This window comes from Oceanicaulis sp. UBA6590, assembly GCF_002433705.1.
Lineage (GTDB): Bacteria > Pseudomonadota > Alphaproteobacteria > Caulobacterales > Maricaulaceae > Oceanicaulis.
On record NZ_DJIQ01000062.1, the window covers coordinates 1 to 56,240 of the forward strand.

General features: G+C 64.1%; 54 protein-coding genes (1 of these 54 running past the window's edge). 24 read left to right on the forward strand and 30 right to left on the reverse strand.

The window, feature by feature from the left end; all coding sequences use genetic code 11:
* Positions 1-170: 170 nt before the first annotated feature.
* Positions 171-1,523 carry a glutamate--tRNA ligase gene (gene gltX / locus B2Z70_RS12230; protein WP_292983596.1) on the reverse strand — a complete coding sequence of 451 codons (1,353 nt, stop codon included), beginning with the start codon at positions 1,521-1,523 and terminating at the stop codon, positions 171-173.
* Positions 1,524-1,683: 160 nt separating this feature from the next.
* Between gltX and B2Z70_RS12235 the strand changes: the two genes are divergently transcribed.
* From B2Z70_RS12235 to B2Z70_RS12250, 4 genes are all read left to right on the forward strand, one after another.
* The gene (locus tag B2Z70_RS12235; protein WP_009801318.1) at positions 1,684-2,475 is read left to right on the forward strand and encodes a DUF3667 domain-containing protein; all 792 of its coding nucleotides are present in this window, start codon (positions 1,684-1,686) and stop codon (positions 2,473-2,475) included.
* The gene (locus B2Z70_RS12240; protein WP_292983597.1) at positions 2,472-3,473 is read left to right on the forward strand and encodes an NADP-dependent oxidoreductase; all 1,002 of its coding nucleotides are present in this window, start codon (positions 2,472-2,474) and stop codon (positions 3,471-3,473) included. Before B2Z70_RS12235 ends, B2Z70_RS12240 begins: the two co-directional genes overlap by 4 nt.
* A gap of 199 nt (positions 3,474-3,672) precedes the next feature.
* Positions 3,673-4,104 (forward strand): PaaI family thioesterase, encoded by a 432-nt coding sequence (locus B2Z70_RS12245; RefSeq protein WP_292983598.1) that lies wholly within the window; start codon positions 3,673-3,675, stop codon positions 4,102-4,104.
* Between the two features lie 56 nt (positions 4,105-4,160).
* Positions 4,161-4,883: a hypothetical protein gene (locus tag B2Z70_RS12250; RefSeq protein ID WP_009801321.1), complete on the forward strand. Its 723-nt coding sequence runs from the start codon at positions 4,161-4,163 to the stop codon at positions 4,881-4,883.
* Here the strand turns inward: B2Z70_RS12250 and B2Z70_RS12255 are convergent.
* Entirely contained in the window at positions 4,868-5,059 is a 192-nt protein-coding gene (locus B2Z70_RS12255) for a hypothetical protein (RefSeq protein WP_292983599.1), read from the reverse strand. The two genes, B2Z70_RS12250 and B2Z70_RS12255, sit on opposite strands and share 16 nt — an antisense overlap.
* A 208-nt stretch (positions 5,060-5,267) precedes the next feature.
* Here B2Z70_RS12255 and B2Z70_RS12260 point away from each other — a divergent pair, with 208 nt between their 5' ends.
* Complete coding sequence (locus B2Z70_RS12260) at positions 5,268-5,534, forward strand: HU family DNA-binding protein (protein ID WP_009801323.1); 267 nt, start codon at positions 5,268-5,270, stop codon at positions 5,532-5,534.
* 92 nt (positions 5,535-5,626) lie between these two features.
* Here B2Z70_RS12260 and B2Z70_RS12265 read toward each other — a convergent pair whose 3' ends face one another.
* The 4 genes from B2Z70_RS12265 to B2Z70_RS12280 form a co-directional block, all read right to left on the reverse strand.
* A complete protein-coding gene (locus tag B2Z70_RS12265; protein WP_292983600.1) occupies positions 5,627-6,676 on the reverse strand; it encodes a flavin monoamine oxidase family protein in 1,050 nt (349 codons plus the stop codon).
* A gap of 24 nt (positions 6,677-6,700) precedes the next feature.
* Entirely contained in the window at positions 6,701-8,077 is a 1,377-nt protein-coding gene (locus B2Z70_RS12270; RefSeq protein WP_040612474.1) for a class II 3-deoxy-7-phosphoheptulonate synthase, read from the reverse strand.
* Positions 8,078-8,226: 149 nt separating this feature from the next.
* Entirely contained in the window at positions 8,227-9,630 is a 1,404-nt protein-coding gene (gene gor / locus B2Z70_RS12275) for a glutathione-disulfide reductase (protein ID WP_292983602.1), read from the reverse strand.
* 97 nt (positions 9,631-9,727) lie between these two features.
* The gene (locus B2Z70_RS12280; RefSeq protein WP_009801327.1) at positions 9,728-10,201 is read right to left on the reverse strand and encodes a DUF2059 domain-containing protein; all 474 of its coding nucleotides are present in this window, start codon (positions 10,199-10,201) and stop codon (positions 9,728-9,730) included.
* Between the two features lie 56 nt (positions 10,202-10,257).
* Here B2Z70_RS12280 and radC point away from each other — a divergent pair, with 56 nt between their 5' ends.
* Positions 10,258-10,971, forward strand: a complete 714-nt coding sequence (gene radC, locus B2Z70_RS12285; RefSeq protein WP_083783199.1) for a RadC family protein — start codon at positions 10,258-10,260, stop codon at positions 10,969-10,971.
* 21 nt (positions 10,972-10,992) lie between these two features.
* Here the strand turns inward: radC and B2Z70_RS12290 are convergent, their stop codons facing one another.
* On the reverse strand, positions 10,993-11,382 hold the full coding sequence (locus B2Z70_RS12290; RefSeq protein ID WP_009801329.1) for a VOC family protein: 390 nt from the start codon (positions 11,380-11,382) through the stop codon (positions 10,993-10,995).
* Positions 11,383-11,418: 36 nt separating this feature from the next.
* On the opposite strand from B2Z70_RS12290, the gene B2Z70_RS12295 reads away from it, so the two are divergent.
* The 6 genes from B2Z70_RS12295 to B2Z70_RS12320 all read left to right on the forward strand — a co-directional run bounded on the left by B2Z70_RS12295 (position 11,419) and on the right by B2Z70_RS12320 (position 18,970).
* Positions 11,419-12,663: a threonine synthase gene (locus tag B2Z70_RS12295; RefSeq protein WP_292983607.1), complete on the forward strand. Its 1,245-nt coding sequence runs from the start codon at positions 11,419-11,421 to the stop codon at positions 12,661-12,663.
* A gap of 108 nt (positions 12,664-12,771) precedes the next feature.
* Positions 12,772-14,058, forward strand: coding sequence for a spinster family MFS transporter (locus tag B2Z70_RS12300; RefSeq protein ID WP_009801331.1), 1,287 nt, complete (start codon positions 12,772-12,774; stop codon positions 14,056-14,058).
* 69 nt (positions 14,059-14,127) lie between these two features.
* Positions 14,128-15,432, forward strand: a complete 1,305-nt coding sequence (gene purB, locus B2Z70_RS12305; protein ID WP_292983609.1) for an adenylosuccinate lyase — start codon at positions 14,128-14,130, stop codon at positions 15,430-15,432.
* Positions 15,433-15,641: 209 nt separating this feature from the next.
* A complete protein-coding gene (locus tag B2Z70_RS12310) occupies positions 15,642-17,429 on the forward strand; it encodes a L,D-transpeptidase family protein (RefSeq protein ID WP_292983611.1) in 1,788 nt (595 codons plus the stop codon).
* A 2-nt stretch (positions 17,430-17,431) separates the two neighbouring features.
* On the forward strand, positions 17,432-18,454 hold the full coding sequence (locus B2Z70_RS12315; protein WP_292983613.1) for a D-Ala-D-Ala carboxypeptidase family metallohydrolase: 1,023 nt from the start codon (positions 17,432-17,434) through the stop codon (positions 18,452-18,454).
* Between the two features lie 84 nt (positions 18,455-18,538).
* Positions 18,539-18,970 carry a thioredoxin family protein gene (locus B2Z70_RS12320; RefSeq protein ID WP_292983615.1) on the forward strand — a complete coding sequence of 144 codons (432 nt, stop codon included), beginning with the start codon at positions 18,539-18,541 and terminating at the stop codon, positions 18,968-18,970.
* A gap of 69 nt (positions 18,971-19,039) precedes the next feature.
* Here the strand turns inward: B2Z70_RS12320 and B2Z70_RS12325 are convergent, their stop codons facing one another.
* Positions 19,040-19,360, reverse strand: a complete 321-nt coding sequence (locus tag B2Z70_RS12325; RefSeq protein WP_009801336.1) for a DUF1476 domain-containing protein — start codon at positions 19,358-19,360, stop codon at positions 19,040-19,042.
* A gap of 292 nt (positions 19,361-19,652) precedes the next feature.
* Here B2Z70_RS12325 and purC point away from each other — a divergent pair, with 292 nt between their 5' ends.
* From purC to purL, 4 genes are read left to right on the forward strand one after another with little or no spacing between them, the layout of a single operon-like run.
* Positions 19,653-20,414: a phosphoribosylaminoimidazolesuccinocarboxamide synthase gene (purC, locus tag B2Z70_RS12330; RefSeq protein ID WP_009801337.1), complete on the forward strand. Its 762-nt coding sequence runs from the start codon at positions 19,653-19,655 to the stop codon at positions 20,412-20,414.
* On the forward strand, positions 20,411-20,653 hold the full coding sequence (purS, locus tag B2Z70_RS12335; RefSeq protein WP_009801338.1) for a phosphoribosylformylglycinamidine synthase subunit PurS: 243 nt from the start codon (positions 20,411-20,413) through the stop codon (positions 20,651-20,653). The genes purC and purS overlap by 4 nt, the downstream gene beginning before the upstream one ends.
* Positions 20,654-20,684: 31 nt before the next feature.
* Positions 20,685-21,350 (forward strand): phosphoribosylformylglycinamidine synthase subunit PurQ, encoded by a 666-nt coding sequence (purQ, locus tag B2Z70_RS12340; RefSeq protein ID WP_292983619.1) that lies wholly within the window; start codon positions 20,685-20,687, stop codon positions 21,348-21,350.
* The gene (gene purL / locus B2Z70_RS12345) at positions 21,347-23,590 is read left to right on the forward strand and encodes a phosphoribosylformylglycinamidine synthase subunit PurL (RefSeq protein WP_292983621.1); all 2,244 of its coding nucleotides are present in this window, start codon (positions 21,347-21,349) and stop codon (positions 23,588-23,590) included. The genes purQ and purL overlap by 4 nt, the downstream gene beginning before the upstream one ends.
* Positions 23,591-23,661: 71 nt before the next feature.
* Here purL and B2Z70_RS12350 read toward each other — a convergent pair whose 3' ends face one another.
* Entirely contained in the window at positions 23,662-24,132 is a 471-nt protein-coding gene (locus tag B2Z70_RS12350) for a hypothetical protein (RefSeq protein WP_292983623.1), read from the reverse strand.
* Positions 24,133-24,290: 158 nt separating this feature from the next.
* A complete protein-coding gene (locus tag B2Z70_RS12355) occupies positions 24,291-25,241 on the reverse strand; it encodes a M20/M25/M40 family metallo-hydrolase (protein WP_292983625.1) in 951 nt (316 codons plus the stop codon).
* A gap of 96 nt (positions 25,242-25,337) precedes the next feature.
* On the opposite strand from B2Z70_RS12355, the gene B2Z70_RS12360 reads away from it, so the two are divergent.
* The gene (locus tag B2Z70_RS12360; protein ID WP_009801343.1) at positions 25,338-25,571 is read left to right on the forward strand and encodes a BolA family protein; all 234 of its coding nucleotides are present in this window, start codon (positions 25,338-25,340) and stop codon (positions 25,569-25,571) included.
* A gap of 70 nt (positions 25,572-25,641) precedes the next feature.
* Positions 25,642-25,974, forward strand: a complete 333-nt coding sequence (gene grxD, locus B2Z70_RS12365) for a Grx4 family monothiol glutaredoxin (protein ID WP_009801344.1) — start codon at positions 25,642-25,644, stop codon at positions 25,972-25,974.
* 128 nt (positions 25,975-26,102) lie between these two features.
* On the opposite strand, the gene rpsD is transcribed toward grxD, so the two are convergent.
* From rpsD to B2Z70_RS12390, 5 genes are all read right to left on the reverse strand, one after another.
* Positions 26,103-26,720 carry a 30S ribosomal protein S4 gene (rpsD, locus tag B2Z70_RS12370; RefSeq protein WP_009801345.1) on the reverse strand — a complete coding sequence of 206 codons (618 nt, stop codon included), beginning with the start codon at positions 26,718-26,720 and terminating at the stop codon, positions 26,103-26,105.
* Between the two features lie 153 nt (positions 26,721-26,873).
* Positions 26,874-28,361 carry a hypothetical protein gene (locus B2Z70_RS12375; protein ID WP_292983628.1) on the reverse strand — a complete coding sequence of 496 codons (1,488 nt, stop codon included), beginning with the start codon at positions 28,359-28,361 and terminating at the stop codon, positions 26,874-26,876.
* Between the two features lie 16 nt (positions 28,362-28,377).
* Positions 28,378-29,058 carry a hypothetical protein gene (locus B2Z70_RS12380; RefSeq protein ID WP_292983630.1) on the reverse strand — a complete coding sequence of 227 codons (681 nt, stop codon included), beginning with the start codon at positions 29,056-29,058 and terminating at the stop codon, positions 28,378-28,380.
* Positions 29,059-29,202: 144 nt separating this feature from the next.
* Positions 29,203-31,251 (reverse strand): methyl-accepting chemotaxis protein, encoded by a 2,049-nt coding sequence (locus B2Z70_RS12385; RefSeq protein WP_292983632.1) that lies wholly within the window; start codon positions 31,249-31,251, stop codon positions 29,203-29,205.
* Between the two features lie 193 nt (positions 31,252-31,444).
* Positions 31,445-32,209: an RNA methyltransferase gene (locus B2Z70_RS12390; protein WP_241760692.1), complete on the reverse strand. Its 765-nt coding sequence runs from the start codon at positions 32,207-32,209 to the stop codon at positions 31,445-31,447.
* 129 nt (positions 32,210-32,338) lie between these two features.
* Between B2Z70_RS12390 and B2Z70_RS12395 the strand changes: the two genes are divergently transcribed.
* Complete coding sequence (locus B2Z70_RS12395; RefSeq protein WP_009801350.1) at positions 32,339-33,562, forward strand: NADP-dependent isocitrate dehydrogenase; 1,224 nt, start codon at positions 32,339-32,341, stop codon at positions 33,560-33,562.
* Between the two features lie 144 nt (positions 33,563-33,706).
* Positions 33,707-34,018: a hypothetical protein gene (locus B2Z70_RS12400; RefSeq protein WP_292983634.1), complete on the forward strand. Its 312-nt coding sequence runs from the start codon at positions 33,707-33,709 to the stop codon at positions 34,016-34,018.
* Here B2Z70_RS12400 and B2Z70_RS12405 read toward each other — a convergent pair.
* The 11 genes from B2Z70_RS12405 to fliQ form a co-directional block, all read right to left on the reverse strand.
* Positions 34,015-34,365 carry a hypothetical protein gene (locus tag B2Z70_RS12405; RefSeq protein ID WP_009801352.1) on the reverse strand — a complete coding sequence of 117 codons (351 nt, stop codon included), beginning with the start codon at positions 34,363-34,365 and terminating at the stop codon, positions 34,015-34,017. The two genes, B2Z70_RS12400 and B2Z70_RS12405, sit on opposite strands and share 4 nt — an antisense overlap.
* On the reverse strand, positions 34,365-36,098 hold the full coding sequence (locus B2Z70_RS12410) for a cation:proton antiporter domain-containing protein (RefSeq protein WP_009801353.1): 1,734 nt from the start codon (positions 36,096-36,098) through the stop codon (positions 34,365-34,367). Before B2Z70_RS12410 ends, B2Z70_RS12405 begins: the two co-directional genes overlap by 1 nt.
* A 108-nt stretch (positions 36,099-36,206) precedes the next feature.
* Positions 36,207-37,082, reverse strand: a complete 876-nt coding sequence (gene sigJ / locus B2Z70_RS12415) for an RNA polymerase sigma factor SigJ (RefSeq protein WP_292983637.1) — start codon at positions 37,080-37,082, stop codon at positions 36,207-36,209.
* Positions 37,082-38,005 (reverse strand): hypothetical protein, encoded by a 924-nt coding sequence (locus B2Z70_RS12420; protein ID WP_292983639.1) that lies wholly within the window; start codon positions 38,003-38,005, stop codon positions 37,082-37,084. Before B2Z70_RS12420 ends, sigJ begins: the two co-directional genes overlap by 1 nt.
* Before the next feature lie 66 nt (positions 38,006-38,071).
* The gene (locus tag B2Z70_RS12425; protein ID WP_009801356.1) at positions 38,072-38,512 is read right to left on the reverse strand and encodes a nuclear transport factor 2 family protein; all 441 of its coding nucleotides are present in this window, start codon (positions 38,510-38,512) and stop codon (positions 38,072-38,074) included.
* Positions 38,512-41,166: an alanine--tRNA ligase gene (alaS, locus tag B2Z70_RS12430; protein WP_292983642.1), complete on the reverse strand. Its 2,655-nt coding sequence runs from the start codon at positions 41,164-41,166 to the stop codon at positions 38,512-38,514. The genes B2Z70_RS12425 and alaS overlap by 1 nt, the downstream gene beginning before the upstream one ends.
* A gap of 170 nt (positions 41,167-41,336) precedes the next feature.
* Positions 41,337-42,419, reverse strand: a complete 1,083-nt coding sequence (gene recA, locus B2Z70_RS12435; RefSeq protein ID WP_009801358.1) for a recombinase RecA — start codon at positions 42,417-42,419, stop codon at positions 41,337-41,339.
* 132 nt (positions 42,420-42,551) lie between these two features.
* Positions 42,552-45,155 carry an ATP-binding protein gene (locus tag B2Z70_RS12440; protein WP_292983643.1) on the reverse strand — a complete coding sequence of 868 codons (2,604 nt, stop codon included), beginning with the start codon at positions 45,153-45,155 and terminating at the stop codon, positions 42,552-42,554.
* Positions 45,156-45,294: 139 nt separating this feature from the next.
* Positions 45,295-46,371 carry a flagellar biosynthesis protein FlhB gene (flhB, locus tag B2Z70_RS12445; protein WP_009801360.1) on the reverse strand — a complete coding sequence of 359 codons (1,077 nt, stop codon included), beginning with the start codon at positions 46,369-46,371 and terminating at the stop codon, positions 45,295-45,297.
* A gap of 10 nt (positions 46,372-46,381) precedes the next feature.
* Positions 46,382-47,140 carry a flagellar biosynthetic protein FliR gene (fliR, locus tag B2Z70_RS12450; RefSeq protein WP_009801361.1) on the reverse strand — a complete coding sequence of 253 codons (759 nt, stop codon included), beginning with the start codon at positions 47,138-47,140 and terminating at the stop codon, positions 46,382-46,384.
* Positions 47,141-47,145: 5 nt separating this feature from the next.
* Positions 47,146-47,409, reverse strand: a complete 264-nt coding sequence (gene fliQ, locus B2Z70_RS12455) for a flagellar biosynthesis protein FliQ (protein WP_009801362.1) — start codon at positions 47,407-47,409, stop codon at positions 47,146-47,148.
* Between the two features lie 204 nt (positions 47,410-47,613).
* Between fliQ and B2Z70_RS12460 the strand changes: the two genes are divergently transcribed.
* Complete coding sequence (locus B2Z70_RS12460) at positions 47,614-49,482, forward strand: DUF885 domain-containing protein (protein WP_292983644.1); 1,869 nt, start codon at positions 47,614-47,616, stop codon at positions 49,480-49,482.
* A gap of 221 nt (positions 49,483-49,703) precedes the next feature.
* The gene (locus B2Z70_RS12465) at positions 49,704-52,802 is read left to right on the forward strand and encodes a TonB-dependent receptor plug domain-containing protein (RefSeq protein ID WP_292983645.1); all 3,099 of its coding nucleotides are present in this window, start codon (positions 49,704-49,706) and stop codon (positions 52,800-52,802) included.
* A gap of 98 nt (positions 52,803-52,900) precedes the next feature.
* Here B2Z70_RS12465 and fliE read toward each other — a convergent pair whose 3' ends face one another.
* The 3 genes from fliE to B2Z70_RS12480 are packed head-to-tail and all read right to left on the reverse strand — an operon-like array spanning position 52,901 to position 54,116.
* A complete protein-coding gene (gene fliE, locus B2Z70_RS12470; RefSeq protein ID WP_292983647.1) occupies positions 52,901-53,215 on the reverse strand; it encodes a flagellar hook-basal body complex protein FliE in 315 nt (104 codons plus the stop codon).
* A 37-nt stretch (positions 53,216-53,252) separates the two neighbouring features.
* On the reverse strand, positions 53,253-53,669 hold the full coding sequence (gene flgC / locus B2Z70_RS12475; protein WP_009801366.1) for a flagellar basal body rod protein FlgC: 417 nt from the start codon (positions 53,667-53,669) through the stop codon (positions 53,253-53,255).
* 30 nt (positions 53,670-53,699) lie between these two features.
* A complete protein-coding gene (locus B2Z70_RS12480) occupies positions 53,700-54,116 on the reverse strand; it encodes a flagellar basal body protein (protein WP_292983649.1) in 417 nt (138 codons plus the stop codon).
* Between the two features lie 116 nt (positions 54,117-54,232).
* Here B2Z70_RS12480 and B2Z70_RS12485 point away from each other — a divergent pair, with 116 nt between their 5' ends.
* Both B2Z70_RS12485 and fliP read left to right on the forward strand, forming a co-directional pair.
* Positions 54,233-54,643, forward strand: coding sequence for a flagellar biosynthetic protein FliO (locus tag B2Z70_RS12485; RefSeq protein WP_050752850.1), 411 nt, complete (start codon positions 54,233-54,235; stop codon positions 54,641-54,643).
* On the forward strand, positions 54,640-55,416 hold the full coding sequence (gene fliP, locus B2Z70_RS12490; RefSeq protein ID WP_009801369.1) for a flagellar type III secretion system pore protein FliP: 777 nt from the start codon (positions 54,640-54,642) through the stop codon (positions 55,414-55,416). The genes B2Z70_RS12485 and fliP overlap by 4 nt, the downstream gene beginning before the upstream one ends.
* Positions 55,417-55,423: 7 nt before the next feature.
* On the opposite strand, the gene B2Z70_RS12495 is transcribed toward fliP, so the two are convergent.
* Positions 55,424-56,240: the end of a hypothetical protein gene (locus B2Z70_RS12495; protein WP_292983652.1), read on the reverse strand. The gene runs 2,519 nt beyond the window's last position; only the last 817 of its 3,336 coding nucleotides appear in the window; its start codon lies beyond the right edge, outside the window — the gene reads right to left on this strand; the stop codon is at positions 55,424-55,426.

Below are 56,240 nucleotides of genomic sequence, written 5' to 3' on the forward strand. Positions count from 1 at the left end.
TTTCCCCTGCGTTGGCGCGCGGGGCTGGTGGCGCATGGGTCCCCGGGTCAAGCCCGAGGACCGAGATTTGGAGCTTTAACCTCTCCGCCTTCGGACGTGATCCGGAGGCCCATAAACAAAAAACCCCGGAGCCTGGCTCCGGGGTTTTGTCATTCACATGAAAGCCAGATCTAGACGGTCACGCCGTTGAGACGCGCCTTGGCTTTTTCTGCACCGATCAGCGGCAGGAGCTCGGCCATTTCCGGTCCGCGTTGCTGGCCGGTCAGCGCCATGCGCAGCGGCAGGAAGAGGGTCTTGCCCTTGCGGCCCGTCGCCTCTTTCAGCGCGTTGGTCCAGACGCCCCAGCTGTCCGCGGTCAGCTCGCCTTCGGGCAGAAGCTCGGCGGCCTGGGCGGCGAAGTCGGCGTCTTCATCGGCGATGGCCGGAGTGACCGGGCCCTCGATCAGACGCGCCCATTCCACCACATCCTTGAGCACGGTCAGGTTCGGACGCACGGCCAGCCAGAAGGCTTCGCCGCCATCTGCATCCAGCCCGGCCAGGCGATCGCGCACATCCGCGTAATCCATGGCGTGCACCAGCTTGGCGTTCAAACGCTTGAGTTCTTCAGGATCAAAGCGGGCCGGGGTGCGCGAGAGCTTGCCAAAATCGAACTCCTCAGCGAGCTGTTGCAGCTCGGAGCGCGCATCCACGGCGTCAGAGGTGCCGATCTTGGCGAGCAGCGAGCAGACCGCCATCGGCTCATAGCCTTCGATATCGCGCAGGTCTTCGATGGACAGCGAGCCCAGACGCTTGGACAGCTTGTCGCCATCCGCGCCCACCAGCAGCGCCATATGGCCCATGGCGGGCGCCGACCCTTTGCTGCCCAGCGCCTCGAAGATCTCGATCTGCGCGGCGGAGTTGGTGACATGGTCCTCGCCGCGGATGATGTGGGTGACCTTTGAATCGAGGTCATCCACCACGCTCGGCAGGGTGTAGAGATAGCTGCCATCAGCGCGGATCAGGATCGGATCGGAGACAGAGCTGGTCTCGATATGGCTCGGCCCGCGCACCAGATCGGTCCATTCGATGCGCCCGCCCGACAATTTGAAGCGCCAGTGCGGCTTGCGGCCTTCGGCTTCCAGCTTGGCTTTCTCTTCATCGCTGAGGCTCAGCGCGGCGCGGTCATAGACCGGCGGCTTGCCCTGGGCGCGCTGGATCTTGCGTTTGCGATCAAGCTCGTCCTCGGTCTCGTAGCACGGATACAGCAGGCCCTTCTCGATCAGCGCAGCCTTGGCGGTCTCGTATTTGTCGAAGCGCTCGGACTGCTTGAACGTCTCGTCCCAGCTCAGACCCAGCCAGGTGAGGTCGGCGCGGATCGCATCCTCGAATTCAGCGGTGGAGCGCTCCAGGTCCGTGTCGTCGATGCGCAGCAGCACCTGCCCGCCCTGGCCCCGCGCGAACAGGACGTTCATCAAGGCGGTGCGCACATTGCCCACATGCAGCTTGCCGGTGGGGCTGGGGGCGAAACGGACTTTCACGGTCATGGATATCGACTCTGATTATGAGACAGGCGCGCGACGGGCGCGCGAACTAAAGCGCGGCTTTAGACCGCCGCCCTCGCGTCGTCAAACGGGTGAGTGCGGAGAAACGCTTGATGATTGAAGCGGACAAGGCGATCCTTGCCGCCTTCGCTGGGGGAAAGTGATGAGCCAAGAGCCGCAAACGCCGGTCGGTCCGGGACCCAAAGGGCCCCAGCTCGATGACATGCTCGACAGTCTGATGGGCTGGAACCGCAGCTTCATCCGGACGCTCAAGGACGGCTTTCTCAAGCCTGAAGAGGTCGCAGGCGCGATCCTGCAGCAGGAAAGCTCAAGTTACGCCAACCCCATTCGGCTGCTGGTCTTCCTGTTCGGGATCTACATGACCCTGACGGTCTTCATGGTCGGTCCGGATGCGCAGAATGTGGAAGCCTTCACGCCCGCCGCCCCCGAAGTCCTGAACGCCTGGCTGATCGCACAAGGCTCCAGCCTGGAAGAGGTCAATGAAGTCTGGAGCTTCTGGCTGCAGATCATGATCTGGCCGATCATGGTGATTTCCTCCCTGCCCTACGCGCTGCTGTTCAAGGCCTATGCGCCCGGGCGCACGCTCTACGGCGCGGTGCTGGTCTATCTGACCACCATCAACACGATGACAGCGGCCCAGATCCTCCTGACGCTGGTCCTTGCGATCTTCATGGACAATGCCGCGAGCGTCGCTCTTGGTCTGCTGATGGTCATGGTCCTGTATTTCTACATCACCGGACGCGTGATCTACGCTCATTATGCGCGGACGCTGACGGGCACGATACTGAAGCTCTTTTCCTTCGTCCTGTTGACCCCCGTCACCATAGTGATCACCTTGCTGCTTCAGGTCCTCACCTTCGATCAGGTTATGGAGCATCGCTTTGATCTGAACGTGTCGGACATCATCGAGCTGAGGGGAGACACAGCGCCATGAATTCTCGCGAAATCCGCCTGACCCAGCATTTCACGGGCCCCGTGAAATCGGACTATTTCGAGATGGCGGAGGTAGAGCTTCCCGAACCGGGCGAAGGCGAGGTTCTGGTCAGGAACGCCTGGCTGTCCGTCGACCCCTACATGCGCGGCCGCATGATCGGCGTGAAAACCTATATCGACCCTTTCGAGGTCGGCGCCCCGCTTGAGGGCGGCGCGGTCGGACAGGTCGTTGCGTCCAATGCCGACGGCTTTGCCGAAGGCGACTGGGTCATGAGCATGAAGGGCTGGCGCGAAGGTTATGTGGCGCCCGCCAACACCCTCACCAAGATCGACGCCAGCGTGCTTCCGCCTGAAGCCTATCTGGGCGTGGCCGGTCTGACCGGCATGACCGCCTATATCGGCCTCAAGCGCATCATCGAACTCAAGGCTGGCGAAACCCTGTGGATGAGCGCAGCGGCCGGCGCGGTCGGATCGGCCGGCGTTCAGTTCGCCAAGGCCATGGGCGCCAATGTCATCGCCACCGCCGGCGGCGCGGAAAAGACGGCCTTCTGTTCTGAAATCGGCGCGGACGCCGTGGTCGATTACAAGGCCACCGATGATCTCGCCGGCGCCGTGCGCGCGGCGGCCGAGCCGTTCGGCGGCGTGGACGCCTATTTCGAGAATGTCGGCGGCGATCACCTGCAAGCCGCGCTCGATGTCATCAAGCCCCATGGCCGCATGGCCGTTTGCGGCATGATTGCCCGCTATAATGACGACCAGCCCCTGCCCGGCCCGACCAACCTCACCCAGATCATCGCCAAGAAGCTCAAGGTCCAGGGCTTCATCCTGTCAGACCATTTCGATCTGCAGGGCGAGTTCATCTCGGATCTGTCGGACTGGATGATGGCCGGCAAGGTGAAAACCCGCGACACCGTCTATGAAGGCATCGAGCAGACCCCGGACGCCTTCATGGGGCTCTTCACAGGCGCCAATATCGGCAAGATGCTGGTCAAGCTCTGACGCTGCGCCGGTCCGGCGACGCCAACACAGTCGCCGGACCGGACTTCAACACGGCCTTGATTCCAAGGCTACATTCACAAGGCGAGTTCCAGTCGGCTCGACACGCCTGTTATACGTCTTGTGAAGACTTTGGTTCTAATGGTTACCCGTACCGTTATTCGAGACAGGACGGTCGTCTGTCAGAGGACCGAGGGTTTCCATGAACGTAGATCAGTTGAACGCGCGTGCAGAGGGCCGTCTCGCCGGCCTTGTCGGGCTTGAGGTTCTCGAGGCCACTCAGACCCGCATTCGCGGAGCGCTTCTGGTGCGGCCCGAATTGCAGGCGCCGACCGGTTTCCTGCATACGGCGACCATCATCGCCATGCTCGACACCCTCGCCGGGTATGGCGCGGGCATGAACATGCCTGATCGCGCCATCGGCTTTACGACCATCGAAGTCTCCTCGAGCTTCTTCGGCACCGCCCGCGAAGGCCGGGTCATCGGCGAAGCCGTCCCCATTCACCGCGGCAGCACCACCCAGGTCTGGTCGGCCAATTGCTGGCGCGAGGGCGACAACAAGGAAATCGCGGTCTTCCGCTGCACCCAGATGGTGCTCTATCCCCAGCGGCGCGGCGATCACAAGGAAGACTAGCTTCAACGCGAGCGCGTTTCGGGCCACACTGTCCCTTCCGGGGCAAGGGGGCGCGCATGAGCGGGTCAGAGATTGAGGATCAGGACCGCAAGGATCGCGAGGATCTGATCGAAGACACGCTGGGCTTCAATCTACGCAGCATCAAAACGCTCTACGCCTTGCTGGCCAGCCCCCGCTCGGTCATGCGGGCCATTGTGGAGCGTGACCGTGAACGCTTCACCCCCATGATCCGTCTCTTTCTGGGGCTGATGGGCGTGCAGGTCGCCCTGTCAGTCATCTGGGGCGGCCATGCCGGCATACTCGAACAGTCGCTCAGTCGGCTCTCTGAAGAGCAGCTGCAGGACCTGCAGACCCTGGTCGACAGACCGCTCGACGAATTCTACGCCATTTTCGGAACCATCATCGGCTTCCTTCAGCCCATCCTGGTCGGCCTGTTCACCGCGGGCTCGGTGCTGGTCCTGCGCCTGATGGGCGAACGTCGCCCCTTCAGCGTCAATCTCAACCTGATGTTTGCGACCCTCAATGCCGGCAGCACGATCGGTCTGGTGGTGATGATACCCCAGACCCAGCTGGACCTGCCCTGGTCGATCGGGATGGGTCTGGTGATGCTGGGGTATTTCCAGGCGTTCTTCAGAGGCATGCCCGAAAGCATCATCGGCACGGGTTTGAAGCGCTGGGGTTACAGCCTGCTCATGACGCTGGTTCTGATCATCCTGATCCTGATCGCCGGCCTCGTCATGCAGGTCACGGCCTTGTTCGGCGCCTATATCTGGCCCTGACGCGCCGCGCGTTGCATCCGCCCGACTACGCCGCCGCCTATGACCGCGGCGACAAAGCAGGCCAGCGTGCCGTTTCCGAACATGTGAACGAAGCCTGCATAGGACAGGCAGGTGGCGGCGACCGCGAGGCCGATGGCGCTGATTCTGTTCAGCCATGAGACAGGTGCGTAGGTCATGGTTTCCTGAGAGCAAACAACAGGCCGTTTTCGTAGCCATTTGTTTACCATAACGCGTAATTTCCCGTTAGGACTGCACACCAATTCAGCGGAAACGCCTGTATAGCCTTGCAATCAACGATCAGAATCGCGCTTCATGGCGCTGTCCAACGTTGGCGGGTTGCGATTCCCACGCTTCCGCCTTTTTTAAACCAAGGGGGGAACCCTGATGAATAAATCTGAACTCGCCAAAGCCATCGCCGACAAAGCTGGCATCACCAAAGCCCAGGCCAGCGACGCAATCGACGCGTTCGCAGACGCCATCGTCGGCGCAGCGAAGTCTAACGACTCCGTGCAGCTGGCGGGCTTCGGCACCTTCCACGCCAAACACCGCGAAGCGCGCGAAGTGCGCAACCCGCGCACCGGCGAAAAAATGATGTCCAAAGCCAAGACGCAACTGGCCTTCCGCCCGGCGTCTGCGCTGAAAGACATCTAAGCGTTTTCCGCCCCCGGGCGGACATGCTGATGCGAAACCGCCGCCCGAAAGGGCGGCGGTTTTCTTTTGCGGCTATGCGCTGAGGCCTGGGATCAGGCGCTGGCCGGGAAGAGACGCTCCATCGCAGCATCGGCCGCCTCAAGCGCCCCCTCGATAAGGCCGCCATGTCCTTGCGACGCCTCCGCGCCCGCAAAGGCCAGACGCCCCTCAAGCCAGGTCTGCGACAAGGCCGGCTCGCCATACGGGGGATGCTCGCGCGGTCCGGGGCTGTCGGCAGGGGTCGCGGTGAGCGGATCGGACGCCCAGTCCTTGAACACGATCTCGACCGGGCGCCCGGCCTCGGCGCCAAACAGGCGCTCCAGCTGGCTCAGGGTCTCGGCCTGCAACGTCTCCGCCCGACGTCGCCGGATGCCATGCGGCCAGCCGTAAAAGCCAAAGAGCGCAAACCGGCCCGCTTCATCATCGCTATGGTCCACCACTTCCATCAACGGTCCGACCTGGCTGACCGCCGAGCCTGACAATCCCGCCTCACGCCAGAACGGCGCGTCGTACCGCAGCGAGATCTTGGCGTGCGCGGCCATCCAGGTGGGCCAGCGCGTCAGCGCCGCCTTCAGCGTATCAGGCAGCAACGGGCTGAAGCTCCAGCCTGCAATCAGCGGCGGCGGCGCAGCAAGGATCACATGGCGCGCCTGAATACCCTGCCCGTTCGAAATCCGCACCTCGACTCCCTCGCCTGCAAGCGCGATTTCATGCACGTGCGCGTTCAGGGCCAGCCTGTCAGGCGGAAGGGCTTTGGCCAGACGCCGGGCCAGCTCATACGGGCCGCCTTCCAGCCGCGCCGCATCGGCGTAGCGTTTGGGAAAATCCAGCGTCTGCACGCCCGCCGGCGTTTCATACCGCAAGGCGCCGCGCTCGGGCTGGGCGAAGACGCGAAGGCCGAGGGCCTCGATCAGGCCGCGCACGCGCGGCTGGTGCGCGGGCCAGACCCAGGACGGTCCCAGATCCAGCCCGGCTTCGGCATAAGCGCGACCGCCAACCCGGTCCCGCGCTTCAACGATCTGATAGTCGAGCCCGAGGGCCTGCGCGCGCGTCGCCGCACGCAGGCCGCTGATCCCGGCTCCGATGATCACAAGGTCCAGCATGGCCCCGAGGTCGAGTGCGACCGTCTATTCCGCGGCGACCTGACCGCGCTTCAGGCCCTGGGCGGGCTTGAGGGCGTCCGAGATCTGGAAGGCCATCTCCAATGCCTGATCGGCGTTCAGGCGCGGATCGCAATGGGTGTGATAACGGCTCGACAGGTCCGCTTCGGACAGATGACCGGCGCCGCCGACGCATTCGGTCACGTCCTGCCCCGTCATCTCGAAATGCACCCCGCCCGGCTCGGCGCCCTCGGCGCGCAGCACCTCGATGAAGGTGCGCAGCTCGGCCAGCACCTTGTCGAAGTCCCGCGTCTTGTAGCCATTGGCGGCCTTGTGGGTGTTGCCGTGCATCGGGTCACACGACCAGATCACATTGCGGCCCTCGGACTGCACCTTGCGCACCAGCGGCAACAGGCCATCGGCCACCTTGTCCGCGCCCATGCGCACATACAGGATCAGACGGCCCGCCTCGTCGCGCGGATTGAGCACGTCGATCAGACGGATCAGTTCGTCGGGATCGAGCGTCGGGCCGCATTTGAGCCCGATCGGGTTCTCGATGCCGCGCATGAACTCCACATGGGCATGGTCCGGCTGACGAGTCCGGTCGCCAATCCACAGCAAATGGGCGCTGGTGTCGTACCAACGGCCCGAATTGCTCTCCATCCGGGTCAGGGCCTGCTCGAACGGCAGGTGCAGCGCCTCGTGTGAGGTGAAGAAATCCACCCCTTCCAGAGACGGCGCGCCGTCCGGGGTCACGCCGCAGGCGCGCATGAAGGCCAGCGCCTCGCCAATCCGGTCGGCGTATTCCTGATAGCGCTCGCCCGCCGGGCTGCCCGCCAGAAAATCCAGCGTCCACTGGTGCACATTGTGAAGGTCGGCATAGCCGCCCGACGCCAGCGCCCGCAGCAGGTTCAGCGTCGCGGCCGACTGGTCATAGGCGCGGATCAGACGCTCGGGATCGGGCACCCGCGCCTCTTCGGTGAAAGCCATGTCATTGATGGAATCCCCGCGATAGCTCGGCAGGGTGACGCCATCGATGGTCTCGGTGTCTGACGAGCGCGGCTTGGCGAACTGGCCTGCAATGCGGCCCACCTTCACCACCGGCTTGGCGCTGGCGAACGTCATGACCACCGCCATCTGCAAGAGCACGCGGAAGGTGTCGCGCACGGTCTCGGCGGAAAACTCCTTGAAGCTTTCGGCGCAATCACCGCCCTGCAGCAGAAAGGCCTGACCCGCGGACACATTGGCGAGCTGGCTCTTCAGCCGACGCACCTCGCCTGCAAAGACCAGCGGAGGGCGCTTGGCGAGCTCGGATTCCACCCAATAGAGCTTGTCCATATCGGGATAAGCCGGCATTTGCTTGCCAGGTTTGGATCTCCAGCTCTCAGGGCTCCACAGGGTCATGGCCTTCGCCTTTCTCGTATTTGGCCGGACATAGTAACGGCGATTGTGCAACGCAGTAAGCCCCGAAGGTCCGCTTCGGGGCGCACTGCGTGCAAAAAGCAACGATGATGGTTACGGGGTGATGCATTCACCCCACAGGATCGACGACTTTATTCCGCAGCGCGCAATTCGGGCGGGATCCACTTCTCCTTCATGGTCACCAACTCCTCGGCGACACTGGGATGGACCGCACAGGTGGCGTCGAACTGCTCCTTGGTCAGTCCCGCCTTCACGGCAATGCCGACCGCCTGGATGATCTCCGGGCTGTCATCGCCCACCAGATGCACGCCGATCACGACCTGATCGGAGGGGCGCACGATCATCTTCATCATCATGCGGTCGGGATGATCCGTGATGATGCCCTTCATGGGCCGGAACTGGGACTTGTAGATATCCACCTCGCCATACTGATGGCGGGCCTCGGCCTCGGTCAGCCCGACCGTGCCCACAGGCGGCTGGGTGAAGACGGCGCTGGGAATGGTGGAATGATCATAGGCGTTCGGCTTGCCGCCGAAGACCGTGTCCACAAAGGCCGCGCCCTCGCGGATCGCCACCGGGGTCAGGTTCACGCGGTCTGTGACATCGCCCACCGCATAGATGTTCTCAACGCTGGTCCTGGAGTATTCATCGACCTTGATCGCGCCCTTCTCATCGACCTCGACGCCCGCCGTCTCCAGACCCAGGCCCCGGGTATAGGGATCGCGGCCAATCGCGAAGACGACCTGGTCCACATCCTCGATCACATCGCCATTCTTCAGGGTGACGCGCTTGATTTTCGCGTCCTCGTCAATCTGCTCGACCTTCTCGAACACGGTATGGGTGATCACGCGCACGCCCGCCTCCTTGAGGCCTTCATGGACGGCGGTGCGCACATCATCATCAAAGCCGCGCAGCACGGTCTCGCCCCGGTAGACAAGGCAGGTCTCGACCCCCAGTCCAGCGAAGACCTGGGCGAATTCGACCGCGATATAGCCGCCGCCGGCGATCACGATGTGCCTGGGCAATTCGGGCAGGTGAAACAGCTCGTTGGACGTAATGGTGTGCTCGACGCCCGGAAGGCTCTCGTCCTTATTGGGCGCGCCGCCGACGGCGATGAGGATGTGTTTCGCCGTCACCGTACGATCCTGATTGACAAGGCGTATGGTGTTCGGCCCTTCAAGCTCGGCGCGGTCCTCGATCAGCTCGACGCCCGCATTGGCGAGATTGCGCGAATAGATGCCCGACAGGCGATCCACTTCCGCATTCATCGTGTCGCGGAAGGTCGGCCAGTCAAAGCTCGGCTCGCCCACATCCCAGCCATAGGCCCTGGCCTGCTTGAAGCTCTTGGAGAAGCCGGACGCGTAGACCATGTATTTCTTGGGCACGCAGCCGCGGATGACGCAGGTGCCGCCGGGACGGTATTCCTCGGCCACGGCGACCTTTTTGCCCATCATGGCGCTCAGACGCGAGGCCCGCACGCCGCCAGAGCCTGCCCCGATTGTGAACAGGTCATAGTCAAACTCGTGATCGGCCATGTCGCGCCCTTCCGTGATTCAGTCTCGTCAGTGTGCGTATGTGTGCACACTGACCGGTTAGGTCAAATCACGGGGGTGTGGAAGATGGGGAAACCGCTTACTCGGTCATGATGGCGTCGATCTGAGGCTGAATGCCCATCATGGCCGAAATGCCCAGCTGCTCGGACACCCGCCCGACCTGGTCCATGAGCTGGGGCATGGCCACCACCAGCTTCTGGCCGGTCTCGGTTTCATAGAAGGCGTTGATCTCTTCCAGCTCTTCCAGCGTGAACGCCTCGGCATAGGCCGACGCGCTCTGGACGATGATCTGCGGGACAAGATCGGTCAGGGTCTGCTCGATCAGGGCCATGGCCTGCGCGATCTGGGCGTCAGAGGCTGTCGCGTACTGGCTTCGCAGGGCCGGCTCCATGCTGGGCATCATCATGCCCATCATCATGGCGGCCGCATCGGCGCTGCCTGTCAGCTCCATCATGCGCTCGGCCTCGGCGAGACGCAGTTCAGGATCGCTCTGCGCCAGGCTTGGCGCCGTGAGAAACAGGGCGGCGCTGACGGCCAGGACAAGACGGATCATATTTCCCCTCCAAGATCACTCGATAGCGGCTATTCTCCTATCAGGCGAATAGCAGTCTGGCGAGCCCCACATTGAGCGAATCCCCAAAGTCTCCAACACCTTCTCACCATGCCGGCCATCGCGACCGATTGCGGGCGCGCTTTGCCGAGGCCGGCGGTCCGGGGCTCGCAGACTACGAGCTTCTGGAACTGGCCCTGTTTCGCTCCATTCCCCGCCGCGACGTCAAACCGCTCGCAAAGGCGCTGATCGCCCGATTTGGCGGTCTGGGCGGGGTGTGCGCAGCGGACCTGCATCAGCTCAAGGAGGTGAAGGGCGTCTCTGAAAAGACCGCGCTCGATCTCAAGCTGATCGAGGCTCTGGCGGTGCGCATGGCGCGTGAACAGGTGGTGGGACGGCCGATCCTGTCAAGCTGGTCGGCGCTTCTCGATTATCTGCGCACCGCGCTTCAGCACGCCGCCACCGAACAGTTCCGGGTTCTGTATCTGGACAAGAAGAACCGCCTCGTCGCCGACGAGCATCAGGCGCGCGGTACGGTGGATCATGCGCCCGTCTATCCGCGCGAAGTGGTCAAGCGCGCCTTGGCGCTCGACGCCAGCGCGCTCATCCTCGTGCACAATCACCCCAGCGGCGATCCCACCCCGTCCCATGCCGATATCGAGATGACCAAGCTCGTCATCAGCGCCGCCAAACCGTTCAACATCGTGGTCCATGACCATCTGGTGATCGGGCGCGAACGGACCGCGAGCTTCAAGAGTCTGGGATTGCTTTAGAAGGGCGGGACAGCCAGCCCGCTAGGCCGGCGGCGTTCCCGGCTCCCACAGCTCGATCTTCACCCCGTCAGGATCCATCACCCAGGCGAAGCGGCCATAGTCAAAGCTCTGAGGCTCGCCGATCAGATCGGTTCCCGACGCCGCGATACGTTCAAGCAGGGCGTCCAGATCCGACACGATGAGATTGATCATGAAAGTCTGGGCGGACGGTTCGAAATAGTCCGAGCCGCTCTCGAAACGGGCGAAGATCGTGCGTGCCCCCTCCCCGAAGGCTTTCGCCGCATCCGCATGGGCGAAATCAAATCCCCCATAAGAATTAAGCTCTAAACCCAGAACCTCTTGATACCAGCGCTTGCTCGCGTCAGGATCGCCGGACTTCACGAATATGCCGCCAACACCCAGAACCGGCATGCCTGCCTCCTTCTCAATTTGCCCTCACGGTGACCCATGCGCCCTGCCCCGTCCAATTATTTCACTCATCTTGAATGCTCCATGACGGGGACGCGACTGGACAAGGACACGGCGCATAACCTGTCTCCCGAAGGCTGGCCGCTGCTGGCGCGCTATGACCTTGAGACGATGAAGCGCGAGGTGGACCGCGACGCCATCGCCGCTCGTCCCGCCCATGAAGAAGCCGGGTTCTGGAAATGGCGCGAGCTGTTGCCGGTCGCGCGGAACGAGGACGTGGTCTCTCTGGGCGAGGTGGACACGCCTTTGATCGAAACGCCGAAGGTGGCCGCCGCGCTGGGGCTCACCGCCCCGCTCTGGGTCAAGGATGAGGGCCGCCTGCCCACCGGCAGCTTCAAGGCGCGCGGTCTGGCGCTGGCGGTGTCCATGGCGAAATCGTTTGGCGTGAAGACCATGGCGATGCCCACCAATGGCAATGCCGGCGCAGCGCTCTCCGCCTATGGTGCGCGAGCCGGAATGACCACCTATTCCTTCTGCCCCGCCGATACGCCCGAGGTGAATGTGCGCGAGATCGCGGCGCAGGGCGGGCAGGTGTTCCGGGTGAACGGGCTGATCCACCAGTGCGGCGCCATAGTGGGCGCGCTCAAGGAGGAGATGAGCTGGTTTGACGTCTCCACCCTCAAGGAGCCCTACCGGATCGAGGGCAAGAAGACGATGGGGATCGAGCTCGCCTGGCAAATGGGCTGGAAACTGCCCGACGCCATCTTCTACCCCACCGGCGGCGGCACCGGCCTGATCGGCATGTGGAAGGCCTTCGACGAGATGGAGAGACTGGGCTGGATCGGCTCGGAGCGTCCGAAGATGTTCGCCGTGCAGGCCGAGGGCTGCGCGCCCATCGTCAAGGCGTTCGAGGCGGGCGAAGAGCACGCGCCCGAATGGCTGGACGCCCATACATTCGCGTCGGGCATTCGCGTGCCTAAGGCGATTGGCGATTTCCTGATCCTGCGCGCCGTGCGTGAAAGCGGCGGGTCGGCGCTGGCGGTTTCAGACGCCCAGATCGAAACGGCGCGCCAGCTCTGTGGACGCGAAGACGGTCTGCTGTTGTGCCCGGAAGGCGCCGCCACCCTAGCCGCCTGTCAGTCCGCCTTGTCACAGGGTCTGATCCAGAAGGATGCCGAAGTCGTATTGTTCAATTGCGGATCCGGGCTGAAATACCCGCTGCCCGACCTGGCCCGAACCCTTGATCGCACCCAGCCCATAACCCCGGCCATGCTGGCGCCGTGAAGGACGCTCTGAAAACCCTCACTGAATTGTAATGAACACGCCGCTTTAACGGAATCGTCTCTCTATCGCATAACCCGGCCTCTTTTGAGCCGCCCCCGAGGGATCGCCATGAGCACCCCCGCGCCTTTCACCGCGAAACGACCCGCCGCCAGAAACGCCTGGACGGCTCTGGGCGTTCTGCTTGTGGTCTACCTCGTCAACTTCATGGACCGGCAGGTCTTTGCCGTGCTTCAGGAAGAGTTCCGAACCGATCTCAACCTGAGCGACAGCCAGCTGGCCTTGCTGGGGGGCACGGCTTTCGCCCTGTTCTACGCCACCCTGGGCATTCCCATCGCCATCCTGGCCGACCGCACCAATCGGGTCCGGCTGATCGCGGCGGCGTGTGTTGTCTGGAGCGTGTTCACCGCGCTCTCGGGCATGGCGTCCAACTTCATCCAGATGCTGCTGGCCCGCATCGGCGTGGCGTCGGGCGAGGCTGGCGGCGTGTCGCCGTCCTACTCGGTCCTGTCTGACTATTTCCCCCCTTCCAAACGCGCTTTCGCCATCGGGCTGTTCTCGGTGGGCGCGCCGCTGGGGCTGACCGCCGGTTCGGCCCTGGGCGCCTTCATCGCCGACGCGCTGAGCTGGCGCTGGGCCTTCGTGCTGGTCGGCCTGCCAGGCGTGCTGCTGGCGCTGGTGCTGGTGGTTCTGGTCAAGGAACCGCGCCGGGGCATGTTCGACACCGAAGCCCTGCGCGCGCAGAAAGCCAATGCGCTTGGCGCCCTGAAGCTGGTCTTCGCCACGCCCTCCCTGCGCCTGTTCACGGCGGCGGCGGCCGTCACCTCCTTTGCCGGATACAGCCTGTATCAATGGGCGCCCTCCTTCCTCATCCGCTCTCAGGGCATGACCCTTGAGGAAGTGGGCGCCGGGCTGTCGCCGCTCTTCGCGCTCGGACTTGTCGGCTCCGTGGCGGGCGGCTGGATCGCGGACCGGATCGGGCCAAACCGCCCCGAAGCCTATGGCGTCATTCCCGGACTGACTCTGCTGCTGACCGTGCCCTTCTTTCTGGGCGGGCTGATGGTGCGCGATGGCGGGATGAGCCTGATCTTCTTCGCCATTCCGCTGCTGCTCAGCTATGCCTGGATCGGTCCGGGGCTGGCCGCGACCCAGACCCTCACCCCGCCGGCCTCTCGCGCGGCGGTGGCGGCCATCATCGGCTTCTTCAACAATCTCATCGGCATCGGCCTCGGACCGCTTGCGGTCGGCGCGCTCTCAGACTTCCTGCGCCAGAGCCACAGTGAAGGCGAAGCCCTGCGACTGGCGCTGATGGCGGGCAGTTGCGCTTTCGCCCTGGCGGCGGCGCTGTTTGTCGCGGCGGGCTATGCGCTCAAGCGTGATCTGAAGTCGCGGACTTGACGCGGCGGGCCGGTTGGCGCTGTTTGCGCGCAAACCTGCCCGTTTCGCTAGTCGTGAGAGCCGCGCCCCATGATCCCTCGCTATACCCGGCCTGAAATGGCCGACATCTGGTCGCCCCAAACCAAATACCGCATCTGGTTCGAGATCGAGGCCCACGCCACCGACAAGCTGGCCGAGCTGGGCGTGGTGCCCGCCGACGCCGCCAAGGCGGTCTGGAAAGCCAGGGACATGGAGTTCGACGTCGATCGCATCGACGAGATCGAACGCGAGGTGAAGCACGACGTCATCGCCTTCCTGACCCATCTGGCCGAACTTGTGGGCGAGGACGCCCGCTTCGTGCACCAGGGTCTCACCAGCTCCGACGTTCTGGACACCTGCCTTGCGGTGCAGCTCAAGCGCGCCTCTGATGTGCTGCTGGAGGGTTTGGACCGTCTGCTGGCGGCGCTGAAGAAGCGCGCCTTCGAGCACAAGATGACCGCCTGCATCGGCCGCAGCCACGGCATCCACGCCGAGCCGACCACGATGGGTCTGAAGTTCGCCCGCTTCTACGCCGAGATCGACCGCAACCGCGCCCGTCTGGCAGCGGCGCGCGAGGAGATCGCCACCTGCGCGATTTCCGGCGCCATCGGCACCTTCGCCAATGTGAACCCGGCGGTTGAGGCTCATGTGGCCGAAAAGCTCGGCCTGGCCATCGAGCCGATCTCCACCCAGGTGATTCCGCGCGACCGACATGCGGCCTTCTTCGCCGTGCTGGGCCTGATCGCCTCTTCGATCGAGAACATCGCCATCGAGGTGCGCCACCTTCAGCGCTCGGAAGTGCGTGAGGCGCAGGAATTCTTCTCCAAGGGCCAGAAGGGCTCCTCGGCCATGCCGCACAAGCGCAACCCGATCCTGACCGAGAACCTGACGGGTCTGGCGCGTCTCGTGCGCTCCGCCGTCACCCCGGCCATGGAAAACGTCGCGCTCTGGCATGAGCGGGACATTTCCCACTCGTCCGTCGAGCGCGGCATTGGCCCGGACGCCACGGTGCATCTCGATTTCGCCCTGCACCGCACCGCCTCGATGATCGAGGGCCTGATCGTGCATGAGGACCGCTGCCGTGAGAATCTGGAAGCCTATGGCGGCATCCACAATTCCCAGCGCGTCTTGCTGGCGCTGACCCAGGCTGGCGCGTCGCGCGAGGATTCCTATCGTCTCGTCCAGCGCAACGGCATGAAGACCTGGGATGAAGGCGGCAAGCTGGTCGATCACCTCAAGGCGGATGAAGGCGTGACCGCGCTTCTCTCAAACGCGCAGATCGAAGCCTGCTTTGACGAGGGCTATCACTTCAAGCACGTGGACACGATCTTCGACCGGGTCTTCGGCGAGAGCTGATCGCAACCTTCCACCTCGAAGAACGAGAAAACGCCGCCCATTCAGGCGGCGTTTTTATTGGGGACAGATAGACGGGGACAGCGAACAAACGAACGAATAGACAAAAGGTTCCAAACATTTCGCACAAAACTGCACATACATATTTCTTGGAACCCAGCCCCTGCACTCCGCTTTGATCAAGTTCACCGGCGCTACCCGTGAGCTTGATAATGAAACACTACAAAACCACTGCTGCCGCCTTTGTTCTCGCAGCCGCGATAACCTCCCCCTCCCCGGCCTTCGGACAGAGCGCCACCGTGCTCTCCAGTCTCGATCCCGACATTGTGGGCGAGCAGACCGGCCCGGCCGGCCGCATCCCCGATGGCAGCCTCTCTGCGGCCATTGAAGCCGTCCTTGATCCCGCCCCTCAGTCTGGCGCGCACGATCCCGACCATGCTGTTGATGAAGCCCTTTACGCGGCTTACGCCATGCGCGTCTTCGACCCGATCTGGACGCAAGACGGCGCCCAGGCCCTGATCACCGCCTATGCCGAAGCGCCCGGCGAAGGCCTGTTGCTCAGCGACGAGGTGCTGCGCACCCTGCGAGAGGCTTCGCGCGCCCTCGACGCCGACGATGCCGAGGCGGCGGCGCGGGCGGACATTCGCCTCTCAGCCGCCTTTATCGCCCTCGCGGATCGCCGCCTGAACGGGCAGGCCGCGCCCACCGCCGACATGAGCGATACGCCCCTGCCCCTGGACCAGATGTTGCCGCGGGCGGGCGCGGGCGTACTGGATTACGAGCAGCTTTCCGTCACGCATCCCGAGTATGAGGACCTGATCAAGGCGCGGCGCACCTATGACGGCTATATCAAGTCCGGCGGCTTCACACAGGTGCCCGAACCTGAAGGTCTTCTGGAGCTTGGAGACTCAAGCCCGGTTGTCGAAACGCTGCGTGTTCGGCTGCGCGAGGAAGGCTATCGGATCGAGCGCCCGCGTCGGCCGTCTCTGATGGCGGAAAGCCAGCCGCCCCTGACCCAGGTGTCCTTCATCACGGCGCCCGACGCCGCCGCACCTGTCAGCGCGGCGGACTGGCGTCGTGAAATGCAAAGCTTCTCCCCAGAGCTTGAGGCCGCCCTGCGGGACTTTCAGGCTCATAATGGTCTGGAAGTGGACGGCGTGCTCGGCCCGGCGACGATCGCCGCGCTGAATGTCAGCGCCGAGGACAAGCTGGCGCGGATCGACGCCAATCTCGAGCGCTGGCGTCGCGCCTCTCCCGATCTGGGCGAGCGCTATGTTGAAGTGAACATTCCGGCGTACACCGCACGCGCCGTTCGCGATGGCGACACCGAGCTCGAAATGCGCTCGATCGTCGGATTGCCCGCGCGCCAGACCCCGCTGATGAGCGAACAGATTGAATACATTGTCGCCAATCCGCACTGGTATGTGCCCGAAAGCATTCTGGTGCGCGACAAGCTGAGCCATATCCGCGAAGACGAGGCCTATCTGGAAGATCGCGGCTACAAGGTCGTCGATCGCGATACGGGCGAGCCGCTGAGCGCGGAAACGATCGACTGGAGCGCAGACGGAATCGCCGACCAGGTCCGCCTGATCCAGGATCCGGGCGACAATAACGCCCTGGGCGAGCTGAAGATCATGTTCCCCAATCAACACTCGGTCTATCTGCATGGCACGCCCAGCCGCCATCTGTTCGAGCGCGACCAGCGCGCCTTCTCTTCAGGCTGTATTCGTCTGGAGGATCCCCAGGCCATGGCGGCCTGGGTGGTCGAGGCCGTCACCGATCAGAACGCAGAAGCGATGATCGCCCAAGCGGTCGCTTCCGGCGAGAACCAGCACATCGCGCTGGACGCGCCCCTGCCCGTTCATGTGGTCTATCGCACCGTCGAGGTCGAGGACGATGGCGACGTGATCTTCCACCATGATGTTTATGACCGTGACCCGGCGCTGATTGCGCTGATCCACAATTCGCCGCTGACCGTTCGCAATCCGGAGCAGATCTAGGCATGAAACTGAGCGCATCCGCACTCACACTCAGCCTGTGCCTGGCCAGCTCGACCGCCTGTCAGGGCCAGACGCCGACACAAACCCCCGACCCTGATCGCGCCAGCCTGTCTGAACCGGCAGAGCCGGTGACCGACAGGAAGGCCGCGTTGAAGGACCGTCTGGCCGAGCTGGCGGGCACGGAGCCCTCGGCGGAGACGGCCCTGCCCGTAAGCGTGAACGGGAACGCCATGCCGCATTCCATCTGGCAGGCGACCCTGATGCCGGGCGAGACGCTGGAGCTTGAAGCAGAAACGGACATCTCGGTCTCCATTGACGGCGGCGAACCTGCTGATCTCGACGCCACACACAGCTTCACCGCGCCGGAGACGCCCGGCGCGCACCAGATCCGCCTCTTTGATCTTGAGGGCGGGCACGCCCTGATCTCCGTCTTCGTCCTCACCCCCCTTGAGGGACAGGAGGTCGTGGAAGGCTATCGGATCGGGTCCTATCCGAGGAACACGCCCGAAGGCCTGATCCGGGTCAGCCGCGATGATCTTGATGTTCCGGTGTCGCCCAGCTTCACGCTGGGTCAGTTCCTGTGCAAGCAGCAGCCCGGACACTGGCCGAAATTCGTTCTGGTGAGCCCGAGCCTGCTCAACCGTCTTGAAGCCCTGCTGGCCGAAATGCGCGCAGACGAGCTGACCCGGGCCGAAAGCTTCTTCGTCATGAGCGGCTTTCGCACCCCCTTCTACAACACGGCCATCGGCTCGGCCCGCTTGTCGCGGCACATGTATGGGGACGCCGCTGACATCTATCCTGACGTGGAAGGCGGAGACAGCGTGATGGACGATCTCGATGGCGATGGTCGGGTGACGCGCGCGGACGCCAATTTCCTCTATGATTTCGCGGACCGTCTGTTCCGCAACCGCGAGGATCTCGATGCCGGCGGCATCGGCGCCTATGGCGCAAACGCCGTGCACGGTCCCTTTGTCCATGTGGACGGCCGCGGCAGCCGCGCGCGCTGGGGACGCGGAGAATCCTGATCGAGGTCCAGTTCACAGCGCTTTGATCGTGTCGTCAGGTCCGGGCTGATAGGATAGGTCGATCTCGAGTGGGAGCCGGCCTCAATGATCCGCCTTTTCAGCCTTGCACTGCTCGCAATGAGCCTTCTGAGCGGCTCCGGCCATGCGCAAGCGGACCCGGACGGCGAGCCTCGCCTGGTCGCGGCGCTCTTCCGCTCGAACTGGTGCGGCCCGTGCAAGGTTCTCGAGCCGCGCTATGAGCGTGTGATGGCGAGCTATGCCGAGGCGCCGCTGGAGCGGGTGCGGTTTGATTCGTCCTTCGGAAGACGCGGCGCGCTCGCGGAGCGGGCCAGCGAGGAAGGCATCCGGTCGGTCTATGACTCCGTGAACGGGGCCACCGGTTTTGTCCTACTGATTGATCGCGACACCCAGGACGTGCTGGCGCGCATCACGATGGAGTATTCAGACGCGGACATGACCGGCGCGCTCGATTACGCGCTCGAGATCGTCTCCGATCGCGAGGACTTCGGCCTCTAGCCCTCGCCCGACATGAAACCGGCGGCGCAGAGCCTGCGCCGCCGGTTCCGGATCAGGATGAGACAGGGTCTAGCCGTTGCGAACCTGCTCGCGCGCTTCTTCGAGAAGCTGCTCCATCTTGTGACGGATCTGGTGATCGCTCTGCTCGATGCCGCGGGCGTCGAAATCGCCGCGCACCTTGCGGAACACGTCCTCGTCGCCGGCTTCCTCGAAATCGGCTTTGACGACGTCCTTGCCATAGGCTTCGGCGTCATCGCCGGTCAGGCCCATCAGCTCGGCGGCCCACAGACCCAGAAGCTTGTTGCGGCGCGCAACCGCCTTGAATTCCAGCTCCTGATCGTGAGCGAATTTGTTTTCAAACGCGTTTTCGCGATCGTCAAAACCTGACATGGCGGTGGTCCTTCAACCCCAGACATCGATACTGTTGAGGGAAAGAGTTAGCCTCAGCGGCGCGGTTTATCAATCGCGTTGCCCGGAGCGGAAACAGGCTTCAGCACAGATATTGATGTAAGGGCCTGCCTCGCGTATATAGGCGCCACGATAGCGGCCCGCGGCGACGGGCCGTTTCGCGTTTCTCATGGCATGGCCCGGGCGCGACGTCTCTGTTCCCAGCGACATCAAAGCGGGCTCACGCCCCACTCGCGCGCCGCAAGACGCGCCTCAAGCCGGAGCGAGGCTGCCGATGTCCCGCCGCAAAATGCTTTACGAAGGCAAGGCCAAGATCCTCTACGAAGGTCCGGAACCCGGCACCGTCGTGGCCTATTTCAAGGATGACGCCACCGCCTTCAACGCCCAGAAGAAAGCCGTGCTGGAAGGCAAGGGCGTTCTGAACAACCGGATCTCCGAATTCGTGATGGAGAATCTGGGCCGTATGGGCATCCCCACCCACTTCATCAAGCGCCTGAACATGCGCGAGCAGCTGCTGCGCGAAGTGGAGATCATTCCGCTTGAGGTCGTGGTGCGCAATGTCGCCGCCGGCTCCATCGCCAAGCGCTTCGGCCTGACCGAGGGTGATCCGCTGCCGCGCTCCATCGTCGAGTTCTATTACAAGAACGACGCGCTGGAAGACCCGATGGTGGCCGAAGAGCACATCACCGCCTTCAACTGGGCGACCACCCAGGACATGGACGAGATGATCGCCATGGCCCTGCGGGTGAACGACTATCTGTCCGGCATGTTCATGGCCGTCGGCATCCGGCTGATCGACTTCAAGCTCGAATTCGGCCGCGTTTACGACCAGAACGACATGCCGCGGGTGATCCTCGCTGACGAGATCAGCCCCGACAGCTGCCGTCTGTGGGACGCCCACACCAATGAGAAACTCGACAAGGATCGGTTCCGCCGCGATCTCGGCAATGTGACCGAAGCCTACGCCGAAGTGGCCCGCCGCCTCGGCATCATGAAAGAAAACGGTTCCGTTACCGAAGAGGGGTCTCCGGAATGAAAGCGCGCGTTCATGTCTACCTCAAACCCGGCGTTCTGGACCCGCAAGGCCAGGCCGTCTCCAACTCGCTGAACCATCTTGGGTTCAATGAAGTTGCGGGCGTGCGTCAGGGCAAGCTGATCGAGATCGACCTCAACACCGCCGACGCCGAAGAGGCCCAGCAACGCGTGGCCGAGATGTGCGACAAGCTGCTCGCCAACCCGGTCATCGAAAATTACGACATCGAGCTGAGCGCCTAGGGCGCCCCGGCGAGCAAGAAGCGGATCCGACATGAAAACCGCCGTCATCGTCTTCCCCGGCTCGAACTGTGACCGCGATGCGGCCATGGCGCTCGAAGCCGTCACCGGCCAGAAGCCGGCCATGGTCTGGCATGAAGAGACCGAGCTGCCCGAGGGGCTGGACTTCATCATGGTCCCCGGCGGCTTTTCCTATGGCGACTATCTGCGCTCGGGCGCGGTCGCTGCGCGCTCGCCCATCGTCAATGATCTCAAGAAGAAAGCCGAAGCCGGCGTGCCCATGCTGGGCGTGTGCAACGGGTTCCAGATCCTGACCGAGGCCGGGCTGCTGGACGGCACGCTGATGCGCAACGCCTCGCTGCATTTCGTTTGCGAGAAAGCGCCCCTGCTGGTGGAGACGGCGAACACCCGCTTCACCAAGGGCTATGCCGACCGCAAGGAGATCCTCATCCCGATCGCGCACCATGACGGCAATTACTTCGCCGACGAGGCCACGCTCGACCGGATCGAAGGCGAAGGCCAGGTGGTCTTCCGCTACGCCAACAATCCCAACGGCTCCGCCCGCGACATCGCCGGCGTCACCAATGCGGCGGGCAATGTGCTGGGCATGATGCCCCACCCCGAACGCGCGGTGGACGCCGATCACGGCGGAACCGATGGACTGGCCCTGTTTGAAAGCGTGCTGGGGAAACTGTCATGAGCGAAGCTGTGAACCCGCGTTACGCCGAAGGCATCACTGAAGAGATCGCCCTCGATCACGTCACCGCTGACGAATACGAGATCATCCTCAAGGAGCTCGGCCGCGCGCCGAACCTTGTGGAGCTCGGCATCTTCTCGGTCATGTGGTCCGAGCACTGCTCGTACAAATCCTCACGCCTGCACCTGTCCAAATTCCCCACCAAGGGCGAGAAGGTGATCTATGGCCCTGGCGAGAACGCCGGCGTCATCGACATTGGCGACGGTCAGGCCGCCATCTTCAAGATGGAGAGCCACAACCACCCCAGCTATATCGAGCCCTATCAGGGCGCGGCCACGGGCGTGGGCGGCATTCTGCGCGACGTCTTCACCATGGGCGCCCGCCCGGTGGCGCTGATGAACGCGCTGCGCTTTGGCGACCCCAAGCACCCCAAGACCCGCCAGCTGGTCGCCGGCGTCACCGCCGGCATTGGCGGCTATGGCAATTGCGTGGGCGTGCCGACGGTCGGCGGCGAGACCAATTTCGACAAGGGCTATAACGGCAACATCCTGGTGAACGCCATGGCCGTGGGCCTCGCGGACACCGACAAGATCTTCACCGCAGCCGCCCGCGAGCCCGACTTCCCCGTCCTCTATGTGGGCGCGAAGACCGGTCGCGACGGCATTCACGGCGCCACCATGGCGTCGGCGGAATTCGGCGAAGGCTCGGAAGAGAACCGCCCCACCGTTCAGGTCGGCGACCCCTTCACCGAGAAGAAGCTGATCGAGGCGTGTCTCGAACTGATGAGTGAAGACGCCATCAGCTCGATCCAGGACATGGGCGCGGCCGGCCTCACCTCCTCGTCCGTGGAGATGGCCTCGTCGGGCGGCCTCGGCATCGAGCTGGATCTCGATCATGTGCCCCAGCGCGAAGAGAACATGACCGCCTATGAGATGATGCTGTCGGAATCCCAGGAACGGATGCTGATCATCATCAAGCCGGGCCGTGAGCATGTGGCCGAGCGCATCTTCCGCAAATGGGATCTGGATGTCGCCACTATCGGCAAGACCGCGCCCCATGGCCGTCTTGTCCTGCGTCACAAGGGCGAAGTGGTCTGCGACCTGCCGCTCGATCCGATTGGCGAGAACGCGCCCAAATACGACCGGCCCTGGTTCCCCGCCGAAGCGCGCGGCTCCATCGATCCGGCGGACCTGCACCAGCCCGAACATCTGGGCGAAGTGCTGGCGAGCCTGATGGGCAGCCCGGACATGGCGTCCAAGCGCTGGATCTGGCGTCAGTATGACCGTCACGTCATGGCCGACACGGCCGCCAGCTCGGAAGATCCCGCCGACGCGGCCATCGTGCGTGTTCACGGCACCAACAAGGCGCTGGCGATCACCACCGATTGCACACCGCGCTATTGCTTTGCGGACCCGTTCGAGGGCGGCAAGCAGGCCGTGGCCGAAGCCTGGCGGAACCTCACCGCCGTGGGCGCCGACCCGATCGCGATCACCGATTGTCTGAACTTCGGCAATCCTGAACGCCCCGAGATCATGGGCCAGTTCGTGGGCTGCGTGGAAGGCATGGCCGAAGCCTGCAAGGCGCTCGACTTCCCGGTCGTGTCGGGCAATGTCTCGCTCTACAACGAGACCGATGGCGTCGCCATTCCGCCGACCCCGGCGGTCGGCGCTGTGGGCCTGATCCCGGACATGAGCCAGCGTATGGGCTATGGCGGCCTGAAAGACGGTCAGGTGCTGCTGCTGGTGGGTGAAACCCGCGGCGAGCTCGGCGCCTCGCTCTATCTGCGCGAGATCGAAGGCCAGGAAAAAGGCGCTTCGCCGCGCGTGGACCTGGCGGTCGAGAAACGCAATGGCGACTTTGTCCGCAGCGCGATCCGCGCGGGCAAGGTCAGCGCCGTGCACGACCTGTCCGATGGCGGTCTCGCCTGCGCGGCAGCCGATATGGCGATGGCGGCGGGCGTGGGCGTCAAGCTCGCCTATACCGGCGCCCTGCCCGTCTTCGCCTGGATGTTCGGCGAGGATCAGGGCCGCTATCTGATCGCAGCGGACGCGACCAACGCTGAAGCGCTGCGGGCGGACGCCAAGGCCGCCGACGTGCCGATGGACGTGGTGGGTCTGGCCGGTGGGCGCTTCATCTCGATCAATGGCGGCCACGCGGTTGACCTGATCCGCCTCAAGCAGGCCCATGAAGGCTTCATGCCGGCCCTGATGGACGGCGAGCCGGAGGCCCGCGTCGCCGAATAGGCTGTATCAAACGCGAATAAAAAAAGGCCGGGGCGTCGCCCCGGCCTTTTTTCGTTCAGCCTGTCAGCCGATCAGCCGTTGCACTGGGCCAGCGCGGAATTGTGCGCGACAGCCTCTTCACCGGCGCCCAGCTCGGCGGCCCGGGCGAAGTCAGCGGCGGCGGAAGCATGGTCGCCTGCCAGCCAGTAAGCGCCCCCGCGGTTGGTGAAGGCTTCCCATCCTTCGGGATTACGCTCAATGGCCGTGGCGCAGGCGTCCGCCGTGCCGGCATCGCCTTCATTGGCGAGCGCGGCGCAAAGATTGATGGCGGCGGCGTTCTTGTTGCGGTTCGAGGTGCCGGACTCCAGCGCTTCAGACGCGAAGTGTGCGGCATTGCGCCAGTCACCCTGGTCCACCCGGCGTGCGGACTGTCGCACATCAGAGTTCGGGCCGGACACGCCGACAAACATCGGCTCGGTCGGGCATTCCTGCGCCTGAGCCCCGCCAAAACCGGCCAGAACAAGTGCTGCGCCAGCGAAAACAGTACGAAGTGCGGTGGACATGGTCCTCTCCCTGATGACACCCATGATCGGGTATGCGCCGTCAATTGCGACGTATACATAGGTGCATCACCACACTTTGAAAAGTGAACGGTGTTTATTTTTGTTATGATTTCATGCCGCGGCGCAATTGATGCGCCGCGGCAATCACTTGGACCTGCCTAGTCGGTTGCGCCCCGACCAATCACCGTATCGAGATCCGCATCGATGCGCTCGGCCAGCTCGACCGCCACGCTCACCGCGCCCAGGAAGAAGTCGGGATCAATGGTCTCGAACTCGTCAGACGGCTGGTGATAGTGCTCGTGATCCTCGACCCCGAGATAGAGGAAGGGGATGCCGCCCATATGGAAGGCGCCCTGATCGGACAACAGCGTCCAGTCATTGCGCGGGTCTTCGTCCGGGCTGTCATAGCCCGCCGCGAGCGTGATCGACGCGTCGGCCGCAATCTCTTCCACGATCGGCGTCAGAGCCGGCGTGTGATACGGACCCGCCGCCCAGATATCATTGTCCGGGCTATAGCCCAGCATGTCGAAATTGAGATTGAAGGCGACGGGCGCCGCGCCCTCGACCGGGTTTGAAACCACCTCACGGGCGCCGCGCAGGCCGGATTCCTCGGCGTCGAACGCCATGATCAGGATGTCATGCCGGGGCGGGTTGGCGATGAAATGCTCGGCCGTCGCCAGCAGGGCGGCCACGCCCGAGGCGTTGTCATCGGCGCCGTTATAGATCTCGCCCGCTTCATTCTGGCCCACATGGTCGTAATGGGCGGTCACGGCGATGGCGCGCGAGCGATCTGCGCCCGGAATCACGCCGATCACATTGACGGCGTTCACGGTCTCGCGCGGGGAGTCCGGGTCGCGGAAATCGAGCGCCTGTTCATAGCTGAAGGGATGCTCATAGCTGTCGCCCACGGTATCGACGCCGATCTCGGTCAGGCGCTCGATGATATAGGCGCGGGCGCGGGCATTGCCTTCGGTTTCCACCAGGCGCCCCTTCATCTCGTCCGAGCTGATCACGCACAGATCCGCCCAGGGCTGCGGCTCGAGATCCGCGCAATCGGAGACGGCGGGGACGGTCATGACCGAGGTGAGAAGCAAGGCGGACAGCAACATCAGACGAATCTCCGTAATATCCCTGTGAAAGCTAGGGTTCCGGGCTCGCCCGGTGTGATGGTATGGCTCACCCTAGCACTGTGCAGGAGAGACGCCATGCCCATGAATGCTGAAGACATTGTCAGCCTCATCAAGGAAGGCGTGCCCGGCGCCGAAGTGGAGATCACCGATCTCGCCGGCGATGGCGACCACTACAAGGCCGTGGTGACCTCGGACGCCTTCTCCGGCATGCCGCGCGTGAAACAGCACCAGATGGTCTATGCCGCGCTCAAGGGCCGGATGGGCGGCGAGCTGCACGCCCTGGCGCTGGAAACCCGCACGCCGGACTGACGCATCGCGATTGAACTTTCCCGCTCGCCCTCCCATCTTTGGGCGAACGCACCATAAGGAACCCTCTGCAATGTCTGACGACGCCACCCAGGAAGCGATCAGGAAAGCCGTCACCGAAAACGACGTCGTCCTGTTCATGAAAGGCACCCCCACCTTCCCGCAATGCGGCTTCTCCTCGGTGGTGGCGCGCGTGCTCGATCATGTGGGCGTGGAATACGCCGCCGTGAACGTTCTGGAAGACCACGCCGTACGCGAAGGCATCAAGGTCTATTCGGACTGGCCGACCATTCCCCAGCTCTATGTGAAGGGCGAGTTTGTCGGCGGCTGCGACATCATCAAGGAGATGTTCGAGGCTGGCGAGCTGCAGCAGCTCCTCAAGGAAAAGGGCCTGGTTGAGGCCTAAGCCCAAGGCCCCTCCAACGCACAAGAGCCCGCCTTTCGAGGCGGGCTTTTTTGTCCCTGGTACTGACCTGACAAAGAAAAAGCCCGCTGCGATGCAGCGGGCTTTTCCGTGTCTCTTCGTCCTCGAAATTACGAGGAGTAGAATTCGACGACCAGGTTCGGCTCCATCTTCACCGGGTACGGAACTTCGTTGAATTCCGGCTTGCGGGTGTAGGTGGCCTTCATGGCTTTCGGATCGAGATCGATGTAATCGGGCACGTCGCGTTCCGGGGAGCCCAGCGCTTCAAGCACCAGCGCCATGGAGCGGGACTTTTCGCGCACTTCAACCACATCGCCCGGCTTGACCATGTAGGAGGCGATGTTGACGCGCTTGCCGTTCACCCGGACGTGGCCGTGGTTGACGAACTGGCGAGCCGCGAAGACGGTCGGCACGAACTTGGCGCGATACACGATCGCGTCCAGACGGCTTTCCAGCAGACCGATCAGGTTTTCAGCCGTGTTGCCCTTCAGGCGCTGCGCTTCGGTGTAGATGCGCTTGAACTGCTTCTCGGTGATGTTGCCGTAATAGCCTTTGAGCTTCTGCTTGGCGCGCAGCTGCAGACCGAAATCCGACAGCTTGCCGGCGCGGCGCTGGCCGTGTTGACCCGGGCCGTAGGAACGCTTGTTAACCGGGGACTTGGCGCGGCCCCAGATGTTCTCGCCCATACGGCGGTCAATTTTGTATTTCTGCGAATGACGCTTCGACATAGTCTTTCCTTCGTGACGCGGCCCGGCCCTGATCCCTCGGTCAGGGCAATTCAAACGGCGGTCCACGCATCGTCCGTTGCCATGAAAACAAAGCTCGTCCGGCAGGCCGGCGAGCGAGGGAAGCGCGGGTTATGAGCAAACACAGGCCCTGAGTCAATCACCGGACTGCCAAGACGCCTGTCGCCACAGGGTAAAGAGCGCACTGAGCGCACTCAGCCCCCCGACCGCCAGCAGCTTGAGCCCCAGACCGGGCGCGCTGACCTCCTGCAGGGCCGCCCAGTCCAGCAGGCAGGACGAGGCCTCATAGCCGTAACGGCCCGTTCCCCCGTCAGGCAGGGCGCAACCGGCGAACACCGACGCCTGGATCGCGCCCTGCGCCAGAACGCCCGCAACGCCAAGAATGATCAGCGCCAGAGCCAGCGCGGAGTGTCGGCAGCAAAGCGCAAAGGCCAGCGCCAGCAAGGGCGCCAGCATATGCAGGTCCTCGAGCCCGGCGGCGTAGCCCTGCAGCCCCAGTAGCAGCACGCTGAGGGTGAAGAGCGGCAGGATGAAGGCGAGCGCCCTGGCGAGCGGCGGCAGGCTGGACCAGTGAAACTCCCAGCGGATGAGGATGAAGACCAACAGCGCCAGCGGGACCAGCCGCCAACCCGGCTCAGGCAGGATGACCGACGCGCCTCCGTCTTCGGAAAAGCCTGCGACAATGGCCCATAGGCGCTCCAGAAATCCCGGCCCCAGCACCGGCGTCATGGGCGCGGCATGGGGGCTGGTCATCACATAGATCAGCCAGCCCGCGCCTATGAGCAGTGCAAGCCCTATGGCGAACAGGCGCAGGACCAGCCACTCGCCATCCAGAGAATCCTGCCTGTGCAGCGTCCATCCGCGCCAGACGAGATATCCGGCCAGCCCCGCCCAGATAAGGACGACCAGCGCATCCGCCCAGATCCCGAGCCCCAGCGCCAGCCCGAGCCCCAGGCTGGCCATCAGGTCATTGCGCCTGGACAACGCCATGAAAGCGACACTGGCTGCGCCAATGCAGGCCAGCGCCGGTCCGCTCCCGCCAGCCAGCGCCATCTGGGAGACAAATTGCGGGAAGATCAGCGGCCAGGCGGCCATCAGGGCGGCGCCCCGACCATCCAGATACCGGTAATGCACGGCCGCCGTCACTGCGGCTGCAAATCCCGCCATAGCCACCGACCAGAGAATCACACGGTAAAGCCGCAGCCGTGCCGGCCAGCTCCATGACGGGGTCGCAAAGCGGACCGGAGCCAGCAAGGCCAGCGTCAGGGGACGGGCGCGGTAGCGTTCGGCGTCCGCGGCCGGCCCGGGCTGGGCGGCTTCAGCGACATCCGGGTGCGCGAACCGGGCGTATCCGGGCCGCCCCTCCTGCGCCAGAGAGCGCGGCCAGGGACCTGCAAAGCCCAGCGCGTCCGGGCTCAGGCGTGCGTCATCGGACAAGACCAGGCGTCCGGTCGATGCAAATGTCTCCAGAGCGGCCATCTGCGCGGCTTCCTGCCGTCCCTCAAAGGCCGGCACGAAGACGGCATATCCCAGCCCCGCCAGAAAGACGCCCAGCAACATGCGCCGCCAGGCCGGGCCTAGAGCCTGATCGAGACGCAACAGAACGGCGCTCCAGAGCGTCATGACGCGCTCCTGCGCTTCAGCTTTCAGACAGGCGCGCTTCGCATTGCGCCAGTGTTTCGCCCTCGGCTTCCAGCGTCAGGCGGATGGAGCGAACCAGCACCGCCTGCCCGTCTCCCGCATCGCCGGGCCATATGCCCAGCCATTCCGCACCATTGGGTTGGGCCGCCGGAGAGACCTGATAACACAGCCCCGTCGTGGACCAGCTGTCGGTCACAGGGCGCAGGGTCCGCTCGGAATCACCGTGCCCCACGGTGAAATACCCCAGCCGGATCTGGTCGATCCGCGACTCGGGAGCGGCCTGCGCCTCCACTTCGAACCGCACGATGCGTCCGACGGCATTGGCTTCCCAATCGGCGGGCAAGGCCGCGCCGACGCCCGCAGACAACAGACCCGCCGCTTCGAAGGAGGCGGTTGCGCTCAGACGTGCGATCGGTTCGCCCATAGGCCCGAATGTCAGCTCGAAACGCGTTCCGGGGCCCGGAATGAGCTGCCCCAGCGCCTCTCCTTCCATGACGAAGGATGAGTCGGTGATTTCAGGCTCAACGGTTCCAGGGCGCACATTCAGCGCCAGAACGATGAGACCCGACGCCACCAGCACGGACAGAGGCAGGAACACCCAGTCAGGCGGCGACCAGCGTCCGGAGCGACGCAGGATATCCAGGAATATAGACGCGGTGCGGGGTTCAGTCTGGGCCATGACTCTGCTGGCGGATCCTTCAAACCCTCATTCACTATAGGATATCGGCGCGTCTGGATACCGCCTGACGCAACCCCGTCCTGAAAGGCTCAGGCCGCCCTCCCTGAGGGAGGACGGCCTGCACTCAGCCTCGCCTGCGGGGGATCAGGCGGCTGTAGGGACTGTCTCGCTGCGCGACTGCCCGCTCTTGCGCCGCTCCGGGCCCCGATAGCCGGGGTCATCGCCTTCACGCCGGTTCAGCGGGCCTTCCTTGATCGCCTCGAAGAACTGCTCGACCGCTTCGCGCAGCGTGTCGGACTGGCTGGTGAAGGCGTCAGACGTCTGCTCAAGCAGGCCGGCCGCGCTTTCGGTATCAGCGACGGCCTCGCCCACATCGCGCACGCCCTTGGCCAGCGTGGAGGTGCTTTCGGCGGCGCGTGACGTGCTCTGGGAGATTTCGCGTGTCGCGGCCCCCTGCTCCTCGATCGCGCTGGCGATGGAGGCGGTGGCCTCGTTGATCTCTTCGCTCATCTTGGCGATCCCGCGTATGGAATCGACCGATCCGCTCATGGACGTCTGGATGTCGCGCACCAGACTGGCGACGCTCTCGGTCGCCTTGCTGGTCTGTTCGGCGAGATCCTTCACCTCGCTGGCCACAACAGCAAAGCCCTTGCCGGCGTCGCCCGCGCGCGCCGCCTCGATCGTGGCGTTCAGCGCCAGCAGATTGGTCTGTTCGGCGATGTCGTTGATGAGATCGATGACGTCATTGATGCTGGACACCCGGTCCGCCAGGGCCTCGATCTGATCCACGGACTGCTGGGAGCGCTCGCCGGCGTCCGACACCTTTTCAGACGCGCTTTCGGTCAGGCGGGCGATCTCCTGGATCGAGCTCGCCAACTCTTCCGCCGCCGCAGCCACGGTCTCGACGCTGGACGCGGTCTCGCCTGCAGCGCCGTCGGCGGTCTTGGCCTGCTCGTTGGCGAAAGTGGCCTGGGAGTTCAGCCGGCCCGCCGTGTGACGCATCTCATGGGTGCGCTCGGCCAGAACCTTGAGAATGGTCTCGACCTTGTGACGGAAAACATCGATGGCCTCGTGCGTCGCCTGGGAGCGCGCCTCGCGTTCCTTGCTGGCGGCCAGCGCCTCTGACTCCATCCGGATTCGATTGATCTCGCCGGCGCGCAGATCCTCGACGGCGCGGAACAGGTCACCCAGCTCGTCCTTGCGCTCGACGCCGCTCACCTCGAATTGCAGCTCGCCGCGACGCACCCGGGCTATGCCGGCGACGACGGCGCCCACATTTGACATGATCAGGCGCACCACCATGAACGCGCCCAGAATGGCGAGACCGAGACCCACCACGCCCAGCAGCGTGCTGACCAGCTTCTGATGGGTAAACGCCGCCTCGATCTCATCGCCGGCCCTGTCCTGCAATTGCACCACGTCTGAAACGACAGTGCTGACCGCACCCGCCATTTGAGGCCCAAGCTGGTCCAGCTCGTTGCGGGCCAGAGCGTTCAGTTGCTCGGTTATACCCACAGCGGCTTCAAACCGGCTGGCGTAGGTGGTGACGTCGTTCAGGATCGGCTGAGCCGCTCCCGCCATGATCTGTCCATCCGACTGCAGCATGCGATTGAGCATGCCCAGCATGGTCTGGAGCTCGGACTGGGCCCGGTCGAAACTGGCGCCATATCCCTCGGTCAGCGCCCGGCGACCATAATAGCGCGCCTGGAGCAGGGACCGGATGCTTTCCGCCATCAGCAGCATGGACTGGTCCGCCCCCATCATTTCCGCCACGGCGAGCGTGTCGCCCATCTGTCCCAGAAGTCGGTCTTCGAACTCGGTCAGGGCCGTGATCTCTTCATCCAGAAGCTGGCGACGCGTGATGTACTGCTCAAACGCCTCGGCGTATTCATCCCCGAACTCATCCACCCGGGAGAGGTCCTCGCGCACCGTGTCGTTGGACAGCCGGTTGCGGGCGGCCAGGATCTCGGCCTCAAGAAGTTCGCGCTTGGACCAGGCCTGATCGGCGATGGCGGGATCCCCGGTCACCCGATAGACATAGGTGTCGTTCCGGAAGCTCGCGACAGTCTCCTGGATCTCGGCCATATCGACTGAAACCTGGGAAATCGTGCGGAAGCGGGCGAAATTCGCGCCGCTGGCGGAGGCGAACAAGAACCCCGCCACAACCATAACGATGACAATGACAGCCATCATTCCGAACCCGCCAAACAACTGGGTTCTCAACGACAATGAATTAAGCACGGTGCTCTCCCTGTAAGCACTTCACAGGCTTGCAGGATGACGCAAATTCGGCTCAGGATTGTAAATCACGTGCGCTTGTTCCCGCCACAGGGGATCGCGCCAGGCGATGTTTGGCAAATCCCAATCAACTTCTGGATTTAATTGATTATTCGCGTTCAATACGCGCCTTGCCGCGTCCGATGGCGAGCGCCTTGATGACCCCGCGCAGGGTCCGGACCTCCTGCTGCGTTAACCCTCCCCGCGCAAATGCGTTGATGAGATTCTGCATCATCAGAGGCGTCTTTTCCGGCGGATAGAAGAAGCCTGCGCGATCAAGCTCCTGCTCGAGATGGGCGTAGAACGCCGTCATCTCCTGTTCTGTCGCCCGGTCATCAAGCGGTTTGAAATCCTCGGGCGTGGGCTCGCCCGCGCGCCATTCATGGGCGAACACTCCGACCGCCATCGCGAGATTGAGCGAGCTGAAACTGCGGTCCACCGGCAAGGTGATGATCGCATTCGACAAGGTGATCGCCGCATTGGGCAGGCCGGACTTCTCGGCCCCGAACAAGACGCCAACCCGCTGCCCGGCCTCCACATGCCCCCGGATCTCGGCCATGCCCTCACGCGCGGTGAAGACCGGCTTGACCATGTTGCGCGGCTGGGCGGTGGACGCGAATAGCAGCTGGCAATCGGCGACCGCCTCCTCGAGCGTATCGAATACACGGGCGTCATCAAGAACCGGTGAGGAGGTCGCCATGGAGACGGCCTTCGGGTTCGGCCAGCCGTCGCGGGGATTGACGATCCGCAGCTCCGGGATCCCGAAATTGCCCATCACCCGGCACGCCGCGCCGATATTCTCGCCCATCTGGGGCTCGACCAGGATGAATACAGGGGTCTGGGGTTCGACCATGGTCGGGTCTGACTCAGTCACGGGCGCCCTCTTTCTCTTCACGCGAGGCGGTGCTAGACACCCGCCACACATTCGTCCACCCCTCGACACGGCATGTCGCACTCCCGAGCTGCGTCACCACATGCCCATAGAACATGGAAGACACGCTTCATGGCCAAGATCAAAGTCGACAATCCGGTCGTCGAACTCGACGGCGACGAGATGACCCGCATCATCTGGGCGCTGATCAAGGAAAAGCTGATCCTGCCCTATCTGGACATCGACCTGAAATACTACGACCTGTCGGTCCAGAAGCGCGATGAGACCAACGACCAGATCACCGTTGAGGCCGCTGAGGCCATCAAGCATTACGGCGTCGGCGTGAAATGCGCCACCATCACCCCGGACGAAGCGCGGGTGGAGGAATTCGGCCTGAAGCAGATGTGGAAGTCGCCGAACGGCACCATCCGCAACATTCTGGGCGGCGTGGTGTTCCGCGAGCCGATCGTGATCAAGAACGTGCCCCGGCTGGTTCCGGGCTGGACCAAGCCGATCGTCATCGGCCGTCACGCCTTTGGCGACCAGTACAAGGCCACCGACATGAAAGTGCCGGGTCCGGGCAAGCTGACCCTGACCTACACCCCGTCTGACGGCGGCGAGCCGATCACCCACGAAGTGTTCGACTTCCCGAGCGCAGGCGTGGCCATGGGCATGTATAACCTGGACGAGTCGATCCGCGACTTCGCGCGCGCCTCGCTGCGCTATGGTCTGGACCGTAAATGGCCGGTCTACCTGTCCACCAAGAACACCATCATGAAGGCCTATGACGGCCGCTTCAAAGACATCTTCCAGGAAGTCTATGAGAACGAGTTCAAGGCCGATTTCGACAAGCTGGGCATCATCTACGAGCACCGCCTGATCGACGACATGGTGGCGGCCGCGATGAAATGGTCCGGCGGTTTTGTCTGGGCCTGCAAGAACTATGACGGCGACGTGCAGTCCGACACCGTGGCGCAGGGCTTCGGCTCGCTGGGCCTGATGACGTCCGTGCTGATGACGCCGGATGGGAAAACCGTGGAAGCGGAAGCCGCGCACGGCACCGTGACCCGTCACTATCGCCAGCACCAGCGCGGCGAGAAGACCTCCACCAACTCCATCGCCTCGATCTTCGCCTGGACCCGCGGCCTGAAATACCGCGGCAAGATGGATGGCAACGAGCAGGTCGAAGCGTTCGCGGAAAGCCTGGAGCAGACCATCATCAAGACGGTGGAAGCGGGCTACATGACCAAGGACCTGGCGCTGCTGGTCGGCGACCAGCAAGGCTGGCTGTCCACCGAGGGGTTCCTCGACACCGTGGCCGAGCGCTTCGCAGAAGTCATGAAAGACAAGGTGTAAGGCGTTCCGCCTCACATATGATCTTGTGGAAAGGCCGGGCGAACGCCCGGCCTTTTTTTCGTTCTCCATCCGCTGTCCAAAAATTCACTCGCGCGCACCAGGCCCTTTGGTGTTAAAGTCTCACTTTAATTCACGGAGGCCGTCATGAAACCTCGCCGCCTTGTGGTCCTCAGTCTGATCACCCCTCTCGCCCTGTCGGCGTGCGTGTCCGTCGACACCTATGACCGGCGCGCCGCCTTTACCCAGTGCCGGGAAATCAGCGACAGGGATGCGCGCGATATCTGCATCGAGCGGAGCATGGAAGCGGCTCGCACCGAGCGCTACGAGAACGCGGAAGACTTCCAGCGCCGTCAGGAAGAGTTCGAGGATCGCTATGCCCGCGACCGCGCCATGGGCGTGCCCGAAGATCTCGCGGGTCGCCGTCCGAGCGACATTCTGGACGACCGCCCCAACTAGCCGACGGTTTCTGGCTGCTGGCCCAGCAGGAACAGCAGGGCCAGCATCAGGGCGAAGCCCGTGCCCAGAGCCCAGAGCAACCAGCGCCCGTGCCGCCAGGGCGCGCGGAAGCGGGACATCTGCACCAGAAGGTCTGCCGGATAGCCTGCGCAATAGAGCACATTCGCGGCCATCGCCATGACGATGAGCTCGGGCAGGCTGAGCCCGAACGCATTCCAGTTGACCACGTCCAGACCCTGAACCGTCAGCACCGCCATCAGCAGGATGGCGTTGTAGATCACCCGGCCGCGTTCCCAGAACACGAGCGCATCGCTGGCGACCGCCTGGAAGCTGACACTCTGGCTCATCAGACGACCTCCGAGGCGTAGACATCCTCGCGTTCCGCAGCGAGGCGGTCGCGCACCGTGTCCGCGCTCAGCCCCATATCCTCCAGCGCCCGGCCGGCAAGCTGAAGCGCCGCTTCGGCGGTTTCCAGGGTCACATGGCTGGCGCCCGCCGCTTCCAGCTCCGCCGCGTGGCGGCGGTCGCGCGCCCGGGCCAGGATCAGCGCGTCAGGGCGCAAGCGACGCGCCGTGCGCACCATGTCGGAGGCTTTCTGGGGATTGTCCACGGTCACGACGAACATGTCCGCCCGCGCAGCCCCGGCCCGCTCCAGAAACTCTTCCCGGCCTGCATCACCATAATAGACGGGCCAGCCTTCCTTGCGGCCATCGGCGACCTTCTGGGCGTTCATGTCGAGCCCGATCAGGGAGACATTCTCGGTTTCCAGCACCCGCGCCATGGTGCGTCCGACCCGGCCGAACCCGGCAATGATCACATGGCCCTCCAGCTCCAGAAGGTCAGCGGGCAGTTCGCCCTGCCCCTGCGCATCCTCGGGTTCAGAGGCGAGCTTGCGGCCGAGGGCGGCCAGGGCCGGCGTCATCAGCATGGACAGTCCCGCGATGGCCGCGACCAGAGTTGAAATGTCAGCGGGGATAATGTCGCCCGCGCTGGCGGTGGCGAGAACGACAAAGGCGAACTCGCCGGCCGGGGCCAGCAGGAAGGCGGCTTCCAGAGAAAGCCTATGATCGCCCGCGAACAGGCGGCAGGCGAGATAGACCAGCAGGGCCTTGACGATCAGCATGACCACGAGGCCCGCGATGACGACACCCGCATTCTGCCAGACTGCGCCCAGATCGAGGCCCATACCGACCGTCATGAAGAAGACGCCCAGCAACAGCCCCTTGAACGGCTCCAGATCGATTTCAGCCTGGTGCTTGAACTCGGTCTCGCCCAGCATGAGCCCGGCCAGGAACGCGCCCAGCGCCAAGGACAGGCCGGCGCCTGCGGTCAGCATGGAAGCGCCCACAACGACCGCCAGGGTCAGGGCCATCAGGAGATCCCGGCCGCCCGCCTTGGCCACCAGCCGGAAGACCGGTCGCAACACCAGACGCCCCAGCAGCAGGATCCAGGCGAGCGCCAGCAAGCCCTGGAACAGGGCGCTCAGCAGCGCCTCGCCCAGATCGGCGCCGGAATCTCGGGTCAGAAAGCCCACCAGGATCAGGATGGGCGCCACCAGGATATCCTGCATCAGGAGAACCGCCAAGGACGCCCGGCCCACCGGCGCCGCCGTCCGGCGCTCCTCGGCCATGATCTGCATGACGATGGCGGTCGAGGACAGCGCCAGCGCCAGACCGATCACAAGCGCTGCGGGCGCGGTCTGACCAATGAAGAAGCATGCGGCGCCCAGAATGGCGGCGCTGCCGAAAGCCTGCAGCCCGCCCGCGCCAAAGACGGCGCGGCGCAATTGCCAGAGCCTCTTGAAGGAGAGCTCGAGCCCCAGAAGGAAGAGCAGGAAGAGGACGCCCAATTCCGCGAAGGGCTTGGCGGCCTCAGGCTCGGAGATCGTCACCCATTCCAGCACGCTGAAGCGTTCGGCCAGTCCGCCTAGCGCAAACGGGCCAAGCGCCAGGCCCGCGATGAGGAATCCCAGAACCGAGCTGAGCTTGAAGAGGCGAAAGAGCGGCACCACAACGCCGGCGGCGATCAGAAAGACCACCGCATCCTTCAGCCAGATTTCATAGCCATGCCCGTGTTCCATGATGCGCCCCTCATCGCCCGAATTGACGTCGAGATTAACCCTAAACGGGAAAATGCCGACGCTTTATGAATGAGGCGGACAAAAGGGGTGCGGCGAATGCGCTCTGATCTATCCGGGCCGCTTGACCAGAAGCTTGTCCGGATTGCGCATGGTGTAGAGCCAGCCAATGCGGGACGGGTCCTGACGCGACGGCGCCAGCGTCGTGACATGGTCCAGCGCGCCCCCCTCCAGAATCGCCATGCCCGGCGCGCCGTTCACCATCACCAGCACAGGTCTGGCGCCGATCTGCTTGCGGGTCGCCAGAGCATGCATGACCTGGGCGGTTTCATCGGCGCCATACAGCGGCCTGAGCGCGGCGCGCGCCTTGCCCCCGCCATCAGAGATCGCCACCACATCCTGGGCCAGAAGATCGCGAATGGCCTGAAGGTCGCCGCTGGCGCTCGCCTGCATCAGACGCTCCAGCAACCCCATCACCGCATCCCGGGAGGCGCCAAGCTGCATGGGGGCGGCGCCGGTCTTGGCCCGCGCCCGGCTGACCAGCTTGCGGCAGGCCGTCTCGCTCTTCTCCAAGACTGACGCAATCACCGCATAGGGCTCCTCGAACGTGTCATGCAGGACAAAGGCGGCGCGTTCGTCGGGCGTCAGGAATTCCATCACCCAGACCAGCGCCAGCTCGGCCTGCTGAACCGTCTCCAGCCGCGCCGTGAAGTCACTGGCCGGGTCTTCCAGAACGGGTTCGGGCAGCCAGGGTCCGATATAGGACTCCCTGCGCGATCGCGCCCGTCTCAAAGCGTCAATGGCGAGACGGGTCGTGATCGTGCGCAGCCAGGCGGCGGGTTGGTCGAGCGTCTCGGGCTCGACCTTGCGCCAGCGCAGCCAGGCCTCCTGAACGACATCCTCGGCGATCGCCCGCTCGCCCAGCATCCGATAGGAGAGCGCCATGAGCGAAGGCCGTTCGGCTTCAAAGACGGCTGTCTGTGTCATCAGGACTGCACCGTTCGCGTTTCGCCATCCACCCTGAGCCTCAGGCAGGCCTGCCCGTGTCCCAGAGCGCGCTTGAGCAGAGGATAGCTGCGAGCCACCAGAACCGCATAGGCCACGGCGAGCGCGGCGCTCTGGCCATACTGGCGGATGATGGCGTGACGCAAGCCCTGAACGGCGTCATCGCGGCGCATCAGGGCCTGGGCAAAGCGAAAGCCCAGGGCTGCGCTGTCTTCCGTGCGATCGAACGCTCCGTCGATCAGGGCGTTGATCACGGAAGGGCTGACCCCGCGGGCCAGCAACATGTCCACAGTCAGCTGGGCGCAAGGTCCGCAATCCTCTTCCAGCATGGCGCCCAGCGTCGCCCCGGCGGTCAGCAGGTCCGGCGCCGCCCCCTGAAAGGAAGCGAGCGCCTGGAACTGCTGGAAGCGCACCAGCGTGTCCGGCGCCATTTCGATGATTTCGTGCAGATAGCTGGCGTCATAGGACCATTGCCGCTCGAAGCGCTCTGTCAGCTTGTGCTGCAGGTTTCGCCCCCCAATTCCGGGAGCGAGCGCAGGCACTCTGAAAAGGGCGAAACCGGCGGCGATCACAGGGGCGATGACACCGAAGAGTTCAGTCCCAAGCGCCCCCAGGCTGGCAGGGCCCATGGCGACCAGCCCGACGGCATGCAAGCCCGCATGAAGCGCAGGCCAGCTCAAGCCGGCCATCATCAGGCCTCGCGCGCCCATCCAGGCGCCGACGGCCAGAACGGCGCCGGACGCCAGAAAGGCGAAGCCGATATCAAGAACAAAGTGCGCATTGTAGGGCCCGGTCATCCGCACGCCGGGCGTCAGCGCATACCAGAGCGGGCCGGACAACAGCATGGTCAGCCCGGTGGCGATCAGGACCAGGGCGCAGGCGTAAACGATCAGTCGTGCAATCATGTCAGTCTCCCTTTGCTGGAAGACTTGACGGATGACTGCTCCCTGATGTGACGGACGGGCTGTGATTTATCCGCGCTTGAGCGTCACGAAGACTTCCGACGCGATGCGCCAGCCATCGCCATCCAGACGCCATTTGGCAAAGTAGCGGCCCGAATAGCGCACGTGGACGCCGTGCGCGGACCAATCGCCCTTCCAGCGGCCGGTCTCGGCGGCCAACAGACCGTCCTCGCCCACATCGATGCGCATGGGCGTGCGCAGATAGCTGACATTGGGCGCCTGATTGATGATGGAGCGCCAGGCGTCCAGCTGGACGTCGCGCCCGGCCATCAGCTCGGCGTCATCGCCGGGCACGAGCGTGCAATCCTCGCACAGGGCCGCCTCGATGGCGCTGAAATCCCGCTCGGACAGCGCCTGATTGAAGGCGGCGCGGGCGGCGGCGATCTGTTTCGCCGCCGCCTTGTCGCCTGTCAGCTGGATATCGGCGCCGGGTTTGGCTCGCTTGACCATCAGCCCGCCAGAACCTGACGAATGGCCGCCAAGGCATCTTCAGCCTTGTCGCCATCCGGGCCGCCCGCCTGGGCGAAGTCCGGACGGCCGCCGCCGCCCTTGCCGCCCACTGCGGCGGAGCCGGCGCGGACGAAATCAACCGCGCTCATCGAGCCTGTGAGGTCGTCGGTCAGGCCCACGGCCAGCGCCGCCTTGCCGTCATTGACGCCCACAAAGGCCGCGATACCCGAGCCCATCTGCTTGCGCGCCTCGTCCACGAGACCGCGCAGATCCTTGCCGCCAACGCCTTCGACCACACGGGCGATCAGCTTGATCCCGTTGATCTCTTCAGGACCGGCCGGCGCCGCGCCGCCGCCCCCGCCCATGGCGAGCTGTTTCTTGGCTTCGGCGAGTTGGCGTTCCAGCGTCTTGCGCTCGGCCTGCAGCGCCTCGATGCGCTCCACCAGCTCCACGGTCGGCACTTTCAGCGCCGCAGCCGCATCCTTCGCCTTGTTCGCCTCGGCTTCCAGCCATTGACGCGCGGCCTCGCCGGTCACGGCCTCAAGACGGCGCACGCCCGCCGCGGCGGAGCTTTCACCCACGATCTTGAACAGAGCGATGTCGCCCGTGCGATTGACGTGGATGCCGCCGCACAGCTCGACCGAATAGGCCTTGTCGTCGGATTTGAGCGAGTCGCCCATGGCCAGCACGCGCACCGTCTCGCCATACTTCTCGCCAAACAGCGCCAGCGCGCCGGCCTCAATCGCCTTCTCGGGCGTCATCTCGGCGGTTTTCGCCTCGGCGTTCTGCCGGATCACCGCATTGACCTGCGCCTCGATGGCGGCGGTCTCGGCCTCGGTCAGCGCCTTGGCGTGGGAGAAGTCAAACCGCAACCGGTCCGGGCCCACATAGGAGCCTTTCTGGGTGACGTGCGGGCCGAGCACATCGCGCAAGGCGGCGTGCAAAAGGTGGGTGGCGGAGTGATTGGCGCGCACCTTGGTGCGGCGCTCGGCGTCCACAGACTGGGATGCGGCGTCCCCGATCTTGATCCCGCCCTCTTCCAGCACGCCGATATGGGCGTAGATGGAGCCCGCGCGTTTCTGCACGTCAGAGACGATGAACTTGGCGCCATTGTCGAAGGTGATGACGCCCGCATCGCCGATCTGACCGCCGCCTTCGGCATAAAAGGGCGTGGACTTGAAGATCAGCTCGGCGCCCTGGCCTGCAGAGAGTTCAGACTGCTCGGCGCCATCGGAGACAATGGCGGTGAGCTCAGACTGACCGTCATGGGTGTGATAGCCGACGAAGTCGGTCGCGCCGAGACGATCACGGACCGAGAACCAGAGCGCTTCGGGCGCCGCCTGGCCAGACCCGGTCCAGCTGGCGCGCGCGTCGGCGCGCTGGCGCTCCATGGCGGCGTCAAACCCGGCATGATCAACGCTCAGTCCGCGCGTGCGCAGCGCGTCTTCGGTCAGATCGAGCGGGAAGCCATAGGTGTCGTAAAGCTTGAACGCGGTCTCGCCCGGCAGCGCATCGCCTTCCTTCAGATTGGCGGTCGCTTCATCGAGCAGGGTCAGACCGCGACCCAGCGTGCGCTGGAAGCGTTCCTCCTCGCCGCGCAGGGTCTCCTCGATCACCGGCAGGGCGCGGGGCAGTTCGGGGAAAGCCTCGCCCATCTCGTCAGACAGGGTCTTCGCCAGACCGAACAGCACCGGCTCATTGGCGCCCAGAAGGTGCGCATGGCGCATGGCGCGGCGCATGATCCGGCGCAGCACATAGCCCCGGCCTTCATTGGACGGCGTGACGCCGTCGGCGATCAGGAAGGAGGTTGAGCGCAGATGGTCCGCAATGACCCGGTGGCTCGCCAGCGCATCCCCCTCGGCCTTCACCTTCAGGGCCTCTTCAGAGGCGTTGATCAGGGTCTCGAACAGATCGACGTCATAATTGTTGTGAACGCCCTGCAGTACGGCCGCGATGCGCTCGAGCCCCATGCCCGTATCGATGGAGGGCTTGGGCAGGTTGATGCGTTCGCCGCCCGCCTGCTGCTCGAACTGCATGAAGACGAGGTTCCAGATCTCGATGAACCGGTCGCCATCCTCTTCCGGCGTGCCGGGAGGGCCGCCCCAGATGTCCGGGCCGTGATCAAAGAAGATTTCCGAGCACGGACCGCACGGGCCGGTATCGCCCATGGACCAAAAATTGTCCGAGGTGGAAATGCGGATGATCCTGTCGTCAGACAGGCCCGCAATCTTGCGCCACAGCGCCGCCGCCTCATCATCCTCGGAATAGACCGTGACCAGCAGCTTGTCCTTGGGCAGGCCGAACTCCTGGGTCACCATCTTCCAGGCGAACTCGATGGCGTTGTCCTTGAAATAGTCGCCGAAGGAAAAATTCCCCAGCATTTCAAAGAAGGTGTGGTGGCGGGCGGTATAGCCCACATTATCGAGATCGTTGTGCTTGCCGCCCGCGCGCACGCATTTCTGCGAGCTCGTGGCGCGCACATAGTCGCGACGCTCGGCGCCTGTGAACACGTTCTTGAACGGCACCATGCCGGCGTTCACGAACAACAGGGTGGGATCATCCTGGGGCACCAGCGGCGCCGACTGGACGATCTCATGGCCTTCTTTGGCGAAGAAATCGAGAAACTGGCTTCGGATATCGCGCAAGGCGGTCATGGGGCACTCCGGGCGCTGGCGCGCGGCGTTTGAGAGGATGGCCGCCTGCTGGTGCGGCGGCCTTTGGGTGTCGGTTCTCCCCCATATACGAACGGGCGCCCGGTCAAGCCAAGCGCCCGTTGTATATTCATCACCGAAATCAGGGGTGATGCGGCAGTTTCAACGCAGCCCTAGCCGGTGGCTTCGTCGTCCAGATCATCATCCTCGCCCGGACCGACCAGCAATTCGTCAGCGATCAGGCCGGCATTCTTGCGCACTTGCGCCTCGATCCGGTCGGCGATCTCGGGATTGTCGAGCAGGAACTGGCGCGCATTCTCCCGACCCTGACCGATGCGCTCGGAGTCGTGGGAATACCAGGAGCCGGATTTCTCGATGATATTGCCCTTCACCCCGAGATCGAGCAGTTCGCCGGTCTTGGAGATGCCTTCGCCATAGAGAATGTCGAACTCGACCTCGCGGAAGGGCGGCGCGACCTTGTTCTTCACGACCTTGACGCGGGTCTGGTTGCCGATCACCTCGTCGCGGTTCTTGATCGCGCCGATACGGCGAATGTCGAGACGAACAGAGGAGTAGAATTTCAGCGCATTACCGCCGGTCGTGGTTTCGGGCGAACCGAACATCACGCCGATCTTCATGCGGATCTGGTTGATGAAGATCACCAGGCATTTGGACTTGGAGATCGAAGCGGTCAGCTTGCGCAGCGCCTGGCTCATCAGGCGGGCCTGAAGACCGGGCAGAGAATCGCCCATATCGCCTTCCAGCTCCGCCCGCGGGGTCAGCGCCGCCACGGAGTCGATCACCAGCACGTCAATGGCGCCGGAGCGCACCAGCGTGTCGGCGATCTCGAGCGCCTGTTCGCCGGCGTCCGGCTGGGAGACCAGAAGCTCGCTCACATCCACGCCCAGCTTGCGGGCATAGACCGGGTCCAGCGCATGCTCGGCGTCCACGAAGGCCGCCGTGCCGCCGCTTTTCTGGCATTCCGCCACGGTGTGCAAAGCGAGCGTGGTCTTGCCCGAGCTTTCCGGGCCGTAGATCTCCACGATCCGGCCCTTGGGCAGACCGCCCACGCCCAGCGCGATATCCAGGCCCAGGGAGCCGGTGGAAATCGCCTGAATATCCTGGTCCGGCTTGGCGCCCAGCTTCATCACCGAGCCCTTGCCGAAGGCGCGATCGATTTGAGTCAGGGCCGCTTCAAGCGCTTTTTGTTTATCCATGTCGCCGTCTTTCACCACGCGCAGATTTGACTGTGCCATCAGGTCGGCCCTCCTTATTTCACGCCCGACCGAGTCGGGCAATGAAGCCAACCGTACTTATTTTGTTCCGGGAACGCAACAGGAACATATTCCGCGGTGGAACACCCGCTTCCGCCCAGCACAATCAGCGTCTTAGGCCCGCTGGCGCGCCGCGAGCTCTTCCTTCACGCGCTCGGCGAGCTGCTGGATGTCGAACGGCTTGGGCAGGAAGGAAATCTCGAGATCGTCCGACAGCGTGTCGGAAAACTCTTCCTTGGCGTAGCCGGAAATGAAGACGATTCGCGCATTGCCCAGGAGATGCCGCGCCTCCTTCAGAAGGCCCGGACCATCCAGCCCCGGCATCACCACGTCGGAAATCAGAAGATCAAAGCTCTCGGGCTCTTCCTTGAGGATTTCCAGCGCTTCCTCGCCATCACAGGCCTCGACGACCTCATAGCCCCGCCGCACCAGCGTCTTGGCGGCGATGGCGCGCACGGCGTCCTCGTCCTCCACGAACAGGATGCGCCCCTTGCCGGCGAGATCGGACGGCACGGGTTCGGCGGTCTTGGCCGCTTCCTCGCGCGCCAGCTCGGTCTGCTCTTCCTCGCTCGGCACATGGCCGGGCAGATAGATGTGGAAGGTCGTCCCCTTGCCAACCTCGGAGTCCACGAACAGGAAGCCGCCTGATTGCTTGACCACCCCATAGACGGTCGCCAGCCCCAGCCCTGTGCCCTGCCCGGCTTCCTTGGTGGTGAAGAACGGTTCGAAGATCTTCTTCAGTGTCGCCTCATCCATGCCGGCGCCGGTATCGGACACATGGATCGCGGCCCAGTCGCCATCCTTGGGGTTCGGCGCCCCGGCGCGGGCCACATCCTCGGCGGAGACCGCTGCGGTGGTGATGGTCAGCACGCCGCCGCCCTGGGACTTCATGGCGTCGCGGGCATTGGTGGCGAGATTGACGAGCACATTATCGATCTGGTTGCGATCCGCGCGCACCAGCGGCAGGTCGCGACCATGCTTGATATCGAGCCGCACGGTCTCTTCCAGGATCTGGCCCAGCATGATCGAGCAGTCCGACAACACATCTGAAATATCGAACACGGTGTTGCGGAAGGTCTGCTTGCGCGAGAACGCCAGAAGCTTGCGCACCAGCCCTGCCTGACGGGTGACGGTGGAGTTGATCTGCTGCAAGTCCTGATAGGACGGATCGCCCACCGGGTGCCGGTTCAGGAGCTCGCCGACATTCAGGCGGATCGCGGTGAGCATGTTGTTGAAATCATGCGCCACGCCGCTGGCGAGCTGGCCCACCGCCTGCATCTTGCCGGCCTGGGCGACCTGTTGCTCGAGCGCCTTCCAGGACGAGATATCGACGACATAGGCGACCCGCTTGCCTTCACGCGACGGCGACAGGAAGACCTGCACCGCGCGCTCGCCATCCTCGCCCGCCTTCAGGCGCACTTCGCTGGGCTCGCCGCGGCCCGCGAGCGCGGAGGCGAGCACATTGTCGATCCGGCCATCCCCGCCGATTTCGAACAGGGATTCAAAGGTCGCGCCGGGCACCGCCGCGCCGCCCGAGAGCTTGAGAAGCGCCGGATTGGCGTCCTCGATCACCGCCACGGCGGGATCGGCGTCATCCAGTCGCGCCACGCCGAACGGCGCAGTGGCGAACATTTCATCAAAGGACCCGCCCGCAAGCGAGGTTCCGACCGGAGAGGCTTCCTGCACGGCGTGGGGAACCGCCACGCCCGGAGGCGCACCTGTGGCGGAAAGCTCATAAACCACCGCGCGCGCCTTGGCGGGGCGGTCGTCATTCCAACTGACGCAGATGACCACAGGGCTTTCCTCGCCATCGAAATGCCTGAGCCGCGCATCCAGGCGCGTCACCCCGTCGGCGCCGCGCGATTGGGCAAAGGCGGAGGCGGTGTCGCCCGACGTGATGTCCTGCAGCTTCAGCACGGCTTCCTCGCTGACGCCGAGCCAGCGACGCAAGGTGGCGTTCGCCGCGAGGATCCGGCCTTCAGCGTCCGCGCTGAACAGACCGGCCGGCGCATGATCGGCCCAGTCGGGGGTATCCTCGGCCTCAAGCGGCCCCTCGTCGCGCAGCTCGGAAAAGCGCCAGAGCACGCCGCCATCCTCCAGCACGGAGACATCGGCGGCATAGACCACGCTCTCTCCGCCCCCCAGCGGAATGCGTCCAACCACTTCACGCGCCCGTTCGCCTGCACTCGCAGCCCGATTGAGACGATAGACGGCCCCCGCCCCGGCGCCGCTGAACAGGCGTTCGGGCGCGGCCGGCGTCTTGTCGGCGCCGACTCCCGCCAGCGCCTCGGCCAGCTTCACATAGGCGGCGTTCGCCCAGGCGACCCGCCCCTGGGGGTCGGTAATCAGCACGGGGTCCGGCCAGACCGCCATGGCGTGCGCCGCCTGGCCGCCCGCAGCGCGTTTGCGTTCCGTCGGTTCGATCAGGGACCGGCCCGCCGTCTCGCCCGCCGCCAGCGCATACATCAGCAAGAGCGCCACCGATGCGATGCCGGACAGCAGGATCACGCCATTCCATCCCGCTCCGGCGCCTGCAAAGATCGCGACCGCCGCCGCAATCAGCGCGCCCAGGCTCGCGGTCCAGAAGATCAGCCGGGTCAGCGGTCGGGTCAGAGGGCTCTCGGCGGGGGCGGACTCGGTCTCCCGCCCGATCTCGGCGGAGGGCGAGGCCTCCGAAGCGGACGGGGCGCGTTGAGCGGAAAGCGGGAGGTCTGACATGACAGGCTCCGAAGGGTTCAGGCCGGGGTTGGCGCGGTGGCGAGTCCACGATTCGAACGCGCATCATCACAGGTTAAAGTTAACCATACTTCAGCGTCAGGGTCCGCAAACGCCCGTCGCGCGCATTCGAGCGCTGCGGTCAGGATTTGGGTCCCTTGCCCGCCAGCATCAGAACATACCCGATAATCTTCGCCACCGCAGTGAAGTGTTCGGGCGGGATGACTTCCTCCAGCTCGACGCTGGCGAACAGGCCGCGCGCCAGAGGCGGATCCTCGACAATGGGTATGTCGTGCTCTTCCGCCAGCGCCCGGATGCGCAGCGCCACCTCGTCCGTCCCCTTCGCGACGCAGATCGGGGCGGGCGTCCGGCCCTGCTCATATTCAAGCGCCACGGCGTAGTGGGTCGGGTTCGTGATCACCACGGCCGCGTCCGGCACCCGCGCCATCATCCGGCGCTGCGCCCGCTCCTGCCGGATCTGGCGCAGCTTGGCGCGGATCATCGGATCACCCTCGGTGTCCTTCATCTCGTCGCGGATTTCCTTCCGGCTCATCTTGTGCCGGTCGATGTACTGCTTGCGCTGGAACAGGAAATCGAGGACGGCGATGGCGGTGTAGGCGATCAGGGCCGCGATCATCAGCTGGATGGCGGCGGAATAGACCTCTTGCAGAATGCCGATCGGCGCCACGCCCGGCAGCACCGCGAGCTCGTTGCGCCGGGGCCAGAGCACGGCGGCGATGGCGAGACCGACAATGGTCATCTTGCCGACGCCCTTGAAGAAATTCATCCAGCCCTCGGGCCCGAACATGCGGGTCAGCCCCTTGATCGGATCGAGCTTGTCGAGCTTGGGCGCGATCTTCTTGGGGGTGAACATCACGCCGGTCTGCACCAGATTTCCGAAGATCGCCGCGACCAGAAGGGTGGCGAAGGCCAGTCCCACCACCAGCACCAGACGCATGGCGGTCGCCGCCGCCAGCGTCACCGCCCCGGTCGGGTCCACCGCCAGCTCGTGGGGCTGGGCCAGAAACACCAGAAGCATTTCGGCCAGATTGGTCACCATCCCGGGCGCCAGGAAGGCCAGCATGGCCAGGCCCGCGGTCAGGGTGAACCAGCCCGATACTTCCTGGGATTTGGGAACATCGCCTTCTTCCCGCGCCTGTCGCAGCTTGCGGTCTGTCGGTTCTTCGGTCTTTTCTGACTTGTCCTCGCCTTCGGCCATCGCGCCCGCCTCAGTTCAGCGTCGAGGCGAACCGCTCGTAGCGATCCGTCCACAGCATCACCATGGCGCCCAGCGACATGGCCATGATGGAAAAGCCGATCAGGATGTTGAGCGGCATGGCGATGAAGAAGATCTGCGCCTGCGGCATCAGACGCGAGAGCACGCCCAGCCCCAGATAGAAGACCAGACCAAAGACGATCAGCGGGCTGGCGATCTGGACCCCGATGACGAAGGCGTCGATGAAAAGCTCCAGCGCCCAGTAGGCGGCGTCGCCCCACATGGGCGGCTGCCCCGCCGGCATCAGCTCATAGGAGCCCGCCGCCGCCAGCAGCATCTCCTGGTGCAGCGGCGTCACCAGAACGATGACGATGAAGATGAGGTTCAGGAACTGGGCGGGCAGCACGCCGGCCTGCCCCTGTGCGGGGTCAAACGATTGCGCCATGGCGAGGCCGGTCTGATAGCCGATGATCTGACCGGCAATCGCGCCCGCCGTCAGAAGGATGCGCGAGGCCGCGCCGATCATCACGCCGATCAGGGTTTCCAGGCCGACCGTGATGGCGACCCCGGCGAGCGTATCCGGCGGCGCGGGAAGCGACGGCGCGACGATCGGACCGATGACGAAGGAAAAGGCCAGGGCGAAGGCCAGACGCAGGCGCACGGGAATCGAGGTTTCGCCAATGCCCGGCATCAGCATCAGGATGCCGCCCATGCGGGCGAACACCATGGCGGCGGCGAAGATGGTCAGGGAGAGGTCAAAACCGGCCAGCATGGCCGTCAGCCTGCGACGATTCGGTCGGCGATGGTTTGCATGAAGCCGTTCAGGAGCGCGCCCATCATGGGCAGGAAGATCAGCAGCGCCAGAAAGATGACGATGATCTTCGGCACGAAGACCAGCGTCATTTCCTGCACTTGCGTCAGCGCCTGGAACAGGGCGATCAGAACGCCCACCGCCAGCCCGATCAGCATGACGGGGGCCGCCATGCCCAGCATGACCCAGATGGCTTCTGCGCCGATATCAAGGACTTCGCCCGCGGTCATCCTGCGATTCCTTCTGATGCGCGCCCACTTGTGGGACCTTCATGCACGGATTCTATGAAAAAGCGCAAAGGCGGAACGCGCCGCGCCGCGTTGGCGCTTGCCGGTTAAAGTATTTGTCATGTTCGCTCTCATTGGCGCGCGCACCGCAAAGGTGCAGCATGACGCCAACCACGCGGTCCGGGGGCCGCCCAAGGGGAGACCATGATGATCAAGCTTCTTCTTTGCAGTGCGGCCTCAGCCGCGCTCATGACCGCCGCAGGCCACGCACATGACGGCGCGCACATGGCCGCGAACGCCGCCAGCGTCAGCAGCGCCGCCGCGCAGGCCGAACAGACCGAAACCGAGCGTCTCTACGCCTACTTCCAGCAAGTCTTCATGGACGAGGTGGCCCGCTCGCCCGAAACCCAGACCTATCTGGGCATGATTGAGGACACCGAAGCATACGGCCGCTGGGACGATCGCTCGGACTCCGCCCAGATCGAGAATTACGAACGCGGCCAGCGCCAGACCGAGGAGATGCAGGCCCGCTTTGACCGCGAGGCGCTCACCGACGCCGGCAAGGTGTCCTATGATTTCGCCATCCAGCTGTCGGAAAACGATGCGCGCCAGTTCGCTGTCCGCGACAGCCGCTATGTCTTCTCCCCGATGGGGGATTCGGTCTCGGAACTGACGACCTTCCTGATCAACAATCACCGGGTCGGCTCCCAAGCCCATGCCGAAGCCTATGTGTCTCGCCTGGAAGGCATTGGCGAAGTCATAGACACGCTCACCTCTCAGGCCGAGGCGCGCGCCGCCAACGGCGTCACCCTGCCGCTCTTCGCCTATCCGCGTCTGACGGCGTCCGCCCGGTCCCAGCTCACCGGCGCGCCGTTCGAGGAAGGCGCCGAGGACAGCGCGCTGTTCGCCGACTTCAAGAGCAAGGTCGACGCGCTGGAGATCGATGACGCCGCCAAGGCGGATTTGATCATGCGCGCCGAGGACGCTCTTCTGAACGTCTATGTTCCCGCCATGGAACGGTATCTGGCCGCGCTGGATCGCATGGAAGCGATCTCGGATGATCGCGCCGGGGTCTGGAAGCTGCCCAACGGCGAAGCCGCCTACGCCGCCTCCCTGGCGCAGTTCACCACCATTCCGGACATGACCGCGGAGCAGATCCACGAACGCGGCCTCGCCGAAGTGGAGCGCATCCATGGCGAGATGCGCGAGATCATGGCCGAAGTGGGCTTTGAAGGCTCGGTGCAGGACTTCTTCGCCTATATGCGCACCGCAGAGCAGTTCCAGCTGCCCAACACGCCGGAAGGCCGCCAGGAATATCTCGATCGCGCCACGGCGGTGATCGACCATGTGATGGAGGTCGCCCCCGCCTATTTCGACACCCTGCCGGAAGCGCCGCTGGAAGTGCGTGCGGTGGAAGCCTGGCGTGAAGCGACCGCAACCGGCGCTTTCTACAACCAGCCGGCGCTCGATGGTTCCCGTCCCGGCTATTACTATGTCAACCTGTCGCAAATGCAGGACAATCCGACCTATCTGCTGGAAAGCCTCTCCCTGCATGAAGGCGCGCCGGGCCACCATTTCCAGATCGCCCTGACCCAGGAACTCGAGGATGTGCCGATGTTCCAGCGCTTTGCCTGGAACTCCGCCTATGGCGAGGGCTGGGCGCTCTACACCGAATGGCTGGGCAAGGAGATGGGCTTTTACGAGGATCCGTATTCGGACTTCGGTCGCCTGTCGTATGAGGTGTTCCGCGCGGCGCGCCTGGTGGTGGATACCGGCATTCACCACTATCAGTGGACGCGTGAGCAAGCCATTGACTACATGCTGGAAAGCACCCCAATGACGGAAGGTGACATCACGCCGGAAGTCGAGCGTTACATCGTCTGGCCCGGCCAGGCGGTATCGTACAAGACCGGCATGATGTTCATCCAGGACCTCCTGTTCCACGCTCAGGAAGAACTCGGCGATGAGTTCACCTGGGGCGGCTTCCACGATGCGGTTCTGACCGCCGGGCCGCTCCCGCTTCCCATGCTGGAAGAGCGAGTGAACGCCTGGATCGCGACGGTGAAAGCGGGCTAGCCCCCTCAAACCAGCCTGCTTTCGCACAGAAGCCCCGCAAGGACTGCAGCCTTGCGGGGTTTTTCATGCCCGGTTGTCGCGCAATGGCGCCCCATCATGAGGCGCCCCGAATACCCCCATACGTTCGGACAATTTTGGCCTTGCCGACCCTTCCCTAACCTGTCCAAAGTTTCACTTTGGCCTGAAGTTTAACGAAACCGGGCCCAAATGGGGAAAGACTTATGACTGAATTTACCAAGAGCCGAGGCCTTCGGGCCCTCGCCCTGGCCGGGGCTTCCTTGAGTGCGCTCATCGCAGCGCCAGCCTTTGCGCAATCTGCGGAAGACGAGACTGCAGATGAGGCCCAATCCCGTGACACCATTGTGATTACGGGTTCGCGCATCCAGAGCGATGGCACCCTGGAGGCGCCGAGCCCGGTTGTCGCTGTCGGGGGCGACGATATCCGGACGTCTGGCCAGATCGACATTACCGCCTTGCTGCGCGAATCACCCCAGCTGCAGGCTTCGCTGCCGGGCACCTTCTCCGCCTTCAACGGCACGCCGCTGGGCGCCTCGCTGCTCAACCTGCGCAATCTGGGCACCACGCGGACGCTGGTCATCGAGAATGGTCGCCGCCATGTGGCCGGCATTGAAGGCACGTCCTCGGTGGATGTGAACACCATCTCCACCGCGCTTCTGAGCCGTGTTGAGGTGCTGACGGGCGGCGCTTCGGCCGTCTATGGCGCCGACGCCGTGACCGGGGTCGTGAACTTCATCATGCGTGACGGCGCCTCGTTTGACGGCATGGAAGTCCGCACCCAGGCCGGCATTTCGAGCGAAAGCGACGCGGAAGAGTACTTCATCTCGCTGGCCAACGGTTTCGAAAGCGCGGACGGCCGCGCCGACATCGTGTTTGCGGCGGAATATCAATCCACCGAATCCATCGAGGCGGGGGATCGCGACTTTGGCGGCACCGGCCTCTTCTCGCTGGTGCCCAACGGCCCTGCGACCGGCATTGATCCGCGCTTCTCCAATGTCTGGCTGCCCAATTACCGCCTGCCGATCTCGAGCCATTACGGCATCATCGCCCTGGGCGATGGCGGCGCCAGCGCCTTTGTCGAAGCGGTCTCCAGCGGCGGCGTGCCCGGCTGTGACACCCTCGGCCTCGCCGGCATCCCGACCTGCCAGATCGTTGACGAGACCGGCACGCTGCGTCCGTACAATCCGGGCGATATCTTCATCGACGGCTTCAACGCAAGCGGCGGCGACGGCGTCTTCGCCGAGCCCGATGACGAGCTTCTGCTGCCCCAGACCGACCGCTTCCTGTTCCAGACCGCATTCAGCTATGAGCTGACCGAGAATGTCGAGTTCTTCGCGGACGCCAAATACGTGTTCACGGAAACGATCGAGAGCAATCAGGTCAACGGCTTCAACGACGATATTCCGATCTCCGAGGACAACCCCTTCATTCCGGCCGCCCTGCGCGCCCAGCTCGCCACCCTGCGGGCGGAAGGCATTGACCCGGTGATCGCGATTTCCCGCGATGTTCTGGACACCACCACCCGCTCCAACCCTGTGGCGGAGCGCAAGACCATGCGCGGCGTGGCCGGGTTCCGCGGCTTCATCCCGCAGCTCGGGTTTGATTGGGAAATGTCCTACACCTACGGTCGGACCGATGCGGACATCACCTCGCGTCTGCGTCTTGAAGACCGTTACTTCGCCGCCATTGACGCAGTGATCGATCCGTCGACCGGCGACATCGTCTGTCGTTCCGACATCGATCCCACGGCGAACGTGCCGCCGTCCTCGCCCTATCCTGCGCAGAACGCCGGCTTCCAGATCACGACCTTCACGCCGGGCGACGGCCAGTGCGTGCCGATCAACATCATGGGCGCGAACTCGATCAGCCAGGAAGCGGCGGACTTCATCTTCCAGCCCGCAACCGCGCAGAACGAGATCGAACAACGTGACTTCCTGGCCACCCTGTCGGGCACGTCCGAGCAGTTCTTCTCCCTGCCCGCCGGCCCGATCGGCTTCGCAATGGGCTATGAGTACCGCAAGGAAGAAAGCGCCTTCACGCCGGACGCCTACAGCGCGGCAGGCCTGACGTTCGGCACCATCAACTCCAATGGCGGTCCGACCAATGCGTCTTCGGGCCTCATCGAAGTGTCCGAATTCTTCGGCGAGCTTCAGGTTCCGATCATCTCCGATGTCCCGTTCATCCAGGACTTCGAGCTGAACGGCGCCTATCGCTATTCCGACTATGACACCTTTGGCGAGACCGACACCTGGTCGGTCGGCGCACGCTGGACGATCATCGACTCACTGACTGTCCGGTCGACCCTGTCCCGCGCCGTCCGGATTCCGAACATCACCGAGGCCTTCTCGCCGAACTTCACGGTGTCGCTGGGCGCCAGCAACGACCCCTGCAACCCGCAGTTCATCGATGCAGGCAGCCAGTTCCGCCGGGCAAACTGTGAGGCGCTGATCGGCATTCCGATCGACACCTACAATTCCACCGATTACGTCTCCGCGCGTATTCCGGGCCAGAGCGGCGGCAACCCGGACCTCGAGCCGGAAGAAGCCGACAGCTTCACCCTGGGCGCGATCTGGCGTCCGGTGGAGGATTTCGGCGGCCTGTTTGACGGTCTGACGGTCACGGTCGACTACTACAAGATCGAGATCGACGGGCTGATCGACCAGCTCGGCGCGTTCGACATCGCCCAGAACTGCGTGGACGCTCCCACGATCAACAACCAGTTCTGCGCCGCGATCGACCGTGATCCGACCATCGGCTTCATCACCGGCTTCCGTTCGGGCTTCGTGAACCTTGCGGCGGTTGAGACCAGCGGCATTGACTGGCGCATCGAGTATGCGTTCGACATGCCCTCGATCCTCGGCCTTGAGGACGCCGGCGAACTGCGCCTGTCCTCGCTGGGCACCAACTTCCTCTCCAATGAGGAAACCCGCGATGTGTCCGCGCCGGATGAAATCACCGACGTGCTGACGACGATGAGCCGTCCGGAATGGATCTTCAATCTCAACGCCACCTGGGCGATCGGCGATCTGTCGCTGGGCTGGAAGGGTCGTTACGAATCCGAACAGCTGCTGGGCGGCATCGAGCTCGATGACCTCGAGAGCGATCCGAACTTCGCCAACATCACCCATGCCGACGGCGCCTGGGTGCATGATTTCTCGATCTCCTACTTCCTCAAGGACGAGCTGGAGATCTATGGCGGCATCAACAACGCCTTTGATGAAGAACCCTATCTGGGTCAGTACTCGCGTCCCGCCGGGCCGCGTGGCCGCTTCTTCTACGCTGGCGTGAACGCCACCTTCTAGGCGGCGCTGCATCCAAAAAGAGACCCCCGGAGCCTGGCTCCGGGGGTTTTCTTTTGCACACGCTGCCGGGAAAGTCCGGCTGGCTCCGCCAGACGCCTCTAGATCGGCATGCGCAGGATTTCCTGGTAGGCGCGGATCACCTGGTCGCGGACAGCGACCACGCTCTCCAGCTGCACCTCGGCGGCGGCGACTGCGGTCACGACGTCCACAAGCTCCGCCTGGCCGGTGGCGGCCTGCGCCGTCAGGGTTTCAGACTGCTGCAGCGTCTGCTGAACAGATTCCACCGCATTCATGACCATATCGCCGAAATCGCCGCCCTGGGCTTCATTGACGGGATTGGTCTGGGATGTGGGTTGTACGCCGGCAGCCTGTTGAGCGGCGGCGGTATAGGCGCGGATGGCGGCGAGATCCATGGGTCAGCCCCTTTCTAGAGCCCGAATGACCGGAAACTTATCGGCGCAGCAGGTCGAGCGTGCGCTCGAGCATGCGACGGGTGCCCTCCACCATGGTCAGATTCGCCTCGTAGGACCGCTGTGCATCGCGCATGTCCATCAGCTCCACGAGCGAGGAGACATTGGGGTATTTCACATAGCCCTCGCCGTCCGCCGCCGGATGGCCCGGCTCGTAGACCATGCGGAAATCGGACTCATCAAGCGCCACATCATTCATGCGCACCAGCTCGGTTCCGACCTGACGGTCGAACTCGGATTCAAACACCGGGATCTGACGCTGATAGGGGTTTTCCTCGGGCGTGCGCGCGGTGGATTCCGCGTTCGCCACGTTCTCGGCGATGACCCGCATGCGCGAGGATTGCGCGCGCAGGCCGGCCGCAGAGATCTGCAGGGTTTCAGAGACGCGATCAACCATAGCCGTTTGCCTTTCTGGCGTTGCTTAGGATCACTGACCCGGCGAGCGGCTCGCCATGCGGATCATGTTCAGGCTTTTCTGATAGAGGCTCAGCGCCGTCTCGAACCGCATCCGGTTCTCGTTGGCGTCCACCATCTGCTCCTCGATGACGACCGAGTTGCCGTTGACGGTGGTTTCACTGTCCGGCGCGCGTTCGGTGCGGAACTGCGCCGACCCGCCGCCCGTCTCACCGCCATAGTGCTGGGCGTGCGTGGTGCGCAGACCGACGGCGCCCTGCCCCTGCTGTCCGGCGAGCACCCGCTCGAATTCACTGCGAGGAATGTCGTTCGGCGTGTATCCGGGCGTGTTGGCGTTGGCCACGTTTTCAGCAATCACGCGCTGACGGGCGCCATGATAGCCCATCGTGTCGCGCAGCATGGCCAAGAGCGGTATGTCATCCGGGCGCATTGGCGCCTCCGCCAGAGTTAACTTTGCATTCATCACCTTGCGCTGCGCCGGTTAAGGAGAGCTTAACTCCCCCGCCGACTCCCGTTAGGGCTTGTAGGCTCAGGAGACGCGCCTGCGTGTCCGGACCTCGCGAACAGGACGAAGCGACTTTGGACCAGCTTGATATCATTCGCTATTTCGCCGCCCTGATCCTCGTCTTGGGACTTCTAGGCGGATTCGCGGTGCTCGCCAGACGCGCGGGCTGGACCGGCGCGCTGCCAGCCCTGGATCGCTGGTCGCCGCAGGCGCGCAAGCGACGCCTGTCCGTCACCGAGACGCTGATCCTGGATCCGCGGCGCAAGGTGGTGATCGTCAGGGTCGACGACACCGAGCATGTGCTGCTGCTGGGCGGGGAGCGCGAACAGGTGCTCGAACGCGGCCCCGCTCCTGCAGAGCCTGTGTTCGAACCCGTGGCGCCTGATCATGATGAAGCAGAGGACGACGACACTCAGATCGCCTCCGTGACACGGCTGGGAGGCGGGCAATGATCCGCCTGCGCTGGCTGCAGATCGGAAGCGCTGTCCTGATCGGCCTTCTGGCGCTTCTGCTCGCGCCGGACGCGCACGCCGCCGCCACCGGGCCGGGCCTGTCGATCTCGCTGGGCGGCAATGACACCGCCCTGACCGAGCGCGTGCTGCAGATGATCGCGCTGCTGACCGTGCTCAGCCTGGCGCCCTCCATCCTTATCATGACCACGAGCTTTATCCGGATCGTGGTCGTACTCTCCCTGCTCAGGACCGCGATGGGCCTGCAGCAGAGCCCGCCCAATGCGGTGCTGATCTCGCTGTCGCTGTTCCTGACCGCCTTCATCATGGCGCCGGTGTTCACCCAGGCCTATCAGGATGGCGTGGAGCCGCTCCTGTCGGGCCAGCTGAGCAATCAGGAAGCCTTCAGCGCCGCGGCGCAACCGGTGAAGACCTTCATGCTGGCCCATACCCGGGAAGAGGATCTGGGCCTGTTCCTGAACATTTCCGGAGAAGAGCCCGAGACGGCGCAGGACACCCCGGTGCATGTGGTGGCGCCCGCCTTCATGATCTCTGAATTGCGGCGCGCCTTCGAGATCGGCTTCCTGCTATTCATCCCCTTCCTGATCATTGACCTCGTCGTGGCGAGCATTCTGATGTCGATGGGGATGATGATGCTGCCGCCCGTGATCATCTCGTTGCCGTTCAAGCTCATCTTCTTCGTGCTTGTGGACGGGTGGTCGCTCGTGATCGGCTCGCTGGTGCAAAGCTTCGAGCGAATGCCTCCGCCCGGCTAGGTTTCGCCTAGCTTTCGGGGCCAGCCTCGTCATAGCGGCCAAAGCCCGCCATCAGCGCATCGGTCCTCTGCACATTCGCGATCTGGCCCACCAGAGCGCTGAGGCGGCTGTCGCCCGGCGGCACGCTGCGATTGGCGACCGTGCTGAACGCTGCGGCGTGCTCGGTCTGCCCCATGGCCTGGCCGTAGCGCGCGACGACCCGGTCCATGCCGGCCTCGTCCTGGACCAGGGCGTAGGCGATCAAAGCCCGCAGCACGTCATGGGCCTCTGCCGGGTCGAGGGGACGGTCGCTGCGCCAGCGATCGCCCAGCAGGGTCTCCATCAGACGCCCGGCCTCGGACCAGTTGCGGCCGTCCCAGGCAATGTCAGCGCGAAGGCGATCCGCCTCCGGCCCCTGATCATAGGCGACCAGCTCCAGGGCGTGCTCGGTTCGTCCCAGCGCCGCAAGCGCACGCGCCTGCAGGACCCGGCGCTCATCCACAAGATCGGTCGGCAAGCCGGCGATCCGCGTGCTGTCGAGCGCGCGCAGGGCGTCCGCCGCCCGATTGTCGATCAGATAGACTCGCGCCAGATCCGCCGCCACCTGGGCGCGGGCCAGAGCGGTCATGGTGATGTTGCGCTCGAACACCTGGTGCGCCAGCAACTCGGAGGCCGGCTCGAGAAGATCCACCTCCACCAGCCGCGCCGCGATCCGGCGCGCCATGCGCAAACCGTCCGGCCCTGGCGGGGTCAGGTCCTGATGCTCGTACCAGAGCGCCAGCGCCTCCATCGGGTCCATCCGATCGCCATCGCCGTTCAGGAAGATATCCCGGAACAGGGTTTCC

Coding starts and splice junctions, on each gene's coding strand:
- purS (WP_009801338.1), top strand. CDS start 20,411: ATGAAAGCGCGCGTTCATGTCTACCTCAAACCCGGCGTTCTGGACCCG.
- sigJ (WP_292983637.1), bottom strand. CDS start 37,082: ATGACACAGACAGCCGTCTTTGAAGCCGAACGGCCTTCGCTCATGGCG.
- B2Z70_RS12325 (WP_009801336.1), bottom strand. CDS start 19,360: ATGTCAGGTTTTGACGATCGCGAAAACGCGTTTGAAAACAAATTCGCT.
- B2Z70_RS12440 (WP_292983643.1), bottom strand. CDS start 45,155: ATGTCAGACCTCCCGCTTTCCGCTCAACGCGCCCCGTCCGCTTCGGAG.
- B2Z70_RS12255 (WP_292983599.1), bottom strand. CDS start 5,059: ATGACCTACGCACCTGTCTCATGGCTGAACAGAATCAGCGCCATCGGC.
- grxD (WP_009801344.1), top strand. CDS start 25,642: ATGTCTGACGACGCCACCCAGGAAGCGATCAGGAAAGCCGTCACCGAA.
- B2Z70_RS12280 (WP_009801327.1), bottom strand. CDS start 10,201: ATGATCCGTCTTGTCCTGGCCGTCAGCGCCGCCCTGTTTCTCACGGCG.
- fliQ (WP_009801362.1), bottom strand. CDS start 47,409: ATGACCGCGGGCGAAGTCCTTGATATCGGCGCAGAAGCCATCTGGGTC.
- gltX (WP_292983596.1), bottom strand. CDS start 1,523: ATGACCGTGAAAGTCCGTTTCGCCCCCAGCCCCACCGGCAAGCTGCAT.
- B2Z70_RS12290 (WP_009801329.1), bottom strand. CDS start 11,382: ATGCCGGTTCTGGGTGTTGGCGGCATATTCGTGAAGTCCGGCGATCCT.
- B2Z70_RS12350 (WP_292983623.1), bottom strand. CDS start 24,132: ATGTCCACCGCACTTCGTACTGTTTTCGCTGGCGCAGCACTTGTTCTG.
- purC (WP_009801337.1), top strand. CDS start 19,653: ATGTCCCGCCGCAAAATGCTTTACGAAGGCAAGGCCAAGATCCTCTAC.
- B2Z70_RS12310 (WP_292983611.1), top strand. CDS start 15,642: ATGAAACACTACAAAACCACTGCTGCCGCCTTTGTTCTCGCAGCCGCG.
- flgC (WP_009801366.1), bottom strand. CDS start 53,669: ATGGTTGATCGCGTCTCTGAAACCCTGCAGATCTCTGCGGCCGGCCTG.
- B2Z70_RS12250 (WP_009801321.1), top strand. CDS start 4,161: ATGAGCGGGTCAGAGATTGAGGATCAGGACCGCAAGGATCGCGAGGAT.
- B2Z70_RS12480 (WP_292983649.1), bottom strand. CDS start 54,116: ATGCGCCCGGATGACATACCGCTCTTGGCCATGCTGCGCGACACGATG.
- flhB (WP_009801360.1), bottom strand. CDS start 46,371: ATGGCCGAAGGCGAGGACAAGTCAGAAAAGACCGAAGAACCGACAGAC.
- rpsD (WP_009801345.1), bottom strand. CDS start 26,720: ATGTCGAAGCGTCATTCGCAGAAATACAAAATTGACCGCCGTATGGGC.
- B2Z70_RS12425 (WP_009801356.1), bottom strand. CDS start 38,512: ATGGTCAAGCGAGCCAAACCCGGCGCCGATATCCAGCTGACAGGCGAC.
- B2Z70_RS12245 (WP_292983598.1), top strand. CDS start 3,673: ATGAACGTAGATCAGTTGAACGCGCGTGCAGAGGGCCGTCTCGCCGGC.
- B2Z70_RS12300 (WP_009801331.1), top strand. CDS start 12,772: ATGAGCACCCCCGCGCCTTTCACCGCGAAACGACCCGCCGCCAGAAAC.
- B2Z70_RS12270 (WP_040612474.1), bottom strand. CDS start 8,077: ATGACCCTGTGGAGCCCTGAGAGCTGGAGATCCAAACCTGGCAAGCAA.
- gor (WP_292983602.1), bottom strand. CDS start 9,630: ATGGCCGATCACGAGTTTGACTATGACCTGTTCACAATCGGGGCAGGC.
- B2Z70_RS12295 (WP_292983607.1), top strand. CDS start 11,419: ATGCGCCCTGCCCCGTCCAATTATTTCACTCATCTTGAATGCTCCATG.
- B2Z70_RS12260 (WP_009801323.1), top strand. CDS start 5,268: ATGAATAAATCTGAACTCGCCAAAGCCATCGCCGACAAAGCTGGCATC.
- B2Z70_RS12320 (WP_292983615.1), top strand. CDS start 18,539: ATGATCCGCCTTTTCAGCCTTGCACTGCTCGCAATGAGCCTTCTGAGC.
- B2Z70_RS12315 (WP_292983613.1), top strand. CDS start 17,432: ATGAAACTGAGCGCATCCGCACTCACACTCAGCCTGTGCCTGGCCAGC.
- recA (WP_009801358.1), bottom strand. CDS start 42,419: ATGGCACAGTCAAATCTGCGCGTGGTGAAAGACGGCGACATGGATAAA.
- B2Z70_RS12240 (WP_292983597.1), top strand. CDS start 2,472: ATGAATTCTCGCGAAATCCGCCTGACCCAGCATTTCACGGGCCCCGTG.
- B2Z70_RS12375 (WP_292983628.1), bottom strand. CDS start 28,361: ATGACGCTCTGGAGCGCCGTTCTGTTGCGTCTCGATCAGGCTCTAGGC.
- B2Z70_RS12385 (WP_292983632.1), bottom strand. CDS start 31,251: ATGATGGCTGTCATTGTCATCGTTATGGTTGTGGCGGGGTTCTTGTTC.
- B2Z70_RS12405 (WP_009801352.1), bottom strand. CDS start 34,365: ATGAGCCAGAGTGTCAGCTTCCAGGCGGTCGCCAGCGATGCGCTCGTG.
- B2Z70_RS12235 (WP_009801318.1), top strand. CDS start 1,684: ATGAGCCAAGAGCCGCAAACGCCGGTCGGTCCGGGACCCAAAGGGCCC.
- fliP (WP_009801369.1), top strand. CDS start 54,640: ATGATCCGCCTGCGCTGGCTGCAGATCGGAAGCGCTGTCCTGATCGGC.
- B2Z70_RS12395 (WP_009801350.1), top strand. CDS start 32,339: ATGGCCAAGATCAAAGTCGACAATCCGGTCGTCGAACTCGACGGCGAC.
- B2Z70_RS12420 (WP_292983639.1), bottom strand. CDS start 38,005: ATGATTGCACGACTGATCGTTTACGCCTGCGCCCTGGTCCTGATCGCC.
- alaS (WP_292983642.1), bottom strand. CDS start 41,166: ATGACCGCCTTGCGCGATATCCGAAGCCAGTTTCTCGATTTCTTCGCC.
- B2Z70_RS12265 (WP_292983600.1), bottom strand. CDS start 6,676: ATGCTGGACCTTGTGATCATCGGAGCCGGGATCAGCGGCCTGCGTGCG.
- purL (WP_292983621.1), top strand. CDS start 21,347: ATGAGCGAAGCTGTGAACCCGCGTTACGCCGAAGGCATCACTGAAGAG.
- fliR (WP_009801361.1), bottom strand. CDS start 47,140: ATGCTGGCCGGTTTTGACCTCTCCCTGACCATCTTCGCCGCCGCCATG.
- purQ (WP_292983619.1), top strand. CDS start 20,685: ATGAAAACCGCCGTCATCGTCTTCCCCGGCTCGAACTGTGACCGCGAT.
- purB (WP_292983609.1), top strand. CDS start 14,128: ATGATCCCTCGCTATACCCGGCCTGAAATGGCCGACATCTGGTCGCCC.
- fliE (WP_292983647.1), bottom strand. CDS start 53,215: ATGGATCTCGCCGCCATCCGCGCCTATACCGCCGCCGCTCAACAGGCT.
- B2Z70_RS12360 (WP_009801343.1), top strand. CDS start 25,338: ATGCCCATGAATGCTGAAGACATTGTCAGCCTCATCAAGGAAGGCGTG.
- B2Z70_RS12400 (WP_292983634.1), top strand. CDS start 33,707: ATGAAACCTCGCCGCCTTGTGGTCCTCAGTCTGATCACCCCTCTCGCC.
- B2Z70_RS12380 (WP_292983630.1), bottom strand. CDS start 29,058: ATGGCCCAGACTGAACCCCGCACCGCGTCTATATTCCTGGATATCCTG.
- B2Z70_RS12410 (WP_009801353.1), bottom strand. CDS start 36,098: ATGGAACACGGGCATGGCTATGAAATCTGGCTGAAGGATGCGGTGGTC.
- B2Z70_RS12465 (WP_292983645.1), top strand. CDS start 49,704: ATGACTGAATTTACCAAGAGCCGAGGCCTTCGGGCCCTCGCCCTGGCC.
- B2Z70_RS12460 (WP_292983644.1), top strand. CDS start 47,614: ATGATCAAGCTTCTTCTTTGCAGTGCGGCCTCAGCCGCGCTCATGACC.
- B2Z70_RS12355 (WP_292983625.1), bottom strand. CDS start 25,241: ATGTTGCTGTCCGCCTTGCTTCTCACCTCGGTCATGACCGTCCCCGCC.